The sequence below is a fragment of the Nocardia sp. NPDC002869 genome, from assembly GCF_046764065.1.
Lineage (GTDB): Bacteria > Actinomycetota > Actinomycetes > Mycobacteriales > Mycobacteriaceae > Nocardia > Nocardia rhamnosiphila.
Genome location: NZ_JBKOOL010000023.1, coordinates 1 through 48,700 on the forward strand (window position 1 = coordinate 1; position 48,700 = coordinate 48,700).

Here is a 48,700-nt window from a genome sequence, read left to right on the forward strand (position 1 = left end):
AGCCGTACTACTACGCCTGCCGGTGATCCCGGCGCCGCGCGATCACCACCGGCCGGGCAGGCGCGGCGTACGCCGCCGGCTCCGGGAACGACCGGCGGCGGTCACCCGTTCGGCATCCACCGCACCGGCGAGGTGGGCCGGAATATGATCCGGTATCCGGCGCCGGGAGCCGATCACGAGCTTCTGCCGGACGCTGGCGACCTGCGCGTCCACTGTTCACACCGAACTACCCCGCCGCTAGGCGATGGCACTGTTCGGCCAGCCCGCGGCCGCCAGTACCGCGACCTCACGTTCGGCCGGCGATAAGCTCCCCCAGCGCGAATCGGCCGATCCCCCATGATCGACCGGTGTGTCCACCGCCAACGGACGCACCGGCCAACGGCGACGCAAGTACTCCCGTACCGCGTCGCTACCGGGGCGGAACTGCCCGCCCCGTTGCTCGGCGACGGCGAAATCCGCCGGTCCGATGACCGCCGTGGCGACCTCGGTCGCCCGGTGCACGCCGAGCACCACCATCGGCACCCGCTCGATACAAACCCCCATCGAGCGGTGGCAGGCCCGGAAAACCCCGACCAGCCAGGCCAGTTCGGTGGCACGGATGCGGATGGCCGCCGCGGCACCCAGCGCGGCGGGATCCCCCCGCGACGTCACCCGCACCGAGGGCGGGGCGGCCGGCCGGGCCGCCTCGGCCGGGCCGCGGCGCAATCGGTCGCCGGCGAACAGGCGCACGCTCTCCACCAGATACCACCGCACAGTCGTCTCGGTGCGGAAAGTCGAGACCAGGGAGCGTTCGGCCAGCCGTTCCAGCAGCGGCGCCACCCGCTCGGCGGGCAGTATCCCGTCCGCGCAGACCGCTATGACAGCGGGCAGTTCGACTCCGTTGCGCTGCGGCACGACCCCGTCGGTTTCGTATCCGGCCGCGAAGACCGACAGGCGCCGCAACAGCACCTGCTCCTCGGCAGATCCGGCGCACCAGCGCGAGCTGGGCCGGATCGTCGGGCACGGGGCATCCGGTGAGTTCGGCACGCTGCCGGAACAGCTGCAGCGATTCGAAGGCCGACAGCGGCGGCACGGCGAGGATGTACTCGTCGGCCCAGCCGATGGGCTCGCGGCTGGTGGCCAGCAGGGTGAGACCGGGCGTGGCGGCGAGCAGCTCGATGACCGCGCGCGGCCGCCGCGAGCACGTGTTCACAGTTGTCCAGCACCAGAATCGCGTGCTCGGCGATCACGCCCGCGGGCGGACCCACCGCGACATCCAGGGGCGTCGGGGTCGCTGATATCGGTCCGCACACCGAGCGCAGCACGGTCGCGGCGCATTCGCCGCAGTCACGTTCGAGTTCGGCCAGGCGCGCCCAGTACACCGGCCGGTCCGGTTCGGCGCGGTGAACCCGGCGCATCGCTTCGGCGGCCAGTCCGGTTTTGCCGATACCGCCGGGTCCCACCAGGGTGATCAGTCGTCCCGAGCCGGAACGCAGCAGGTCGTCGAGGCACGCGAGTTCCCGCATCCGACCGAAGAACTCGGTGGCAGGTGCGGCCGGTGCCGCACCGTCCGGGTAGATCACCGACATGGAAACGTAAATTAGTGCACGTCACGTCGGACCGTCGGACGAACCCGTGCATTTCACCCAACACCCGCCCGCGGGACGCTCAGCACATCAGGCAGGCCTGCTGGCGGTAGTGCATCTGGACCACCGCGCTGTCGAAGGTCAGCACATCTACCAGTCGCAGCCCGCTGGTATCCACCGGCGACCGGAACAGGGGAACACCGTCGCCCAGGAGCAGGGGGTGCACGAAGAGCCGGAACTCGTCGATCAGATCGTGCGCCATGAAGGACCGTGCGGTTTCCGCCCCGCCGAAGAGCACCATGCGCTGGCCCGCGGCCCGCCGTTGCCGCACCTCCTCGATCGGATCCGGGCCGGTGACCTGGGTGTTCCACGAGGGGTCGCGCAGGGTGCGGGAGACGACGAGTTTCGGCGCGGCGCGCCAGAATCGCGCGAAGTCGACGTAGAACGGCGAGACCGGCGCCAGATCGGCGGTGGGCCAGAAGGCCGCCAGGATCTCGTAGGTTCTGCGGCCGTAGAGCAGCAGGTCGGCGCTACGGAGTTCATCCAGGTATTCGGTACAGAGTTCCTCGTCCACGACCGGCCAGTGGACCGCCTCGTCGGGTCCCTCCGCGAACCCGTCGAGTGATATCTGCATCCACAGTGTCACGCTTCCCATTCCATGCCTCATCTACCGCGTCAGGTGCCAAGAAGCAGATTCTGCACCCGCCCAGGGCCGCGCGCATCCGTAGAAGAGCGGAAAGTTACCTAAGTAGTCGTTCGCCGGGAAATCGTCCCGGCCGACGGAAGAGCCACCGTTGAATGTACCGTCGTTCAGCGCGATGCTCCCCTACCCCTTTCCCAGTCCGGGGAAGCCGCAGTGCTCGGTTCAGCTCTCCGCGGGAAGATCGGCGAGTTCGCTGTCGCTGTCGATGTAGTGCGCGACGAACTTGTTCACCAGTTCCGCCGCCGCCTTACCGGGCAGGGTGCGGGCGAGCTGCAACTGTCCGGTCAATTCCGCCAGGTCGGCGGCTTCCTGCCCGGAATCCCGATACTTCTGCCAGGTCGTGCGATGGAACAGGTCGACGAATCGGCGGGCCATCCGGTCGCAATCGGCCCGGATTCGTTCGAGCTCGCCGAGGACCTCGGCATCGGGAACACCGGCGGCCGCCAGTTGCTCCGCGATCCGGATGAGCTGCCTATCGGCGGGCCGATAGGTGGCGGCGTCGACCGGCTCGTAGAGCCCGACGGCGACGATCCTGGCCAGCCCGTTCGGCACCGAGCCGTAGCGTTCCTGCAGTTCGGTGGCGGGAATGGCATCGGCGGGAGCGGCCGACTCGTCCGCGGACGGCTCGCCGGACTCCATACCGCCGAGCAGCGGCCCGACGCCCAGGATGTCCCCCAGATCGTCCCCGCGGTCCCATGCCTTGAGCAGTTCCTTGATGCCGTTCAGTTTGATGCCGCGATCGAGCAACCTGCTGATCGTGCGCACCCGATTGAGGTGATCTGGACTATAGTAACCCGTTCGCCCCTTGACCTGCGGTGGAGGCAGAACCCCCCGTTCGTGGTAAACCCGCAGGCTGCGCACGGTCGTGCCGGCAGCCCGCGCCAGTTCATCGATCGTGTACTCCACACCAGCAGCCATATAACAAGGAAACCACAAAGGCGCGATGACAACCTGCGCCGGACACGACCGAAACGTCCGATTCAACCCGGGTTGGGGCGGGTTCGCTAGTTCGTCGAGCTTGAAGTAACGGCCCGTTGGGTATGTGTGCGGCGCTCGTCTTCCGACATACCGCCCCACACTCCGTACGGCTCGCCGACCGCCAGCGCGTAACTGCGGCACCGATCGAGTACCGGACAGCTATCACAGATCTGTTTGGCGCGCTGCACCCGCGCGGCCCGCGCCCGGCCCCGCTCCCCTTCGGGATGGAAGAACACGGTGGATTCCAGGCCGCGGCAGGACCCGTTCAATTGCCAGTCCCATGCCTCGGCCGCCGGGCGCCGAGACTGGATCACGGTGGACATACACAACTCCTCTGCCCGCAATTCTGTGAAGTCAGCGTAATTACTCCCCAGATGTGGGAATCGGCGCCGAGCGACCGCCCACAGCCTTCCCGGCAGTGGCGACCACCGGGTCGAGCCGGACCGTGGAAACCGTCCTATGCTGCGAGTATGAGTGAGCTACCGGGCGCGCGCATCACCGTCGAGCAACGCGATCGCGCGCTGCGGGAGCTCGCCGAGCACCTCGGTTCGGGCCAGCTCACGCTCACCGAATACGAAGAACGCACCGCCGCCGTGACCGCCGCGCGTACCACCCCGGAACTCGCGGCCCTGTTCACCGACCTCCCCGCGCCGCCGGCGACACCCGGCTCGAACGAGACCGCCGATCCCGCGCTCGGTTTCGCGGTACTGGCCGGTGGCTCGGCCGTCTTCGCGCTTGTTCTCGCGCTGGTGTACGGAGGCTGGCTGTGGCTGCTGCTGCTGGTGATCGTCCTGGTCTCGGCGCCGCTACTGCCGGCAGTGATCCGGCGGGGCCGAATCGCCGGGCAGTCCTGAACCCTCACCAGCGGGTATGCGGTCGCACGCTGTTGGCCAGATCGACGAGCCGGTACCGGTGCAGGCGGCCGGGGGCGGTCCGGGCCAGGGCGCGCAGCCGTGACTCCAACCCGCCGCGAAGCCCCGCGACAGTGAGCGGATAGCCGAGCAGCCTGGTGTCGGCGGATGCGGGCCGCATCCGGGATTTCAACCACTCCAGTGCCGCACCGACCACGACGACCTGCATCTGCAATGCCCGCGGCTCATCGACGAGTTCCAGCCGCGATGCCGCTTCACGCAGATCGATCTCGGTGATCTCCCGATGCGGTCGCGATACCAGCAGCAGGCTGCCCGTCATCCGGGCGGTGCCGTAATGACGAGAGGTCACGGGTACCTCGTCGAGGACCTGCACGGCCTGCAACAGCTCACCGTCGGCGGCCAAGCGGCGAGCCAAACCGAACGCGGCGCTGACCACCGCGTGATTGGTCTGCCAGACCAGCCGGTAGAACTCCGACGCCGCGTCATGCCACCGGTCGGACTCACCGGGATCGCTCAGCGTCTGCAGGGCGAGTTCGGCCGTGGCGGCCAGGGCAAGCGGCGGCGCCAGCTCACCGGGCAGCATGGTGTGCACCTGGTCGAAATGCAGGTAGGCGAGTTCGTACTGCCCGTCCAGCAGATCGATGACACCGCTGAACCATTCGACCCGCCAGTCGGTCATCGCGCGGGGCCGCAACTCCTCGAGCAGTGCGAGCGCCGGAGCCATCTCACCGAGGTCGAGATGGGCGCGGACGGCGGCGAATGCCCCCTCGACCTCGAAGGTCTCCGGCGCGTCGATGGTACCGGCCGCGATACGTTCGGAGGTCTGGCGCAAGGAGTCCAGGGTCTGGCGGGCGTCACTGTGCAACAGCGGGCTCAGCAGCTGGACACTGGGGTCGTCGGCGTCGATCAGCGGGATGGGCAGGGTGGCCACCACCGCCGCGGCGTCGAGACCGAGGCTGCGGTGTCCACCGTCGACCATCCCGTCGGTCTGGCCGATCAAGGTGTCGATACCGAAATCCCCGCGCAGCGAGCCGAACTCCACCGATGCCTGCGGGTGTTCACGCCCGGAATCGGCGGCCAGCACCATCCGCAACACCCCGGCCAGCTGGCAGTACATGGCATAGGTGGAGGGGAAGCGCCGGCTCGGATCCATATGCGTCGCGCGCACCAGCAGCCGATACAGGCACGGATAACGCCGCAGCAGCGGGTACTCCTCCGGTGTCGGCATCTCGGTGCGGTAGTTGCCGTGGGAATCCTTGCGCAGGTCCAGGATCAGTGCGGCCAGGGTGCGGCCGGCCGCGTACACATCGGTGGCCACCGTGGGACCGGTTTCGATGATCTCCGGCGCCTGATAGCCGGGGGTGCCGTAGATACTGCCGTAGGACTCCATGGCCGCCACGGCGCCGAGATCGATGAGTTTGACCTCGTCGTCGGTGACCATGATGTTGTCCGGTTTGAGGTCGTTGTAGGCCAGCCCGAACGAGTGCAGATAGTCGAGAGCCGGCAGGACCTCCATCATGTACGCGATGGTCTCGGCCACCGGCAGACGTTCCGGCCCCGCCATATCCAGCATCTTCTTCAATGAGCGCCCGCCGACGTACTCCATCACGATGTAGCCGTCGGCCACCTCACGCTGCGAGCGGTGCTTGACGAAGTTGTAGATCTTGACCACGCCGGGATGCGTTATCTCGGAGAGGAACTGGCGTTCGGCCAGCGCCACCACGTGCGCCTCGAAGTCCTGGGGGTTCTGCAACCCTTTCAGGACCACCCACCGGTCACTGACGTTGGTATCGACGGCCAGATAGATCCAGCCCAGACCGCCGTGCGCCAGACAGCCTTTGACCAGGTACTGTTCCGCCACGACCTCGCCGGCGGAGAGGGCGGGCAGGAAGTTGTAGGCCGACCCGCACCGTGCGCACTCCCCGGCCACCGCGCCGGGCCCGTCCGGGCCGGACCGCCCGTTGGGCGCCTGGCATTTCCAGCAGAACCGCTTGTGCTCGGGCACCACCGGATCCGCGAGCACCGCGGTGGCGGGATCGACCGGATCCACCCGTGGCAGCGCCACGAGTCCGGCGCCGAGACGGCGGACGCTCGGGCGGGAACGGGCATTTCGCCCGGAGGGCATTTCGTCCTCGAAGCCGGCGAACGGGTCGGGATCATCGGAATCGTCGTCGTCGGCGAGCAGCAACTCATCGAGATCGTCGTCGTCCGGACCGGCGAGGCTGTTGAGCCGGGCGATATCGTCGCCGGTCAACGCGGCGATGGCCCGGTCGAAGTCCGACAGCGCCGGCGTCTCGGGCGGACTGTCCGAGCCCACGGGCGCGGCGACGACCGGGGGTACCGAACCCACTGTCACCGGCACGAAGACACCGGAACCGCTGGGGACCGAGGCGGCGTCGGTGGCACTGCGCGGCTCGGCACTGCCGGATTCGGCGAGTAGTTCCTCGGCGGCTCGCGTCAGGTCGGACTCGGCGGCCCGCTGGACACTTTCGCTGCTGTTGGTGCGCAGCGTCGACCAGGTGTGCGCGCCACGACGGGGCATTTCCACACCACGGATCCGCCGTTTGGACCAGGGCGGCGGGAGCGGACGCTCGGAGCTGGGCTGCGACGAGCTGGGCTGCTCTGGCATGCACGACCTCTCAAACCCGCGGAAGAACAGAGAGAGTCTATTGTTATCCCGGCCCGCGGGGGCGACAGGTCGATCGTTCCCTTTCCTGGGAATGCGGAATACCCCGGACCTGCTATCCGGGGTATTCCACGCAGTTCGGCCTTACCGCTGATCCTCGGGTTCGTCGAGGATCCGGACGGCGCTACCCGGTTCTTCGGCCGGCGCCGGGGCGGAGGGCACCACGGCACGTGCGGCGGTGAGCTCGCCCACCCGCTTCCGCGCCAGGAACCAGCCGCCGACCAGGGCCGGAACCCCGATCACCAGCATGGCGATCACCGCGGCCCGCTGTTCGATCTCGTCGCTGAACAGCATCAGCAGCACCACACCGGCCAGGAACAGCAGGGTGGCGTAGCTGGTGTACGGAGTGCCGGGCAGACGGAATTTCGGCCGGGTCACCTTGCCGTCGCGAGCCCACTTCCACAGCTGGAGCTGGCACAGCACGATCGCGGTCCACGAGAAGATGGTGCCCAGCGCCGAGACGTTCAGCACGATCTCGAAGGCCTGATCGGGGACCAAGGCATTCAGTCCGACGCCCGCCAGCGCGATCACACCGGTGGCGAGGATGCCCACGTACGGGACGCCGTTCCTGGACATGCGGCTCGCGACGGTCGGGGCGCTACCGTTCATCGACATCGAGCGCAGGATGCGGCCGGTCGAGTACAGGCCGGCGTTCAGGCTTGAGAACGCCGCAGTCAGTACCACCAGGTTCATGACCGAACCGGCACCGTCGATACCGATCTTGGAGAAGAAGGTGACGAACGGGCTCTCACCGGACTTGAAGACGGTGTAGGGCAGCAGCAGGCCGAGCAGCACCAGCGAACCGACGTAGAACAGCGCGATCCGGGCGATCACCGAGTTGATGGCGCGCGGCATGATCTTCTCGGGATTCTCCGCCTCACCGGCGGCGGTACCGATGAGTTCCACCGCGGCGTAGGCGAAGACGACACCGGTGGTGACGACGATCAGCGGCAGGAAACCGCTCGGGAACAGGCCGCCGTTGTCGGAGAGGACGCTGAGACCTGTCGGCTGGCCGTCGATATCGAAGCGACCGGCCAGGAAGATGGTGCCGATGATCAGGAAGGCCACGAGCGCGACGACCTTGATCAGCGCGGCCCAGAACTCCAGCTCACCGAACCACTTCACCGAGATCAGATTGATCGCGACCACGATGGCCAGGGCGATCAGCGCGATGGTCCACTGCGGTATCACCTCGAACGCGCCCCAGAAGTGGACGTAGGTGGCGATCGCGGTGATATCCACGATGCCGGTCATGCACCAGTGGAAGAAGTACATCCAGCCGACCGCGAAGGCCAGCTTCTCACCGTAGAACTCACGGGCGTAGGAGACGAACGACCCGGAGGACGGGCGGTGCAGGACCAGCTCGCCCAGGGCTCGCAGAATGAAGAATACGAAGATGCCGCAGACGGCGTATACCAGGAACAGGCCGGGTCCGGCCTCGTGCAGCCGGCTGCCGGCGCCGAGGAACAGGCCCGTTCCGATGGCGCCACCGATGGCGATCATCTGGAGCTGCCGGGGCCGCAGCGACTTGTGATAGCCCGCATCTTCGGCATGCAGACCGTCCGCCGGCGCCGCCTGACCCGGAGGCTCTTGAACTGTTGTCATCATGTTGCCTTTCGAGTGGCGCAGATCATGTCTGCGAGCAATGTACCGCTAGTTAGCGGCACGATCAATAGGGGGCCGTCAGGTGTAACTCAGTGGAAACCAGGCACTTTGGTGAAAACCCGAGGTCGGCCGCCGTGTAAGAGCCATTGATCGAGCCGCTGAACGTCGATACGCTGGATACGTCAATTGCGTAGGGAGCACCCAGATGGCCTGGTTCGAACGCGAGTTCATCGCCGTCCCCGAGACCGGCAAGAAACAACTCGTCTACAAGTGGCCGGATGTGAACATCCGGCGATACTCCCGCGCCATCGTCAATGCCGACCAGACCGCGCTGTTCGTGAAGTCCGGTCAGGTCCTGGGCACGCTGGGACCGGGCCGGCACCGGATCGACGCGGACGAACTCCCGGTTCTCGGCGCACTGGTGGATACACTGACCGGCGGCAACCTCTACCGCGCCGAGCTCTACTTCGTCTCCACCCGGGAGTTCGCCGGTATCAAATTCGGCGGCCGTCTCGCCGATATCGCCGACCCGATCAGCGAGCAGATCGTCACCCTGCGGGTTTTCGGCGAGTTCGCGCTGTCCGTCCGAGACGCCCGGCAGCTGATCACTTCACTGGCCGGTAGCACCGATCTGCACGATCCGGCCGGGATCGAATCCTGGAGCGCCGACCTGCTGCTGAAGGCGATGAAGGTCGCGGTGACACAGGGTGTTTCCCAGGGGGAGTGGCCGGTCCTCGGCCTGTCCGGACTCCTGCCCGTGATCGAGCAGGCGGTCGTCCAGCAGACCAATGCCGCGCTGTACGAGTACGGGCTACGAATACCGCGGCTCGGCAATTTCGACATCACCCTGGCCCCCGAAGACGCCGACCGGCTCAAACGGCTCGCCAAGGATGTCACCTACATCCGGCTCGCCGGGGATTTCCGGCAGTACGCCGCCGGGGAGATGGCGCTGGGCGCGGGCCAGGGGCTGGCCTCCGGGCACGGCCACGACGGCGGGTTCATCGGCGCCGCGCTGGGTATCAACGCCCTGCAGCAGCAGCCGGGACCCACGGTGGCCGGAAATTTCCCGCCGCCGCCGAGTTCGCCCTGGCAACAGCATCAGCCGCGCCGGGATGAGCCGAGCGCGACGGCGCTGCCGCCCACCGCGAAACCCGCCGAACTCGGTCCCGCGGCGGCGGACCCGATCTGCACCGCCTGCGCCACGGTCAACCCGCCGGGCGCCAAGTTCTGTGTCGAATGCGGGAATCGCTTCGCCCCGGCCGAACCGGCCCGATGCGTCGAATGCGACACCGAGATGCTGCCCACGGCCAGGTTCTGCGCCTCCTGTGGAACCCGCCGCCCGGACTGAATCCGGTACCCGGCCCGCCGCCGGGCGCGGCACGGCCGGTCGCCGGGCGCCGAACCCGAGTCGGCGGGCGGGTCCGGCGCCGGCAACGTAGAGCGCGAGCAGGGGCGCTGACAGGACGACGAGCCTTCGGCCGATCGGGTTCCGGCGGCACAGCGGCAACGGCGGGACCGGCACCGTCGAAAGCAGCTGGGATCTACCCCGGCTGGTGATCCGGGCGCACAGCGGCCGCGCGGTCTTCTGTTCCCGGGCGACCCGGAGACGCAGACGATCCGCAGCCGCGGCAACGGCACACCCGATCCGGTGCGACACGGTGTGGTCCGGTAAACCGCCCGGCCACCGATTCCGCCCCTAGGCTGGTGCGGTGAGGACCCGGTGAGTATCCAGGACCCCGACCAGCGGTTCCGCGCGGAGATCGCGGCGCTGCGCGCCCCTGTGCCGACGCCCTCCGATCAGGCCCTGCCCCCGGGGTTCACCGGACCGGACTTCGTGGAGTTGTTCCAGGCCCAGGTGCTGAGCCGGCAGGCCGATCTCGCCGCACGGCGGCTGGGTGCGAGCGGGCGCGGCTTCTACAGCATCGGTTCGTCCGGACACGAGGGCAATGTCGCGCTGTCGGCGGCGAGCCGTATCACCGATCCGGTCCTGCCGCACTACCGTTCGGGCGCCTTCTTCGTCCATCGCGCCCGCCGAGCCGGCGTGACGGACCCGGTGCGCGATATCCTGCTGGGCGTGGTGGCCGCCGCGACGGACCCCATTTCCGGGGGCCGGCACAAGGTGTTCGGCAGCGCGGCGGCCAATATCGTCCCGCAGACCTCCACCATCGCCTCGCAGCTGCCGCGCGCGGTCGGGCTCGCGTTCGCCCTCGAGCGCGCCGACCGGCTCGGGGTGGTCTGTCCGTGGCCGTCGGACGCGGTGGTGCTCTGCGGTTTCGGGGATGCCTCGGCCAATCATTCGACCGCGGCGGGCGCAATCAACGCCGCCGTCCACACCGCACATCTCGGCGTTCCCGTCCCGGTGCTGTTCGTCTGCGAGGACAACGGAATCGGGATCAGTGTGCCCACCCCGCCCGATTGGATCGAGCACGCCTACGGGCGCCGGCCGGGCCTGCGCTGGTTCGCGGCCGACGGCTGCGATCTCCGCGACGCGGTGGCCGGCGCTCTGGCGGCGGTGGATTGGGTACGCGCCCACCGCCGTCCGGCGTTTCTGCATCTGCGCACGGTGCGACTGTTCGGGCACGCCGGATCCGATGTGGAGAGCGCCTACCGCGACACCGCCGCGATCGAGGCCGGCCTGGCGCGCGATCCGGTCACCGCTACCGCGCGGCTCCTGATCACGGCCGGTATCCGTACCCCACGCGAACTGCTCGACCACTACGACCGCCTCGCCGAGCAGGTGGCCGTGACCGCGGACGAAGTATGTGGCGAACCGAAACTCGCCACCGCGGATGAGGTACTCGCACCGCTGGCCCCGGACCCTCCGAGCGACGAGGCACCGCGCCGGAGCCTCCGCGCGCCGGTGACCGCCGGGCTCTCCCCCGCGCCCCACCCGGCAGCGGGCGAGCCCCGCGTCACATCGGAGGTCGAAGACACAGCGGGGAGCGCGCCGGACACGCCCCCGCGGACCCTGGCGCAGGCGATCAACCACACCCTCGCCGAATTGCTCGCCCGCGACCCCGATGTCCTGGTCTTCGGCGAGGATATCGCCCGCAAGGGCGGCGTCTACGGCGTGACCAGAGGGCTGCGCAAACGGTTCGGTCCCCGGCGGGTGTTCGATACCCTCCTCGACGAGCAGAGCATCCTCGGCACGGCCCTGGGCGCCGGACTCGCGGGGTTCGTACCTATCCCGGAAATCCAGTACCTGGCCTACGTGCACAACGCGCTGGACCAGTTGCGCGGCGAGGCGGCGACCCTGTCCTTCTTCTCGGCCGGCCGCTACCGCAACCCGATGGTGGTGCGTATCGCCGGCTACGCCTACCAGCGCGGATTCGGCGGACACTTCCACAACGACAATTCCGTTGCCGCGCTGCGCGATATACCCGGCGTAATCGTGGCGTCGCCGGCCCGGCCGGATGATGCCGCGGCCGCGCTGCGCACCTGCGTCGCCGCCGCCCGCGCGGACGGCCGCGTCTGCGTTTTTCTGGAGCCCATCGCCCTCTACCACACTCGCGACCTGTACGAACCCGATGACGGGCAGTGGGCGGCGGCCGGTGCGGAAACCGTCTCCGCGCCGATCGGCCGGGCCCGCGTCTACGGCGAGGGAACGGATCTGACGATCGTCGCCTTCGCCAATACGGTGCCGATGAGCCTGCGTGTGGCCCGCCGCCTCGCGCAGCGCGGTATCGGTGCGCGCGTCCTCGATCTGCGCTGGCTCGCCCCGCTCCCGTACGCCGATCTGATCCAGCACGCCGCGGCCACGGGGCGGGTCCTGGTCGCCGACGAGACCCGGCGTAGCGGCGGCGTCTCCGAATCCGTGTGCGCGGCACTGGTGGACGCCGGTTTCACCGGCACACTGGCCCGGGTCACCAGCGCGGACAGTTTCATACCGCTGGGGCCCGCCGCCGCGACCGTCCTGCTGAGCGAGGCCGATATCGAGGCCGCCGCCGACCATTCGCTCTTCCCGGGCCGGGCGTGATCCACCGCCGCGCCCCAGCCCACCGGCCGATACCGCGAATCTTTTGTGCGCCCCCGGGTTCACACCCGGCGGGCCACGCGAAGGCGGGCCGGCCGCGGTCAGTCGATCGCCGTGAGGTCGTACACCGTGGCCCCGTCGACCTCGGTGGCGGTGTAGTTGTCCTGCACCCACCGGCCGATCTTCGAGGCCTCCGATTGCGACGCCGACCCCGGTCCGCCGCCGCGGCCACCCGCGATGAAGTAGTGGATCGCGCCGTCGGCCACGTACTGCTGGAACTGTTCGAGCGTGGGAGACGGATCGCCGCCGCCGAAACCGCCGATCGACATCACCGGCACGTCTCCGGCCAGGTGATAGCCCGCGTTCTGGGCGGATTCCGCTGTGCCCGAACGCTTTTTCGGGCACCATCTGATCGTGTGATGATCAGACGAGTTCATGGAGCTGCCCTGCTGGCCCTGGCCGCCGCGACGTTCGCACCCCTCACCACCGCACCCGCGGTCGCGGACGCACCATTCACCGCACCCCAGGTCACCTTCGCGAGTACCGCACCGGGAACGGTGACCGCGACCCTGCACAACCCGAACGACCGGGGTCAGTGCTGGGCGGAGGCGGGAGTCGGTCCGGAGAACAATCACGTCTTCTTCGGGGAGGCGAAACCGGAATCGCTGGCCGGACCGGGCCGGACCGTCGAGACCTCGCTGACGGGTCTCGAATCGGGGACCACGATCAACGCCCGCGGCGGCTGCGCCGATACCGGTCCCGCCGGCGGGTACGAGCTGGGCGAATTCGTCACGGTCACCATCCCCTAGCCGGATACGGCCCGCGAGCATCGAGATATCCATCCTGTTGCGCAGAGCGGTAGCGCGCTGTGCTTTCAGGGTCGGCCCGCCCCCGGCGCGGGCGCGGGGAACGCCACCACCCGGCCGCTGGGTCCGGGTGTCTCCGCGCCGTACTCCTGACCGACCACGAACAGCCGGGGGCGGTCGGGGTCACGGTCGAGCACGCAGGCGAAAGCACCGCGGTCGAATTCCACGGTGTCCAGGACCGCGCCGCCTTCGGCGACCCGGACGCAGTGCCGGTTACCCACATCCGCGTACCAGGCCGCGCCTTCGGTATCGAGGCAGATACCGTCGGGATGGTCGCCGGGGGTGGGTGCCCAGACCCGGCGGCCGGCGAGATCGCCCGAAGGCGTGATGTCGTAGGCGGTGAGTCGCTCGGCATAGGATTCGGCGACGATCAGGGTGGCGCCGTCCGCGGTGATCGCCATACCGTTCGGGAACGCGAGATCGTCGGCGACCCGGCGCACCGTACCGGCCGGAGTCACCAGCACGACGAACCCCGGCGCGAACTCCCCGCCGGGGAAATCGAATCCGATGCTGTTGACGTAGGCGTTGCCCCGGGCGTCGACGACGATATCGTTCCACGGTGTATCCGTTTCACCGGCGAGATCGGCGTGCGTCACCAGGCTGCCGCCGGGCTCGCGGCGCAGCAGGCGCCGCCGGCCCGAATCGACGATGAGCAGCCGCCCGTCGGGCAGGAAGTCGATACACATGGGGAACGAGGGCACAGCGGCGATCACCTCACCATGTCCCGGGCCGTTTACCGCGATCACCTGATTCGCGCCCCAGTCGGAGAACCACAGCCGGCCCTCGTGCCAGCGCGGCGATTCACCGAACACGATTCCCTCGAGCACTACCTCTGGTGTCTCCATGTGAGATTCCCTTCGTTCGCAGGTGGTGATACAGACCTGGCGACTGTCCGGAATTCATCGCTCGGGCGCGGCAGCGGTGTGCGGCGGGGGCTTGCGATCAGCCGATGCCGTACGCGGCGAGGGCGTCGAGCAGGGCGCGCGGCCGTTGATCGGCCGGTCGCGGATCGACGAGTTCGACCGGGCAGCCGATCTCGGCGGCGGCGCCGTCGGCCTCGGCGCTGTCCCCGATCATCAAGGTCTCGCCCGGCGGTACACCGATGCGTTCGCAGGCCAGCGCGAAGAGCCGCGGATCGGGTTTTACGGCGCCTTCGCGATACGAGAGCACGAATTCGCGTACGTAGTCGGCCGTGCCGGCGTGTTCGAATGCCGACCGGATATCCCAGGCGATATTGCTGAGGACCGCGACCGGCAACTCGAGACCCGCCACCACCTTCAATGCGGCCGCCGCATCCGGGTACGGGGCCCACGCGCCGGCCGATATCAGCTGGTCGTAGAGGTAGCCCGGGTTACCGACCCCGGACCCCTCCAGCACGGCCGTATACAGTTCGCGGTGCAACGGCGGGTCGAGATCCCGGCGGTGCCAGTCGTCACGCAGATGGTCGGGCAGCCCCTCGGGTCGCCCGGTCGGAGCGGTCATCCGGCGCATGATCTCGGCCTGGCGTGCACCGGCGAGCGGCGCCCCGCGACGATCGATCAATCCGTCGAGTATCGGTTCGAACCGGAAAAGTGTGCCGGAGAAATCGAAGAGGACGCCGCGGATGGTCATGCGAGTCAGGTTACGGATGACCGCGGCCGCCCGGGCCGCAGCCGCGACAGGGTTCCCGGGGTCAGCCGCTGCGCGAGTGTCTCCAAAGCGGCGACCACCTGGGCGACCTCCTCGGGATCGCCGGTACCGAGCGCCGCCGCGAGCGCGGTATCGATCGTGGTCGCTCGGACCGTATCGACCCGATCGGAGGCATCGGGCGCTTGACGGATCAGGACGCGACGCCGGTCGGCCGGATCGGGTTCGCTCACGATCGCGCCCGCCTCCCGTAGGCGCGCGACGCATCCGGAGACCTGGCTCTGCGGCAGACCCGTACGCGCGGCGATCTCCCCCACCGCGCTGCCGGGGTGCTCGACGATATCGCTGGCCACGATCAGCACCGACCGGACACTCGTCGGGTACCGCGGCAGCCCCTCGGTCGGCATCGCCTCCTCGCCGATCTTCATCAGCGTGCGCCCGAGCAGGAAGAGTTCGACTCCGTTCACCAAGGGCACGTTACCCGAAACGCATCATTCCAAATACATCTTTCTTGATGTATCTAAAATGATGAATTACGGTGCTCGGTATGACCCACTTCAGAACCGGCCGCCTCCCCGTCTCCGGTGCGACCCTGTACTACGAGATCCGCGGCAGCGGTCCGCTGCTCCTGCTACTACAGGGCGGCGACGGCAACACCGCCCGCGGCGCCGACCTGGCCGGACGACTCGCCACCGACTACACCGTGGTCGTCCCCGACCGCCGCGGCCTGTCCGGCAGCGTGCTCGACGACCCGGACCCGCCCGTGACGATGGCCACCCACGCCGAGGACACCCACCGCCTCCTGGCAGCCCTCACCGACGAACCGGCCCGGATATTCGGTTCCAGCTACGGCGCGCTCATCGCGCTCACCCTGGCCGCCGACCATCCGGAACAGGTCCGCACCCTCATCGCCCACGACCCCGCCACGATCGGCCTGCTGCCGACCGCGGCCCGCGACCGTGCCGAACACGACCTCGCTGCCCTCGACGAGGCCTACCGTCGCGACGGCGCACTACCCGCGCTCCGGAAACTCGCCGAACTGGTCCACGCCGATTTCTCCGATCGGGAACCCGGCGTCGCGCCACCGGCACCGCGTGGCCCCGGAGACCTGGACTTCTTCCTGTCCCGGGACCTGCCGGAGATCCGCTCGTCGACGCTGGACGCCGCACATATCGCCGCACTCGCCAGGACCCCGGTCCACATCGTGCCCGCCGCCGGTCACGGCTCCCGGGGGATCTGGAACTACGACTGCGCCCGAGCCCTGGCCGCCCTACTGGACAGCACGGTCACCGATTTCCCGGGCGGCCACAGCCTTTCCACCCATCCGGTCGCCTTCGCCGCGCGGCTGCGCGAGGTGCTGGGCAGCCGGCGGCACCCAACCACTACCTCCGCCTCGGCCTCGGACCACGACTGAAGGGCCGACCGCCCGTCGAGGTCGCGGGATCAGTCGGCGATCGGACGCCCGGCCGCGCGCTCCGCCCCTCTCTCGATCACGGCTTGCGCGAAGTCCGCGACCGGGACGACAGTACTGCCGTCGTCGGTCAAATCCATGCGTTTCAGTCCATCCCGGAAGTCCTGGTCCCAGAACGGGTAGACGCTCAGCTCGACTTGCTCGTCGCCAGAGCGCAGCTGCACAAAGGAGGGCTCGAGGTCGGTCGAGCCTGCGTGCAGTCGCGCGTGGTTGATCCGCGCCGCATGCCGTAGACCGGCGTCCATATTGTCCTTGGCCACATCGAGCGGAGAACCATGAGGGGACAGCGGCCCCAGCGCATCTTCCAACCTCGGCAAGAATTTGGAACGTACCGCGATGGCGAGGTCGTCGCCCACGTTCAATCTCACGTGGCGCGCCGATTGCAATGCCTCACCGAGCCACCCCGGGAGCGGAGGCGTCTCACGGACTGCGAACGAAATCTCCCTGGTCCACCCGTCCGGGTCGTCCACCAGCAACCGGTGGTCGAGTCGGCCGAATACCGAATCATCGAGCACCTCGGCAGGCGGGGCGCTGTCTCCCCGGTCGAGAATCCGGACCCGCAACGTCCGATCGGGACGTTCGCCCGCGGTTTCCAACACGACGTGCGGGTCCGCACCGGTGGAGCGAGCCGAATAAGCAGTCGTATCACTCAGGGTCAACCCGATATCGTCTCGCCGGCCGGCGGGCCAATCCGGTAGCTGCCGATCGAGCCAATCCCACGCCCGGGCAGTTGTTTGCGCATCGGCGCGCGAGAGGGTCACTTCGGGAGCACCGTCCGAGAGGCCGCGAGTCGCAGCAGCAACGAGTTGCTGCCCTTGCTCACCGGCGTGTTCGCCGGCCGATGCGCCCACACCGGCATGCTCGGCGTGCCGGTGGGTCCAATCGGACTGCCCGCTCGAGCGCCGGCTCAGCAGCTCCGCCAAGTCGTCCCGGAGCCGCCGGAACACCTCGTCTCCTGCCCACCTCACCGGTTCACACCCGAGGCCGGCGCCGCGGCACCCGGCCCACGACGGAAACGGAGACGAAAGCCCGCGAGCGGGGGAGAGAAACCGCACCGAGGCGCCGTCGCGCGGGAGCCGACCGACCTACAGCCCTTGCAAAATCCCACAATTTCACAATAAGGCCCGCTGGACAGCGCCTGCCACAACCCGGTTCTGTGAGTTGTTACGGATCCAACCGGCCGCTTCCTCTAGGACGCAGAGATGTCCACCGCCCGGCCTGACACACGCGAGGACCGACCTACCGAGGCGAGCACGCCCGGCGCCGCCGTCAGCGGATCGGGTGGACGCTCCGACGGTCACTTTCCGGTGAGCTCCCCGAGCGCGCCCAGCAGGAATCCGTTCACAGCGCCCGTCGCCTCCAATTGCACCAGATGACCGGCGCTCGGCACCGATTGCACGGCACGCAGATCCGGAAGCAGCGCGCGCATCGTGGCCAGGGGGTCGCGGCCGCTGAACCCTTCCATATCGGGGTCGTTCTCCCCGTAGACGAAGTACACCGGGACCGTGGGGACCGCCTCCGCATATTCGGCCGTCAGTTCCCAGTTGCGATCGATGGCCCGGTACCAGTTCAGGCCACCGGTGAACCCGGTGCGCTCGAAATCTTCGGCCAGGATGTCGAATTCGTCCGCCGAAAGCCACGACCAGGGCAGTTCCGGCGCCGCGGGCAGCGCATCGATATAGCGGGTTCCCGGCGGGTTCTTCCACACGTCGAGATAGTGGAAATCTCCGCTCAGCGCGAAGTAGACCCGGGAAAGGAATTCGCGTGGCCGTTCGGCCAGATGCCCGTCGGCTACGCCGGGTTCCTGAAAGTACTGCAGGTGCAGGAAATGCCGCTCGGCCATCTTCCCCCAGTAGTACCCGGGCGGTTTCGGGGCGCGCGGGGCGAAGGGGTTGTTCAGGATCACCAGTCCGCGCACCCGCTCCGGCGCGCGCAGCGCGAGCTCCCACAGCAGGGCCGCGCCGAAATCGACGCCCACGAAAATCGCCTGGTGGGCGTCGATATCGTCGAGCAACGCGAGTAGGTCACCGACCACGGCCTCGTTGGTGTAATCGTCGATCGACTCGGGCGCGCCGGTCCGGCCCGCGCCGCGCAGATCGGGGGCCAGGGCCCGATATCCGGCGGCGGCGGCCGCCGCGAGCTGGCGATGCCAGACGTACCAGGTGTGCGGGAATCCGTGGCAGAAGATCACCGGGTGGCCCCGGCCCTGTTCGGCGACATGCATCCGCACGCCGCCGGTGTCGACGAACCGGTGTGTCGGCTCCACCGAACCTCCCGAATACTAGAACGCGTTACAGTTTCACGGTAACGTCCCGGGACTGTGAGCGGAACACCACACCCCCTGCAGAATCGGATCGCGGTGGTCACCGGCGCCAGCCGTGGGATCGGCAAAGGTATCGCCCTCGAACTGGGCGCCGCCGGCGCGACCGTCTACGTGACCGGACGATCGGACCGGCCGGGCAGACTCCCGGGCACCGTGGGCGAAACGGCCGCGCGGATCGACGAACTCGGCGGCACCGGCGTGCCGGTGGTCTGCGATCACCGCGACGACGAGGCGACCGCCGCGCTCTTCGAGCGGATCGGCAACGAGCACGACCGGCTCGACATCCTGGTGAACAACGTCTACAACTCCCCCGCCGCCGCCCGCTGGCTCGGCCGCAAATTCTGGGAGGTGCCACCCGCGGCGTGGGACGAAACCTTCGAGGTGGGCGTTCGATCGCATTACGCGGCGGCCGTCTACGCCGCGCCGCTGCTGCTGAAGGGCGCCGGCTTGATCGTCAATGTCTCCTCACCGGGCTCGCGGCGGTATATGCACAACGCGGTGTACGGAGTCGCCAAGACCGCACTCGACCGGATGACCGCCGATTTCGCACGCGATCTCGCCGGTACCGAGGTGACCGCGGTCTCGATCTGGCCGGGCATCGTCGACACCGAACTACTGCAGATGGTGCCCGCCGACGCGGACGGCAACCGGGTGGTGACACTTCCCGGAGAGGGCAGTTTCGACCTGAATCAGGCGGAGACCCCGCGGTTCGCGGGCCGCGCGGTGGTGGCCCTCGCCACCGACCCCGACCGCGGGAAACGATCCGGGCAGGCCTGGAAGGTCGCCGATCTGGCCGGCGACTACGGGTTCACCGATGTGGACGGGAGAGTTCCCCGCCACGACTGACCGGCAGGTCAGGCGAATTTGATCTCCAGCCCGATCCCCAGGATCGCGATGAACCAGACCATGCCGGTGAAGATGGTGATGCGGTTGAGGTTCTTCTCGGCGACGGTCGACCCGGACAGGCTCGACTGCATCCCACCACCGAACAGGCTGGACAGACCTCCGCCCTTGGCCCGGTGCAGCAGCACGAGCAGCACCAGCAGCAGGCTGGTGATGATCAGGAGGATATCCAGGAACATCCGCATGCCGGACAGTCTAGAGGGTGCGACGGAGCGAATCCCATTCGCCGCCCGACCACGGCCGCAGCACGGCAGGGCACGCGAAGCACCCGACCGACGCTCACGCAGAGGTACGCAGGACGCGCACGGCGAGCCGAGGCACGCAGGACGCGCACGGCCGGAGCGAATGCGCAGGTACGCAGGACGCGCACGGCCGGAGCGAATGCGCAGGTACGCCTATGGCCGCGGTTCCACCGATACCAGGTGGGTGAGCGTCTCATCGTGCGCGAACTCCGATACCGCCCGCTCGCGCAGCAGGTCCTGGGCCGTCAGCCGCACCTTGTGCTGCTGCATGTGTTCGGACCAGGACCGCACCACGAACGCCTCCACATAGCGATCCGTACTGCCCACATCGCGGTATACCCGCCATTCCATCGCGCCGGTACGCTGCCGCGAGCGCCCCACGAAGCTCATGGCCGCCAGGAACTCCGGCACCTTGTCCGCCGGGACGTCGTAGTCCTTGAGAATCAGTACCGGGCCGTCGTCGGGGTCCGGTTCCACCACCAGTTGCGGTTCCGGCCAGTACGCGTGCGGCGTGAGATCGAAACCGGGCGCGAACTGCCGCAGCGGCAGCCAGATCGTGCTGACCGCGCACACGCCGAGCAGCACCCCCGCCGCCAGCAGCGCGGTGACCGGGCCGTAGGCCCCGGCGGCCAGGCCCCACACCACCGAGCCGATCGCCTGTCCGGCCATGAACACCAGCAGATACACCGACAGTCCCCGGGCCCGGACCCAGCCGGGCAGCAGCAACTGCATGGTCGCGTTCATGGTGGCCAGGGTCAGCAGCCAGGACGCGCCCGCGAAGACGAGCAGGAGCAGCACCAGCGCCTCCACGCGCAGCAGCGCGGTACCGCAGCAGGCGATCCCGAACACCACCGCGGCGACCGCGACCTGCTGGGTGGGGGACAGCAGGGCCCGCACCCGGGCCAGGCCCAGCGCGCCGAGCACCGCGCCCACGCCGAGCGCGCCCAGCATGAGTCCGTAGCCGGAGGAACCGAGACCGAGCTGGTTACGCGCGATTACCGGTAGCAGCGCCCACAGCGCGCTGGCGGGCGCGACGAACAGGGCGGTGCGCAGCAGAACGCGCCGGATCGCGGGTGCGGATTTGATGAAGCGGGTCCCCGCCTGCAAAGCCGCCAGCGGCCGTTCGCTGGGCAGGTCCTTGGCCACGCGCGGCCGTCGCCAGAACAGCAGCGCCGCGACGATCGCGGCGAACGATACGGCGTTGAGCGCGAAGACCAGTGCGGGACCCGATACGGCGACCAGTACACCGGCGATGGCCGGCCCCACCGCCCGGCCGATATTCATGTTCATACTGCCGAGCGCGGCGGCCGAGGGAATCTGATCCCGGGGCACCAGCTCGGGCTGGATCGCCTGCCAGGCGGGCCCCACCACCGCCTGGCCGCAGCCGAGCAGGAACAACAGCGTGAGCAGTACCGAAGGAGTGGTGTGCCCGGCGGCGGTGGACACCGCCAGCGTGATCGCCAGTACCGCCATGGTGGTTTGCGCGCCGAGCAGCAGGCGGCGGCGGTCCAGCAGGTCGGCCAGTACCCCGGACGGGATGGCCAGGATCATCACCGGCAGCGTCGTCGCGGTCTGCACGAAGGAGACCAGCGCGGCGGCATTGGGTTCGTCGACCAGCACCCACTGCGCCCCGACCATCTGCATCCAGGTGCCCAGATTGGATACCAGCTGCGCGATCCACAGCGCCCGATAGACCCGCGACCGCAATGGCGCCCAAGTGGAAACTGGTTTCGCTGCGGCTGTAGTCACTCGGGACAGCATAGCGTCGCGCTCTGACCGGCCCACCGGGCGAAGGGACCCCCGGCCGGCTCCCGGCGGGGCCCGGCTCCGGCCGGCATCGACCCGGTGCCCGAGCCCGCGGACCCGGGAACCGGCTCCGCGGGCGCCCGTGATCCGGCGCGGCGCGGGCTCACGCGGTGAGCCGGTCGTCCTCGCTGATGAACCAGGTCGCGATCACGCCCACCACCGCGGTCGCCACCAGATAACCGCAGGCGAGCCATGGTGTCGAACCGCCCACCGCGATCAGCGCCGTGACGATCATCGGGGTCAGGCCCGATGCGTAGATCCCGGAGAACTGGTATACGAATGACAGGCCGGTGTACCGCACCTCGGCCGGGTACAGTCCCGCGTACAAGGTGCCCTGCGCTCCGTAGAACACTGCGTGCGCCACGCCGAACACCGCGATGATCGCGACGGTGAAGACGACGATGTTCCCGGTCTCGAAGAGCGCGAACACCGGGTACACCAGCACGCCGTAGGCCGCGATGCCCGCAATGTAGACCCGCCGCGGCCCGAAGCGGTCGGCGAGCAAACCGGACACCGGGATGAGCGCCGCCATCACCACCGCGGCGACGGTGACCGCCACCAGCACCGGCACCTGCTCGAAACCGAGATGCCCGGTCGCGAACGTGATCGCGAAGACACCCCAGGTGTTGAACGCCGCGCCCTCACCCCAGCGCGACAGCAATCCGAGCACGGTGTTGCGCCGGGAGCGGGCATTGCGGAACAGTTCGACCACGGGCACTTTCGAGATCCGGTTGAGCCGGTCGGCCTCCCGGAAGGCGGGTGTCTCGTCGATCTTCAGACGGACCACCAGGCCGATCAGCACCAACGCCAGGCTCGCGCCGAACGCGATCCGCCAGCCGTAGTCGAGGAACGCCGTTTCGCTCAGCGTCGTCCGCAGCACCGCGAACACACCCGTCCCCAGGGCGAGCCCAAGTGCCAGTCCGACCTGCGGATAGCTGCCGAACAGGCCGACCTTGCGGCGCGGGCTGTGCTCGACGGCGAGCAGCACCGCGCCGGCCCACTCACCGCCCAGCGCGAAACCCTGCAGCATCCGCAGCAGCAGGAGCAGGATCGGGGCCGCGACACCGATCGCGGCGGCGGTGGGCAGTACACCCATCAGTGCGGTGGACCCGCCCATGATCGCCATGGTCAGGGCCAGTGTCTTCTTCCGGCCGATCCGATCGCCGATATGGCCGAAGACGAGTCCGCCGATCGGCCGCATCACGAAGCCGACGGCGAAGGTCGCGAACGACAACATGGTTCCGACGAACGCGCTGTTGTTCGGGAAGAAGAGTTTGTCGAAGACGAGACCCGCCGCGGTGGCGTAGAGGAAGAAGTCGTACCACTCGACGGTGGTGCCGATCAGGCTCGCCACCACAGCTTTCCTGGTGTCGGCGGCCCCGAGCCCGTCGGCGGGCGTCGTGGCGCGATCGTCCGGGTGGGTCGTGGCCGGCCCTGTTTCCAGTAGTGACATCGTGCTTCCCTTCGCTCCCGCGGCGATCGCCGAGCGAGGATATGAGGACAACAGCGCAGGTAGGAAGCGTTGGAATCAGCAAGATTCGAGCAGCGGGCGGGTTTCGGCACACCGGACCCGGCCGCGCGCCGGGTAGCATCGCCGTCATGCCGGGACAAGCGCTCCGAATCGGTGCGGCCGTGTCGCTGCTGCTGCTCGCCGCGACAGCATGCTCGGACAACGAGCCGGCGCCGACCGCACCCGAACCCACTCCCATGGGCCACACCTATATATCCACCGAGGTCACCGGCGCACCCATCCCCGGCGGCGGCCCGCTCACCCTCACCTTCGCCGACGACCGGATCTCGGCGGCGGCCGGATGCAACACCCACAGCGGCGCGGTGGATCTCCGCGACCACGTCCTGCACGTCTCCGAGCTCGCGAGCACGCTGGTCGGCTGTCCGGGCGACCGGGCCGGCTCCGACGCCTGGGTCGACGACCTGCTGCGCGCGGACCCCACCTGGCAGCTCGATCAGGACCGGCTGACCCTGACCGGGAAGGGCACCACCGTCGTCCTCACCGACAAGAAGGTGCTGCAACCGGACCGCCCGATCCACGGCACCGAATGGGTGGTGACCAGCCTGCTCACCCCCGATGCACAGATCAGCTCACAGACCGTCGATCAGATCCGGCCGGTGCTCACCATCGCCGCCGACGATTCGCTCACCGGGTTCGCCGGCTGCAACCGGATGACCGGCCGGGCGGTGGTGACCGGAACACCGGCCGGAGCCGATATAACGTTCACCGCGGCCACCACCCGGATGATGTGCGGTCCGGAGATCATGGAAGTCGAACAGGCAGTGCTGGCCGCGCTGGACGGTACGGCACAGGCCACCGTGGACGCCGATACCCTCACCCTGCGCAACCCCAACGGCCACGGACTGATCCTGCGCGCCGGATAGTTCCACCGGCCGTCTCCCCCCGCCGGGCGACCGTCTCCGCGGCGCCCGCGGTCGCTACCGCGGGGCGCGCACCGCCGGGCCGGGCCGAAAGGGGTTTCCGCGCAACGGCTCCCGCCAACACCGCGACCACCGTGACCGCGCCGGTGCCGGTGTAGAGCAGGCACAGGCCGACCATCACCGCCAGGCGTGCGGCCGTCGCGGGCCACGGGATCGCGGTGGGGAGCAGGCCGCTCAGCGGTGCGCGAACCGATGAGGCCCGCCGGTGGGAACCGGCGGGCCTCATCGGGTTACAGATCGGTCAGGGCAGCGGCCCGCCCGCCGCGATGGCGGACAGGGTGGCGAATTCGTCGCCCTTGAGCGAGGCCCCACCCACCAGGGCCCCGTCGATATCGGTCTGCTTGGTCAGCTCGCCGACATTCTTCGCATTCACCGAACCGCCGTAGAGCACCCGGACGTTCTCGGCGACCTGCGCGCCGGCCAACTGCACCAGTGCGCCGCGGATCGCACCGCAGACCTCCTGCGCGTCGGCGGGGGTCGCGACCTTGCCGGTACCGATCGCCCACACGGGTTCGTAGGCGATCACCACCTTCGCGATCTCTTCGGCCGACAGGCCCTTCAGCGAACCCCGCAACTGTTCGAGGTTGTACTCGACATGGGTGCCCGCATCGCGCACGTTCAGGCCTTCACCGATGCAGACGATCGGCGTGATGCCGTGCTTCAGCGCCTGCTTGGCCTTCGCCAGCACCGTGGCGTCGTCCTCGTTGTGGTACTGGCGGCGCTCGGAATGCCCGACCACCGCGAAGGCGCAACCCAGCTTCGCCAGCATCGCCGCGCTGATCTCGCCGGTGTAGGCGCCCGATTCGTGCACCGACACATCCTGCGCACCGTAGGTGATACGGAGTTTGTCGCCCTCGACCAGCGTCTGCACGCTGCGGAGATCGACGAACGGCGGAATCACCGTGACATCGACCTTGTCGAAGTACTTGTCGGGCAGCGCGAATGCGATCTTCTGCACCAGAGCGATGGCCTCGAGGTGATTGAGGTTCATCTTCCAGTTGCCCGCGATCAGCGGTTTCCGGGCCATCTACGCGCCCTCCGCTTCCTCGAGCACGCTGATACCGGGCAGCGTCTTACCTTCCAGGTACTCCAGCGACGCCCCGCCACCGGTCGAGATATGCGAGAAATCGCCCTCCGGGATCCCCAGCGCCCGCACGGCCGCGGCGGAATCGCCGCCACCGACCACGGTGAACGCGCCCTTACCGGTGGCCGTGGCGATGGCCTCGGCGACCCCGCGGGTTCCGGCCGCGAACTTCTCGAACTCGAACACACCCATCGGGCCGTTCCAGAACACGGTGCGCGCCTCGGTGAGCAGCGCCGCGAAACGCTGCACCGACTCGGGCCCGATGTCCAGGCCGAGCCACCCGTCCGGGATCTCGTGCGCCGGCACGACCTTCGACTCCGCGTCGGCGGAGAAGGAATCGGCGACGACGATATCGCGCGGCAGATGGATGACATCGGCGTAGCGATCCAGCAGACCCTTGCAGGTCTCGATCATCTCCTCCTGCAAGAGCGAGGAACCGACCGAAAGGCCCTGGGCGGCAAGGAAGGTGAAGCACATACCGCCACCGATGACCAGGGTGTCGACCTTGGGGGCCAACGCCTCGATCACCGCGAGCTTGTCCGACACCTTGGATCCGCCGAGCACCACCGCGTACGGGCGATCGGTGGATTCGGTGAGCTTGGCCAGCACCTCGGCCTCCGCCGCGACGAGCGTGCCCGCGTAGTGCGGCAGCAGCTTCGCCACGTCGTACACCGACGCCTGCTTGCGATGCACCACACCGAACCCGTCGGACACGAACGCACCGTCGTCGCCGACCAGCTCCACCAGCTCGGCGGCCAGTTTCGCGCGCTCGGCATCGTCCTTGCTGGTCTCGCGCGGATCGAAGCGAATATTCTCCAGCAGCAGCACATCGCCGTCGGTCAGGCCCTCGGACCGCGCCAGCGCGTCCTGACCCACCACATCGCCGGCGAGCTGCACATTGCGGCCCAGTTCGGCGGCGAGCCGGGTCGCCACCGGAGCCAGCGACAGGGCCGGGTCGGGGGTGCCCTTCGGACGACCGAGGTGCGCGGTGACGACCACTTTCGCACCGGCTTCCACCAGCGCGCGGATGGTCGGCACCGAGGCCACGATGCGGCCCGGATCGGTGATCTGCCCGTTGTCCAGCGGAACATTGAGGTCGGAGCGTACGAGCACCCCGCGCCCCTCGACGCCCTCGGCGAGGAGATCTTCCAGAGTTTTGACAGTCACGCCGTTCCTCAGAGGGACTTGCCGACGAGGCCGATGAGGTCGGCGAGGCGGTTGGAGTAGCCCCACTCGTTGTCGTACCAGGAGTAGACCTTCACCTGGTCGTCGATCACCTTGGTGAGCGGCGCGTCGTAGATCGACGAGTGCGGGTCGGTGACGATATCGCTGGACACGATCGGGTCGACGCTGTACTTCAGGATGCCCTTCAGCGGGCCCTCGGCGGCCGCCTTGAACGCCGCGTTGATCTCGTCGACAGTCGCCTTCTTGGCAAGGTCGGCCGTCAGGTCGGTGATCGAGCCGGTGGGAATCGGCACCCGCAGCGAGTAACCGTCGAGCTTGCCGTTCAGTTCCGGCAGCACCAGGCCGATGGCCTTGGCCGCACCGGTGCTCGTCGGCACGATGTTCACCGCGGCGGCACGGGCCCGACGCAGATCCTTGTGCGGGCCGTCCTGCAGGTTCTGATCCTGGGTGTAGGCGTGGATGGTGGTCATCAGGCCCTTGACGATGCCGAACTCGTCGTTCAGCACCTTGGCCAGCGGGCCCAGGCAGTTGGTGGTGCAGGAGGCGTTGGAGATGATGTTCTGGCTGCCGTCGTATTTGTCGTCGTTGACGCCCATCACGATGGTGATGTCCTCGCCCTTGGCCGGGGCGGAGATGATGACCTTCTTCGCGCCCGCGGCCAGATGCCCCTTGGCCTTGGTGGCGTCGGTGAAGATACCGGTGGACTCGACCACGACGTCCACGCCCAGATCACCCCACGGCAGCGCCGCCGGGCCCTCCTTGATGGCCAGCGCCTTGATGCGCTGATCGCCCACCACGATGGTGTCCTCACCGTCGAGCGACACATCCTCGGGCAGCCGGCCCAGGATGGAGTCGTACTTCAGCAGCGTGGCGAGGGTCGCGTTGTCGGTGAGGTCGTTGACCGCGACGATCTCGATATCGGTGGTGCCGAGCGCCTTCTGCGCCTCCACCGCCCGGAAGAAGTTGCGTCCGATACGACCGAAGCCGTTGATACCTACCCGGACAGTCACGTTATCGCTCCTCAGCTGTCAAGCGGATCGTTCCGATGCCCTGTCAACCCTAATGCCTCGCGGTCACCTCCCCGACAGGCACCTGGTGTTCGTGAGCACCGGGTATCCGGGCACCCGGCCGGAACACTCCGGCCGTCCGGGAGGATGGCGGAGATGCCGAACGAGCCCGCAGGTGGAGATCCCGGACAACGGTCCCCGCACCTGGTGCATGCCGTGCCGAAGGCCCCCGGTTGTGCACGCCGCCGCGCGCCGGCCGGACGGACCGGAGCAGGCCGTCCGGCCGTGGCGGCCGCACGCCTCAGGCGTCGTCGAGAAGCTCCGCTGTCACCGCGGATTCCGTATCCGGCACCCCGAGCTCCTTCGCCCGCCGGTCGGCCATCGACAGCAAGCGTCGAATACGGCCCGCCACCGCGTCCTTGGTCATGGGAGGGTCGGCGAGCTGACCGAGTTCCTCGAGCGAAGCCTGCCGGTGTTCCACCCGCAGCTTCCCCGCCGCGGCCAGATGGTCCGGCACATCCTCGCCGAGCAGTTCCAGGGCACGTTCCACCCGGGCGGCCGCGGCCACCGCGGCGCGGGCGGAACGGCGCAGGTTCGCGTCGTCGAAGTTGGCGAGCCGATTGGCGGTGGCCCGGACCTCGCGCCGCATCCGCCGCTCTTCCCAGGTGAGCCGGGTGTCCTGGGCGCCCATCCGGGTGAGCAGGGCGCCGATGGCCTCACCGTCGCGGACCACGACCCGATCGGTGCCACGCACTTCGCGGGCCTTGGCGGAGATCCCGAGCCGCCGGGCGGCACCGACCAGTGCCAGCGCGGCTTCGGGTCCTGGGCAGCTCACTTCGAGGGCCGAGGAACGGCCGGGCTCGGTGAGCGAGCCGTGCGCCAGGAACGCGCCACGCCACGCGGCTTCCGCGTCCGCGACGCTACCGCCGACGACCTGGGCGGGAAGTCCGCGCACGGGCCGGCCGCGGACATCGAGCAGGCCGGTCTGCCGGGCCAGGGCCTCGCCCTCTTTCGCGACCCGGACCACATAGCGGGAGGATTTGCGCAGGCCGCCGGCGCTGAGCACATGTACATCCGACCCGTATCCGTAGAGTTCGAAGATCTCCCGCCGTAGCCGCCGGGCGATGGAGCCCATATCGACTTCGGCTTCGACTATCACCCGCCCGCCGACGATATGGAGGCCGCCGGCGAAACGCAGCAGGGCGGACAGTTCGGCTTTGCGCGCACTCACCTGTGTTACGGCGAGCCGGCTCAGCTCGTCTTTCACTTCGGCTGTCATCGCCACGAGACGTGCTCCTTTCCACCCAACCCGGACCGCACATCCTGACCCATGTGCCGTCCCTCGACTCGAAGCCCCGGCAACTGCGGCCGAGGCCCGTGGATCAGTTGATCCAGTGCGGCGGCGAGCTTTCCGGGGTCGTGCCGGTCGGTTCCCGCGTCGGCGACATCGGAAAAGATTACTCGCGCCCGTAATTGGCCGGCAGCCCTGGCCACATGCTCACGCTCCCGCCCTTCCGGCACGCACCCGGAATCGACCAGAACCTCGTCGACCGCGAAATCCGGTGCGTGCTGGGACAATACATGGAGATGACGTTCGGCGGAGAACCCCGCGGTCTCACCGGGCTGCGCGGCGAGGTTCAGAATCAGCACTTTACGCGCCCGGGTGTGCACCAGTGCGTCACGGAGCCCGGGTACGAGCAGATGCGGTATGACACTGGTGAACCAGGAGCCCGGCCCCAGGATCACCGCGTCCGCGCGTTCGATGGCGGCGGTGGCCTCCGCGCAGGACGGCGGGTCGGCGGGCAGCAGCCGTACCCGCCGCACCTTGCCCGGCGTCGTGGCGACCGCGACCTGGCCGCGGATGCAGCGGCTCACCCGCGGATCGGCTTCCAGCCCGGAGACATCGGCCTCGATATCCAGCGGGATATTCGACATGGGCAGGACCCGCCCGCTGATCCCGAGCAGCTCACCCACCTGGTCGAGGGCGGCCACCGGATCCCCGAGCACCTCGGTGAGCCCGGCCAGCAGCAGGTTGCCCACCGAATGCCCGGCCAGCGCGCCGGTGCCGCCGAACCGGTGCTGCACGGTCCGGGTGAGTACCCCGTCGGCGTCGGCGGCCAGCGCGGCCAGCGCCATCCGCAGGTCACCGGGCGGTGGCACCCCGAGTTCGGCGCGCAGCCGGCCGGAGGAACCACCGTCGTCGGCGACCGTCACCACCGCACTGATCCGGCGCGTGATACGCCGGATCGCCGTGAGTGTCGCGTACAGCCCGTGGCCACCGCCGAGCGCGGCGACCGCGGGCCCGGACGGGTCGGCGGCTCCGTTGTCCGCGCGACTCATTCGCGCCCCAGATCCCGGTGCAGTACCCGTACCGCGTCCACCGGCCCGTCCGCGCCCGCGTCGATCCGGCTACCGGTGATCTTGCCGAGGGCCTCGGCGATCGCGACGCTGCGATGTCTACCGCCGGTGCAGCCCACTGCGACCGTCATGTAACGCTTCCCCTCTTGGCGATAACCCTGGGTGGTCAGCTCGATCAGGTGATCACAGGTCCGCAGGTAGTCGTCGGCGCCCGGCCGCGACAGCACATAGTCGCTGACCACCGTTTCCTGACCGCTGTGCTGCCGAAGTTCTGGTACCCAGTGCGGGTTGGGCAGGAAACGCACATCCAGCACCATGTCCGCGTCCAGCGGGACACCGTACTTGAATCCGAAGGATTGAACGGTCAACTGCAGCGCAGCGGGCGTGCCGCCGCCGTAGACCTCCTCCAGTTTCCGGTGCAACTGGTGAATCGACAGTTCGGTGGTGTCGATGACCACATCGGCGGCGGCCTTCACTCCCGCGAGCCGGACCCGTTCGGCGGCGATGCCGGCCGACAGGGTCCCCTCGGCGCTGTCGTTCTGCAGCGGATGGCGGCGCCGGGCGAAACCGAACCGGCGGATCAGCACATCGTCGGAGGCCTCCAGGAACAGGATGCGCGTGGGGACGCCGCGGGCGCGCAGTTGTTCGGTGACGGCGGACAGGTCCCCGGTGAAGAACCGGCTGCGTACGTCCATGACGATCGCCAGCCGCAGGATGGGCGGATCGGCCGAGGAACCCAGTTCCACCATGCGGCCGATCAGTTCCGGCGGCAGATTATCGGTGACGTACCAGCCCAGGTCCTCGAGTACCCGCGCGGCCGTGCCCCGCCCCGCACCGGACAGGCCGGTCACCATCACGACTTCGACCGGGGTGCCCGAACCGGAATCGTTACCCGGCACCACTGTCGTACTGTTGTTCGATTCGACGCGAGTCATGTACCACCCGGATCTTGTTCGAGAATTGCGTTTTCGGTCACCCAGCTGTAGGTCGGCGGCCCGGAAAGTGTCGCGGGACGCAGGAACAAACGTACGTGACCGGCGCCGGTCGCCGTGCAGTTGCCGCGGCCGCCGCGCCGGAGGCTATCGCTCGTGCAGGGCCGCCAGTACCGCCTCCGCGGTGGCGCGGCCGATACCCGGTACCTCGATGATCTCCTCGACGGTGGCCTCTTTGAGTCGCGCGACCGAGCCGAAATGGGTCACCAGCGCTGTCCGCCGGGTCTCCCCGAGGCCGCGGACCGCGTCCAGTGCCGACGCCGTCATCCGCCGCGACCGTTTACTGCGATGGAAGGTGATGGCGAAGCGGTGGGCTTCGTCGCGCACCCGCTGCAGCAGGTAGAGGGCCTCGCTGGTCCGCGGCAACACCACCGGGTCGGGTTCGCCCGGAACCCACACCTCTTCCAGCCGTTTGGCCAGGCCCACCACCGCGATATCGGTGATGCCGAACTCCTCGAGCACCTCCGCCGCGGCCGCCACCTGCGGCGCGCCGCCGTCGACGACGTAGAGGTTGGGCGGATAGGCGAACTTGCGCGGCCTTCCGGTTCTCGGGTCGATACCGGGCCGGGTCACGATCTCCGCGTCGGCCTCCGTACCGGCCGGGCCGCCGCCGTCGTCCGCCGGCGGCGTACCGAATCCGGGCACCTGCGCCGACCCCGCCAGGTCGGCCCGCTCGGTGGCATCACGCTCCCGGCGCAGCCGGGCGAACCGGCGCCGGGTCACCTCGGCGATACTGGCCACATCGTCCGAGCGCCCCTCGCCGGCGGCCTCCCGGATCGCGTAGTGGCGATAGTCGGACTTCTTGGGCAGCCCGTCCTCGAAGACCACCAGCGAGGCCACCACATCGGTGCCCTGCACATGGCTGATGTCCACACATTCGATACGCAGCGGCGCGGTATCGAGATCGAGGGCGTCCTGGATGTCCTGTAACGCCACCGAGCGCGAGGTCAGGTCGCCGGCGCGGCGGAGTTTGTGCTGGGCCAGCGCCTCCTTCGCGTTACGCGCCACCGTCTCGGCCAGGGCTTTCTTGTCACCGCGCTGCGGTACCCGCAACCGCACCGATGCGCCGCGCAGGGTCGACAGCCAGCGCTGGATCTCGTCGGCATCGGCCGGGAGTTCGGGGACCAGCACCTCGCGGGGTACCACCGCCGCGGCCTGGTCGCCCGTGGTCTGCTCGGCCACGGCGGTCTGCTCCGCGTAGAACTGGGTGAGGAACTGTTCCACCAGCGCGGCCAGTTCACCGCCCTGCTCCGGGGTATCGGCCGCATCGCCGGATTTGTCGACCACCCAGCCACGCTGCCCGCGCACCCGGCCGTCGCGGACATGGAAGATCTGCACGGCGACCTCCAGGTCGTCCCCGGCGAAGGCGATCACATCGGCGTCGGTGCCGTCGCCCAGCACGACGGCCTGTTTCTCCAGTGCCCGGCGCAGGGCCTGCACATCGTCGCGCAGCCGGGCCGCGTTCTCGAAATCGAGGCTCTCGGCGGCCGCCTGCATCCGGCGTTCCAGGTCCTTGACCATCCGGTCGGTGCGGCCCGCCAGAAAGTCGCAGAAATCGTCGACGATCTGCCGGTGCTCGGCGGCGGAGACGCGGCCCACACACGGGGCCGAGCACTTGTCTATATAGCCGAGCAGACACGGGCGGCCCATCTGGCTGTGCCGTTTGAACACCCCGGCCGAGCAGGTGCGGGCGGGGAAGACGCGCAGCAACAGATCGAGGGTCTCCCGGATCGCCCAGGCATGCGCATAGGGGCCGAAATAGCGCACTCCCTTCTTCCGGGCACCCCGGTAGACGAACAGCCGCGGGTACTCCTCGTTCAGCGTGACCGCCAGGACGGGATAGGATTTGTCGTCGCGATAGCGGACGTTGAACCGCGGATCGAACTCCTTGATCCAGTTGTACTCGAGCTGCAGTGCTTCCACCTCGGTGGAGACCACGGTCCATTCCACGCTCGCGGCGGTGGTGACCATCTGGCGGGTACGCGGATGCAGTGCGGCGATATCGGCGAAGTACGAGTTGAGCCGATTGCGCAGGCTTTTCGCCTTGCCGACATAGATGACCCGGCCATAGGAGTCCCGGAACTTGTAGACACCGGGTTCGAGCGGAATGGAGCCGGGCTGCGGCCGGTACGTCGCGGGATCTGCCACGTATCCAGCGTAGTAGCGGCCTCGGACACATCCGGCCGCCGGTCGGCACGGGCCGCTCACACACCGGCGACCCGGCCCGGCGGCGCTGCCGGGCCTGCGGGGCCCACCCCTTACCTCCGTGCCGCCGGTATCCGCCACCCGGACGGTCCCGGCCCGTTTCCCCCACGCGGGGCGAGTTCGGCCGCCGCTGTCGCCGTGTCCCGCTAGAGTTCGAATATGCGCCCGATACAACGGATTCGGTACGCGCTGACGGTGACGGCGCTGCTCGTGGCAGGCTCGCTCAGCGGATGCTCCGACGATACCGGGGCCGCGAGCCCCTGTACCCCGGCCCCGAACGGCACCCCGGAGACCGCCGCGCCGGCCCCCGGTTCGGCGGCCCCCACCTCACGCGACCTGGCGACCAACCCGGAGATCGCGTCGGGCTACCGCAGCGAGATGACCGCCGTCCGCACCAGCGGCTACGCCGTATCCACCGCGAACTCCCACGCGACGCGCGCGGCCTGCGAGATGCTCCGGGCCGGGGGCACCGCGGCGGACGCGCTGATCACCGCGCAGACCGTGCTGGGGCTCACCGAGCCGCAGGCGTCGGGCCTGGGCGGTGGCGCGTTCCTGCTCTATTACGACGCGGAACACGAGACGCTGGATGCCTACGACGGCCGGGAGACCGCGCCGGCCGAAGCGACCGAGAACTACCTGCGCTGGATCAGCGATACCGACCGCACCGAACCGAAACCGGACACCCGCGCCAGCGGGCGCTCGATCGGGGTGCCGGGGGTGGTCCGGATGCTCGAGCTGGCGCATACCGAGCACGGCCATATTCCGTGGCGGGAACTGTTCGATCCCGCCGTGGCGATGGCGGACCAGGGGTTCGAGATCAGTCCCCGGCTGGCCGGGCAGATCGCGGACTCCGCGGCCGAGCTGGCCCGGGACCCGGCGGCGGCCGAGTACTTCCTGAACCCGGACGGGTCGCCCAAGGCGTCGGGCACGGTCCTCACCAATCCCGCCCTGTCGAAGACCCTCACCACGGTGGCCGCCGAGGGCGCGGAGGGCTTCTACACCGGGCCGATCGCCGAGGACATCGTCGCCGCGGCCGCCTCACGGGCCGGCGGGCGCACCCCGGGTCTGCTGGAGGCCGCGGACCTCGACTCCTACCGCGCGGTGAAACGCACCCCGTTGTGCACCGGCTACCGCGCGCACGAGATCTGCGGGATGCCCGGGCCGTCCTCCGGCGGTATCACGGTGGCGGCCACGCTCGGCATCCTGGCGAACTTCGATCTTCCGGCCATGCCGCCGCAGCATGTCGACCGCAACGGCGGTGTCCCGCAGGCCGAGGCCGTGCACCTCATCGCCGAGGCCGAACGACTCGCCTACGCGGACCGGGACAAATTCGTCGCCGATCCCGATTACGTTCCGCTGCCGGGCAATTCACCGGAGACACTGGTGAACCCGGAGTACCTGGACAAACGCGCCGAACTCATCGACCCACGCCGGAGCATGGGCACCGCGCAGCCCGGTGATTTCGGGGCCGCGCCGGTGGGTATCGGCCCCCAGCAGCCCGAACACGGCACCAGCCATATCTCGGTGGTCGATTCCTACGGCAATGCCGCGGCCATGACCACCACCGTGGAATCGGCCTTCGGTTCCTTCCATATGGTCGACGGATTCCTGCTGAACAACCAGCTCACCGATTTCGCGACCGAGCCGCTGGGCGCCGACGGGAAGCCGGTCGCCAACCGGATCGAGCCGGGAAAGCGGCCGCGCAGCTCCATGAGCCCGACCCTGGTGTTCGAGCAGGGCAACGACTCCGCGCGAGGCGCGCTCACCCATGTGGTCGGCTCTCCGGGCGGCTCGGTCATCATCCAGTTCGTGGTGAAAACCCTTGTCGGCATGCTGGATTGGGGTCTTGACCCGCAGCAGGCGGTCTCCGCGCCGGCCGTCGGCGCCGCGAATACGCCCGTCACGAATGTGGGCGGTGAGCATCCGGCGATCGACGCGGGTGACGACGGCGCCCACGACCCCCTCGTCACCCGGCTGCGCGAACGGGGCCATCAGGTCTCGGTGGCCCCGCAGACCAGCGGGCTCAGTGTGCTCGGCCGCGACGGTGACAACAGCTGGATCGGCGGGGCCGACCCCCGGCGCGAAGGCGAGGTCCTCGGCGATACGCGGTGAACCACGCCGCGCCCTGGCGGCTCACCCGCGCCGGGTGAGCCGCCGAGCGGTCGCCGGTGGTCCCCTGGTGTCATGCCGAGCACCGATACCGCCGGGCTGTCCCGGGCCGAACTCACCACCCTGGCGGCCGACGCGTTCGTCTACGGTTTCCCGCTCGTCTACGACCTCCGGCAGATCGCGCGGTTCACCGGCGAAGGGATAGGTGGCCTGCCGCCGACACCGCTCAACGTCTTCGGCCATGCCACCACGCTGGCCGGGCCGCAGGACACCTTCGTCTCCATCAACAACGACACCGTCTATTCGATCGCGAACGTCTCCACCGCGGCCGGCCCGGTGCGCTTGGACGTACCGGATACGGCGGGCCGCTACTACGTCCTGCAGTTCGTCGACGCCTGGACGAACAACTTCGCCTATATCGGCCATCGCGCCACCGGCACTCTCCCGGGGGCCTACCTGCTGGTCGCGCCCGGCTGGGACGGTATGCCCCCCGAAGGCGTCACCGTTATCGAGTTCCCGACCACGGTCGCCACCATTGTGGGCCGGTGGGCCGTGGACGGGGAGTCGGATCTACCGGCGGTGCGCGCTCTCCAGAACGCCCTGCACCTCACGCCGACCGCCGCCGCGCCGGATCTGCCCGCCCCCGTACCGGGGGTTCCGGAAGATCTGCGCTTCTTCGAAGAGCTCCGCGTCGGTATCCGGGCCTTTCCGCCCGCTGATCGTGACCGCCGCTACCAGCAGCGTTTCGAGATGCTGGGGTTATTGGACACCGATACGCCCTATACCGATCTCGACCCGGAACGGGCGTCGGTACTGCGGGAGGGCCTCGCGGCCGGCAAGGAACGCCTCGAGGCGGCCGCCACCCACAGCAGCGCGCCGCGGCAGAACGGCTGGAATCTGACCTATCACATCTTCGACTACAACCTGGATTTCTTCGGCGTCGGCGCCCTCGACGATCCGCACTGGAAGCTCCCCGACGATCCGGACCGCTATCTGCTGCGCGCGGGCGCGGCCCGCGCCGGGCTCTGGGGCAACCACGGCTACGAGGCCGCCTACGCGATGGCCTTCACCGATGGCGAGGACCGGCCGCTGCACGGCTCCCACCGCTACGAGGTGCGCTTCGCCGAGCCTCCACCCTGCGGGGCGTTCTGGTCGTTGACCATGTACGACACCCCGGATTTCTTCCTGGTCGCGAACCCGATCGAGCGCTATTCGCTGGGTGACCGGACGCCCGGTCTGCGGACGGTGGACGGATCGCTGACGGTGGTGGTGCAGCACGACGAACCCAGCGATCCGCAGCGGCGGGCCAACTGGCTCCCCGCCCCCGCCGGCCAGTTCCGGCCGATGCTGCGCATCTACGAACCACTCGATGCCGTTTTCGACGGCAGCTACCAGCTGCCACCGATCGTCCGAGTGGAGTAGTCGGCCGTCGCGACCCGGCCCATGAGACGGGCACCGGCCGGGACCCGCTCCGACCGGGATCGAGCAGGCGATACGGCACGGCCCCGGAGCCGGGCCGGATCAGTCCGGCGGGGCGTACTTGACACCGAGGTCACGGAGCCGGTCCAGCGCCGCCGCGGCGTGCTCACCGTCGTTGGATCGCACCGCCAGCATCGGGACGTAATCGTCGTTCACCAGTTCGAGCCGAGCCCACGCCTTACGGTCCGGGAACGTCACCCCGCGGATATGCTTCCAATCGAACTCGTTGTCCCCGAGCACGTTCCGGACCACGACCCCGCGCCGACCGGCCCGCACGCGCGGGCGGGTGAGCAGTAGCACGGCCGCCGCGCCGAAGATCCCGATACACGCCATCGCGAACTGATCGACCACCCGGAAGTTGACCCCGGTGTAGTCGGTTCGCAGGAAGATCCCGAACAGCACGAAGGCCACCACCAGGAGCACCGCGACGATCACCGCCGTGCGACGCGACTTCCGCGGGCGTACCTCCAACTCCCATTCGGAAGAGGCCCCCGAGTCACCGCCGGAGGCCTGCCCCCGGCGCCAGATCCGTACGACCGGCACGGCTCAGCCTGCCGCGCGCAGACCGCGGAGGGTGAGGGCGGCATCCAAGGCGGCGGCCGCCGCCTGTTCGCCCTTGTTCTCCGCCGAATCCGGCAGTCCGGCCCGGTCGAGGGCTTGCGCTTCGTTGTCGGTGGTGAGCACGCCGTTGGCGACCGGGGTGCTCTCGTCGAGCGAGACCCGGGTCAGGCCGGCGGTCACCGAATCGCAGACATAGTCGAAATGCGGGGTGCCGCCCCGGATCACCACGCCGAGCGCGACCACGGCGTCATGGGTGCGGGCCAGTTCCTGGGCCAGCACCGGCAGCTCCATCGCCCCGGCGCACCGCGCGACGGTGGTGTGGCGCACCCCGGCCTCGGCGGCGACGCGTTCGGCGTTGGCGACCAGGGTGTCGCAGATCTCGGTATGCCAGCGCGAGGCCACGATCGCCAGCCGCAGGTCCTTGGCGTCGGCGAGCGCGAAGCTCGGTACTCCGGTGCCGCTCATCGGTTTCCGCCTTTCGATCGGGAGGAGGTCACTGCGCTGTCTCCCCCAGATCCAGATCGTCGAGACCCACCAGATCGTGGCCCATCCGGTCGCGTTTGGTGCGCAGGTAGCGCAGGTTCTCGGCATTGGCCCGGACCGGCATGGGCACCCGTTCGGTGATCCGTAGTCCGTAGCCGTCGAGCCCGACCCGTTTGGCCGGGTTGTTGGTGAGCAGCCGCATGGACCGCAGACCCAGATCGACCAGGATCTGCGCGCCGGTCCCGTAGTCGCGGGCATCGGCGGGCAGGCCGAGCTCGATATTGGCGTCGACCGTATCGTGGCCCGAATCCTGCAGCTGATAGGCCTGCAGCTTGTGCATGAGCCCGATACCGCGGCCTTCGTGCCCGCGCATGTAGAGCACCACGCCGCGGCCCTCGGCGGCCACCATCTCCAGGGCCGCGTCCAGCTGCGGCCCGCAGTCGCAGCGCAGCGAACCGAACACGTCACCGGTCAGGCACTCCGAATGCACCCGGACCAGCACGTCCTCGCCGTCACCGACATCCCCGCGGACCAGCGCGACATGTTCGACATCGTCGTAGATGCTCTGGTATCCGACGGCGGTGAACTCGCCGTGCACGGTCGGGATACGCGCCTGGGCCACCCGCACGACATGCTTCTCGTGCTTACGCCGCCAGGCGATCATCTCGGCGATCGAGATCAGCGCCAGTTCATGCTCGTCGGCGAAAACCCGCAGCTCGTCGGTGCGGGCCATATGCCCGTCTTCCTTCTGGCTGACGATCTCGCAGATCACCCCGGCCGGCCGCAGGCCGGCCATCCGTGCCAGATCCACGGCGGCCTCGGTATGACCGGGCCGGCGGAGCACGCCCCCGTCCTTGGCCCGCAGCGGCACCACATGACCGGGACGGGTGAAATCGTTCGGTTTGGCATCGCCGTCGGCCAGCAGCCGGAGGGTGGTGGCCCGGTCGGCACCGGAGATGCCGGTGGTCACGCCCTCTCGGGCATCCACCGACACGGTGTACGCGGTGCCGTGCTTGTCCTGGTTCACCGCGTACATCGGCGGCAGTCCCAGCCGATCGCAATCGTCACCGGTGAGCGGTGCACAGATGTAACCCGAGGTGTAGCGGATCATGAACGCCACGAGCTCCGGGGTGGCCTTCTCCGCGGCGAAGATGAGGTCGCCCTCGTTCTCCCGGTCCTCGTCGTCGACCACGACGACCGGTTTACCGGCCGCGATATCGGCGACCGCGCGCTCGATGCTGTCGAACCTGGTCACGTCTGTAATGCTCCATCTCGATAGGTCCCGATCACACTACTGGGTCTGTTCGGCCGGTTCGGGCGCGGCCGCAGTCATCAACCGCGCTGCTGAAGGCGCTCGACGTACTTGGCGATCACGTCGACCTCGAGATTCACGACGGTCCCGGGGGTGGATGCGCCCAGATCGGTGAGACTCAGTGTGGTCGGGATGAGCGAGACCTCGAACCAGTCCCGGTTGCCGTCGGCGGCCGGTGTATCGGCCCGGCCCAGCCCGGAGACGGTGAGCGAAATGCCGTTCACGGTGATGGAGCCCTTCTCCACCACGTACCTGGCGATCGCGTCGGGCAGCGAGATCCGGACCACTTCCCAGTTGTCCTCCGGGGTCCGAGCCAGGATGGTGCCGGTGCCGTCCACGTGCCCTTGGACGATATGGCCCCCGAGCCGGCTGTTCACCGCGGCCGCGCGCTCCAGATTGACCCGCGAACCCGGTTCCAGACCGCCGATACTCGACCGGCGCAGCGTTTCGCCCATGACATCGACGGTGAACGCGTCGTCGATGACGTCGACGACGGTCAGACAGACACCGTTGACCGCGATCGAATCTCCGTGTCCGGCATCGGAGGTGACCACTTTCCCGCGGATCGTCAGCCGCGCCGCGTCGGCGGATTGTTCGCGGGCGACGATTTCGCCCAGTTCCTCGACGATGCCCGTGAACATGTCTTCTCCCGTTCGCGTCGGTGTTCCGCATACGGAACGGCGGGAGTGGTACCGAGTATTCCCAGTTCGCCGTCCACGACCAGACTAGTTCCCACCCTCCGGCCCGGCCATGACGCGGACCACCCTGCGGGAGCCTCTGGTCGCGCGGCCGCGGCGCCACGGAAGGCGATCCGGAAATTTTCCGATCGAGAGATGGCCGTCACTTTCGGACCGCAGTCGGCCATACCGCTTCCGACGGGCTGCGATCCGGTCCGGACCGGACTCACCCGACGCCTCTTTGCCCCACCGATACCGCATCGAAACCCGAAATGTTCCTCGATTTGCACGCTCACAGCAGCTGACGCAATATTGTGAGGTGACCGGCTCACCCACCTCGACCACCCCACGGTGCGGCCCGGCGCAGTACTCGTACGAGGACGGCCACCGCCGCGGAACACCGTGCGCCACAAGCCATCACGACAACTGGATCCGCCCACGACAGCCCGGGCCGGGGAGACCCCGCACCGCCGCGGTGATCCAGCGTCTCTCGGCCCGGCGACGGTGCTGTCCGGGCACCGGATCCCCGCGGTGACCACACCCGTCGGATCCGTGCGACATCCGCCCCGGTGGATGCCCGCGCCCCGGCCGGGCACGCCACCACTCGAGGAAGCCGAACCGCTATGACCACTTTCACCGAGTCCGCCCTGGATCGACACTGCCGGCGGTACCGGGAGAAGGATCTGCTGCCCGCGGTGGTCGATGCCGCGTCCCGACGGATCCTGTTGCACGTGGGCGCCACCTACGGCGCCGTCACCATGCCGACCGAACTCGGTGAACAGGTGTTGTCACGACTACGGGCGGCGGGGATCGCCGGACCCGTCTTCGCCCATCCCCGGGCCCGGCGCTGGACCTTCCTCACCGGTCCCACCCGGCACGAGGAATTCACCGCTACCGCCGCCGCCGAACTCTTCCGGCTCTACACCACCGTCGCCGGTACCGGCAGCCAGATCGTGCTGCCCTCACCCGAGGACGAGGCCAGCGGCTACCGACTGTGGGTCGCGGAGCCCGAGGTACTGGGGACCCGGCCGCCCCAGCACACGGTGGTCGACGCCGCCCGCGAGTGCTCTGCCGGTACCCGCTGAGCCCGGGCCGATCGTAGCCGCGGGGACCGCGACGAGGCCCCCGCTCTCCCGCTTCTCGCGCCTTCCGGCGGCGGAACCGCCTCGGCGCACCCGATCATGCCGGAGGTGGCCCGGTCTCTCGTCGATTCGGACCGGGCAACACTGCCCGGGCCGCCTCCTGCCGGTACCGCGCTTCGATCGGATCGCCGCGCTGTTCGAGAAGCATTCCCAACACGCTCATACCCTCCGCTCGGCCGGCTTCGGCGGAGGCGCGGCAGACCCGCTCGGCTTCGTCCCACCGGTCTCGCAGGATGAGCAGCTTCACCAAGGCGATCACGCCGATATGGGCACCGGCCCTGATTCCTCTCCGATACCAATGCTCGGCTTCCGCGAGGTCACCGGCTCTCTCCCGGCACCGGCCGTGCGCCAGGACGCGTTGCGCACCAAGGGCAGCCGGCCGATGGTATCGCTGCCGCTCATCCTAGGTTCCGGGAGACCGGCACTGCGCAACCGGTACAGCAGTTGCTCGTCGAGCGTGGTGATATCTGGTCGGGCGGAAGATGCCGTGCGCACGTACCGACGCCGCGGCGAACCGGTGCCCCGGCGCCGCCCACGGACTTCAGTGGGTGAGGTGATGCGCCGACCGGCTCGATTCCGCCTGCCGGCGCAGTTTCTCCACGGTGGCGCCGGGATCCTCGGTGTTGTACACCGCCGAACCCGCCACGAAGCAGTCGATACCGGCCGCCGCGGCCTGTTCGATGGTGTCGGCGTTGATCCCACCGTCGATCTCCACCACCAGGCGCAGCTCCCCCGCATCGACCAGACGCCGCACGATCCGGGCCTTCTCCAGCACCTCCGGAATGAACGACTGCCCGCCGAACCCGGGCTCGACACTCATCACCAGCAGCGTGTCGAAATCGCGCAGGATCTCCAGGTACGGCTCGATGGGGGTGTTCGGCTTCACCGACAGCCCCGCTTTGGCGCCGGCGGCCCGGATATCACGGGCCACGGCCACCGGATCCTCGGTCGCCTCCGCATGGAAGGTCACGTTGTAGGCACCCGCCTCCGCGTACGGCGGCGCCCACCGGGCCGGATCCTCGATCATCAGATGGCAGTCCAGCGGAATTTCGGTGGCCTTCAGCAGGCTCCGCACCACCGGCAACCCCAGGGTCAGATTCGGGACGAAATGCGCGTCCATCACATCGACGTGCAACCAGTCGGCGGTCGATACCGCGTCGGCCTCGTCGGCCAGCCGGGCGAAATCGGCGGACAGAATCGACGGGGCGATCATCGGGACCGTAGGACGGGTGAACGTGGGCTCGGACGCAGTCACAGCGGGAGTGTATGGCGGCGCCCGTGGCGGCGCGGCCCCGGGGGCGGTGTTCGCCGGTGCCGCCTCCGGCCGGGCGTGGCCGCCGGCCATCGGGACAGACGTGCGGCACCGCGGACCCGGTTTCTCGGCCGGATTCCGCCTGCGGGCGTGCCCCGCCCCCCTCTTTGTGACGATGCGCCCATACACTCGGCTGCGTGATCAATACTTCGGCGGAACAAGGGCTCCACGGTGCCCCGGTGGAGATTCGGGTGGCGGCATCGGTGACACAGTTGCCGATCGTGCGCGGTCTCGCCGAGACTCTGGTCCTGCTCAGTGATTTCACGCTGGACGAGGTCGCCGATATCCGGCTGGCGGTGGACGAGGCATGTTCCACACTGATCGGCCTGGCGGCGCCCGAAACGAGCCTGCAGTGTGTGTTCAGCATCGGCGATACCGAATTACGGGTGCAGGTCGCCGGGGTCGCGGCGCAGGAAGGACTGCCCGACGCGCGCAGTTTCGGCTGGCATGTCCTGCGTACCCTGACCGATTCGGTGGACGCCCGGCAGGACCCCTTCGATCAGCAGGTTTCCGGATACCCGACAGCGGTCGAGTTCCGTCGGGTCCGGGGGAAAGCGTAGTGAGCGAGCAGGACAAGCCGCTCGAATCTCCCGAGGACCAGCATGATCGGGAATCGGCGAGCGAGGCCGACACCGCTGAAGCCGACGCCGAGGCCGATACCGAAACGCGCGAGGAGCTGGAGAAATCGTCCTCGGCGGGCGGATACGATGATGTCGCGGATCTGTTCGTCCGGCTCGCCGATGCCGAACCGGATTCGGCGGAGCAGGCGGCGCTGCGCAACGAGTTGATCGCGCGCTGCATTCCACTGGCCGACCATATCGCCCGGAAGTTCAGTGGCCGCGGCGAGCCGTTCGACGATTTGACCCAGGTGGCCCGGGTGGGCCTGGTGCACGCGGTGGACCGTTTCGATATCTCGCGCGGTTCCAACTTCCTGTCGTTCGCGGTGCCCACGATCATGGGCGAGGTGCGCCGGTATTTCCGGGACAACACCTGGGCGATGCGGGTGCCGCGCCGGGTCAAGGAGACCCATTTGCGGATCGGCGCCGCGGTGGATTCGCTGTCGCAGTCGCTGGGTCGTTCGCCGACGGCCAAGGAGATCGCCGCCGAGCTGGATGTCGATCCGGACGAAGTGACCCAGGCCGTTATCGCCGGTAACGCCTATCAACCGACATCGATCGATGCCGCCTCGGTGGGACGCGATACGGACGCGTCCCTGCTGGACACGCTCGGCGAAGAGGAAGCGCAATTCGACCGGGTCGAGGAATACGTGGCGATCCGGCCGCTGCTGGCCGGGTTGCCCGAGCGGGAGCGGCGGATTCTCACCATGCGATTCTTCGAGTCGATGACCCAGACGCAGATCGCGCAGCAGATGGGTATTTCGCAGATGCACGTGTCGCGCATTCTCGCCAAGACGCTGGCCCGGTTGCGCGAACAGTCGTCCCGGGAGTAATCGCCGCACCTGTTGTGCCCGCTTCGCCATTCGGTCAATCCTCATCCTCAAGAGTATGAGTGGGTATTTATCTCAAACGACCATTCCGAGAGCCCGCTTTTCTCCCCAGCAACCGATCAGCCGGATCAGCCCGTAATCCGGCGCTCCTGCGGGTCGCGCGTCGACGACGACGCGGCGGAAGGTGATGTGAGTGATGACCGCTGAAACCATCGCCCGGCAATGCACCCTGTGCGAAGCGCACTGCGGCAACCACCGAGGTCCTGCCGCTTCCGCTGCGCTCGCTCACCGGCCGCGCCCTCAACGCGGTCTTCGCCCGGTTCAGCCCGCTGCGGGCCGCGGCGCTCGGTATCGCGGTCGGCCCGCACGGCGTACTGCGCCGGGGCCGTAAGGGCGTGACCGTGCAGAAGGTGCGCGAAGCCCGCGGCGGTATCGACCTGGGCCCACTGCAGCCGCGGCGGCATTCGCTCATCGCCACCGCCGACCGCAGAGTTCAGCTGGCGCCGCGGCAGTTCGTCACCGAGGCGCGCCGGCTCCTCGACGAGGCGCGCGCGGGCGGCGCGGACCGTGACCTCGGTTTCGATCTGCGTCTCATCGGCCGGCGCCATCTGCGCAGCAACAATTCCTGGCTGCACAATGTGCCGTCGATGGTGAAGGGCCGCGACCGCTGCACCGCGCTCATGCATCCGCAGGACGCGACCGCACGCGGACTGTCCGACGGCGGCCGGGTCACGGTGAGCTCACCCATCGGCTCCATCGTGGTGCCGGTGGAGATCAGCGACGAGATCCGGCCGGGTACGGTCGCCATCCCGCACGGCTGGGGTCACGGCGAGCCGGGTGTCGGCTGGACCGTCGCGGCCGCGGTACCGGGCGCGAACGTGAACCTGCTGCACGATCCGGATCAGGTGGACCGTATCTCCGGTAATGTCGCGGTCAACAGCACCTGGGTGAAGGTCCACGCCGTATAGGCGGTGCCCGCCGAGGGCCAGGCCGGCTCGCCCCCGCGACCCCGGCCGGAGCGTACGGTCACAGGTCGCGCTCGCGGGCGCGCCGTAGCCGCGCGGGCGCGACCAGCCACCAGGCCGCGTCCAGCAGTTCGCGCAACTGGCCGGGATCGACGCGGTGGAGGTCGATGAGGATGTAGGGATAGCCGTCATAGTGCGGGGTGGTGTAGAAGGCGGGGTCGCCGGAGGCCAGCAGCGCCTCCTTCTCCACCATCTCGCAGCGCAGCGCGAGACCGCCCTCGGCTTCGGTGCGCAACCGCGCGAAACTCTTGCCCGCCGCTTTCAGCGCCGGGGTGCGGTAGGAGGTCGATTCGGCGACCTCCGGCAGCTCGGTGGCCATCCGTACCACGTGCGCCCAGGTGATACCCATAGCGACAGTGTGCCGGGCGCGGACGCGGCAGGTTCGGAAATCCGTGGCCACTCGCGCGCCCGGCGGCTAAGCCGGTTTGCGCAGCGCGGCCACGAACATGGCGTCGGTCCCGTGCCGATGCGGCCACAGCTGGACGGCCGGGCCCGCGCCGAGCCCGGTGACGCCGGGTAGCAGCGGGCGGGCGTCGAGCTGTTCGGCGCCGGTGCGGCGAACCGTATCCGCCACTACGGCAACGGTTTCCGGCAGATGAGGCGAGCAGGTGGAATACACCACCACACCACCGGGGCGCACCAGGTCCCAGGCCGCGGTCAGCAGTTCACGCTGCAGGGCGACCAGATCGGCGATATCGCCGGGGGTCCGCCGCCACCGGGCCTCCGGGCGGCGGCGCAGCGCGCCGAGACCGGTACACGGAGCATCCACCAGGACGCGGTCGTAGCCCGCCGCCAGACCGCTGTCGCGGCCATCGGCGATATGCACCTGCACGGGCAGCCCGCGCGTCGCGGTGCGGACCAGTTCGGCCCGATGCCGGGCCGGCTCGACCGCGTCGACCCGGAAACCGTCGATATCGGCCAGTGCCCCGAGCAGCGCCGTCTTCCCGCCCGGACCGGCACACAGGTCCAGCCAGCGGCCGCCGTCGGCGCCGTGCAGCGGGGCGCGGGTGAGCGCCAGGGCCACCAGCTGACTGCCCTCGTCCTGGACCGCGGCCATGCCCTCCCGCACGGGTTCCAGCGCGCCCGGGTCACCGCCCTCCAGATACACCGCGTACGGCGACCACCGGCCCTCCTCGCCACCGGTGACCAGCGCGAGTTCCTCGGCGGTGATATCGCCGGGACGCGCCACCAGGTGCACCAGCGGCCGGGCGTCGTCCGCGGCGAGCAGCTCCGGCAGTTCACCCGCGTCCGCGCCCAGCGCATCGGCGAACGCCTGCGCGATCCACATCGGATGGGCGAATTCGAAGGCCATGCGGCCGATCGGATCGGCGGGGGCGAGCCGCTCGATCCACTCCTGCGGACTCCGCTCGGCGACGCGGCGCAGCACCGCGTTGACGAAACCGGAACGCCCCGTGCCGGATTCGGCACGGGCGAATTCGACCGCGGTGTGCACCGCGGCGTGGGGTTCGACCCGGGTGCGCAGCAACTGGTAGGCGCCGAGGCGCAGGATATCCAGCAGCGAGCCGTCGATCTGGTCGATCTCACGTCCGGCGCAGTCGGCGATCACCGCGTCGAGTACACCCAGGGCCCGGCACGCTCCGTAACCGAGTTCGGTGGCCAGCGCCGCGTCACGTCCCTCCACACGATATTCGCGCAGCAGTCCGGGCAGCACCAGGTTGGCGTAGGCGTCCCGTTCGCGGACGGCGCGCAGGGTCTCCAGCGCCACGGTGCGCGCCGGATCCGCCGGCGTGCGCGCGGCACCATGACCCCGGCCGGGCCGGGCCCGGGCCGGACCGTCGGCCCGTTTCCCGGCGCCGCGACCCTGCGCGGCCGCCGCCGAGCCCCGGCGCCGATCCCCGCGCCGGTCGTCCCGGCTGTCATCCGTTCGTTTCCGGGCGGCATCGGCGCCCCCGGGAGCTTCACTCCGGCCGGCACGGTCGGACGCTCCGGCCGGACGCCGGCCCCGACTCACACCGTTCTCCCGGTCGGGACGGGGGCCACCGCCCGCACCGCGAGCGGGCTCCGCCCCGCCGTGACGCGGCTGCCCGCGGTCCCCGCCGGACTCGCCGGATCCGGTGGTCTCGGGCCGATCCCGGCGTCGACGTGGACCGGAGATGCCCTCGGGATTGCCCCGGGGTTCCCCGGCCGGACGATCTCGCCGGGATCCGGCCGTACGATCCAGCCGGTCGCCGGCCGGACGCCGGTCGGTGCGGGAACCGCCCTCGCGCCGATCCTGCCGGGGGCCGGCCGGCGGCTCGCCCCCGCGGAAACCTGCCGAACGCTGGTCCTGCCGGGCCCCGCCCGACTGCTCGCCCTGCCGGGCATCACCCGCACGCTCGCCCCGGCGGAAACCGCCCGGATTCCGGTCCTGCCCGGACCCGGGCGCACGCTCGTCCCCGCGAGAACCGCTCGCGCGCTGGTCCTGCCGGGATTCGGCCGGATGCCGGCCCGATCCGGGCCCCGCCGAACGGCCGCCCGGCCCCGGATCACCCCGGCGCTCCGGCGATTCGTTGCGCGGGGCGTCGGATTCGGCCGCGCGGGGGTCGGCATGGCGCCAGAAGCCCCGGGGCCGGTCGCCGCTCGCGCCGGTCATTCGACCACCGCGCCGGACGCCGGACGGGCGCCGCGCGCCCAGTCGAGTGCGGCCATCATCCGTTTGCCCTGCGGCTGCACCTGATCCAGCCGTACCGCGGTGGTGGCGGTACCGACGAGAACACCGGTTTTGCGCACCTCGATCTGCCGCTCGGGCAGCACCTCTTCGACCAGCTCCACCGGACCCAGTTTGAGACGGCTCCCGGCGACCGTGGTCCAGGCGCCGGGGAACGGGGTCACCGCCCGGATGGCGCGGCCGACCGCCAGCGCGGGCTGATCCCAGCGGACCTGTGCCGCCTCGACGGTGATCTTGGGTGCGTAGGAGACCCCCTCCGCCGGTTGCGGAATCGCCTGCAGAGTGCCGTCCTCGACACCGTCGAGGGTCTGCTCCAGCAGCGCCGCGCCGCTGTCGGACAGCCGGCCCAGGAGATCGGCGGCGGTATCGGTGACCGCGATCCGCTCGGTCACCACGCCGTAGACCGGGCCGGTGTCCAGACCGGTCTCGATCCGGAAAGTGGACGCGCCGGTGATCTCGTCACCGGCCGCGATGGCGGCCTGGACCGGTGCCGCGCCACGCCACGCGGGCAGCAGTGAGAAATGCAGATTGATCCAACCGTACTTCGGAATCTCCAGCACCCGCGGCGGTAGCAGCGCGCCGTAGGCGACCACCGGGCAGCAGTCCGGCGCCAACTCCGTGAGCGCCTCGACGAATTCGGGATCGCCGGGCCTACCCGGGGTGAGGACCGGGATACCGTGTTCATCGGCGAGTTGCCCGACCGGTGAGCGTTTCAGCTTCCGGCCACGCCCGGCGACGGCGTCGGGCCGCGTCACCACGGCGACCACCTCGTGCCGGGAATCGAGGAGCCGGCGCAGCGACGGGACGGCCGGGTCGGGAGTACCGGCGAAGACGATCCGCATCAGCGGTCCCGCTCGGCGAGAGCGCGGCTCGGCCGGACGGTCAGCCCGGCGATGAACCAGTCGGATTCACGGATGGTGCGCATGGCCTGCTTCCGGTCGGGCGGATCGAGCCGGTCGATGAACAGAGTGCCGTCCAGATGATCTGTTTCGTGCTGTACACAGCGCGCCAGCAGTCCTTCGGCCTCGAATTCGACCGGGTTGCCGTCCACATCCACGCCGGTCGCCCGCACCCGCATGGCCCGCCTCGTATCGTGATTGACCCCCGGGATCGACAGGCAGCCCTCCGGACCGATCTGTTCCTCCTCGTCCAGCGCGGTCCAGCTCGGGTTGATCAGATGCCCGCGGGCGTCGCGGGTGTCGTAGACGAACACCCGCAGGCCGACACCGATCTGCGGGGCCGCCATCCCCACTCCGCCGTCGTCGTACATGGTGTCGGTCAGATCGGTCACCAGCTGTCGCAGTTCGGGGCCGAACTCGGTGACCTCCGCCGCGCGGGCTCGCAGGATCGGATCGCCGAAGAGGCGGACGGACTGGACGGTCACGGTAGCTCCCGAAGACATGTGGCAGGGCAGGAAGGTTTCATTCTAGGTAGCCCGGTACGACCGTGCTCAGGGCGTCCGCGCTCACCTCCGGTCCGCTCCGGATGGTCGGCCGACGCGGCCGGGTCGCAGGTTCGCGTATACCTCTCCTCTACCCCGGTCGGTCACCATTCGTAGCCGGGGTCACGAAGGCCCCGGCTACG

General features: G+C 69.2%; 45 protein-coding genes. 13 read left to right on the forward strand and 32 right to left on the reverse strand.

The window, feature by feature from the left end:
• Positions 1 to 237: 237 nt before the first annotated feature.
• The 5 genes from ACLML9_RS06825 to ACLML9_RS06845 form a co-directional block, all read right to left on the reverse strand.
• Positions 238 to 948, reverse strand: a complete 711-nt coding sequence (locus ACLML9_RS06825; RefSeq protein WP_411944723.1) for a hypothetical protein — start codon at positions 946 to 948, stop codon at positions 238 to 240.
• On the reverse strand, positions 855 to 1,568 hold the full coding sequence (locus tag ACLML9_RS06830; protein WP_411944686.1) for an AAA family ATPase: 714 nt from the start codon (positions 1,566 to 1,568) through the stop codon (positions 855 to 857). Before ACLML9_RS06830 ends, ACLML9_RS06825 begins: the two co-directional genes overlap by 94 nt.
• A 79-nt stretch (positions 1,569 to 1,647) precedes the next feature.
• Positions 1,648 to 2,220, reverse strand: coding sequence for a dihydrofolate reductase family protein (locus ACLML9_RS06835; protein ID WP_411944687.1), 573 nt, complete (start codon positions 2,218 to 2,220; stop codon positions 1,648 to 1,650).
• 210 nt (positions 2,221 to 2,430) lie between these two features.
• A complete protein-coding gene (locus ACLML9_RS06840) occupies positions 2,431 to 3,186 on the reverse strand; it encodes a MerR family transcriptional regulator (protein ID WP_411944688.1) in 756 nt (251 codons plus the stop codon).
• 86 nt (positions 3,187 to 3,272) lie between these two features.
• Positions 3,273 to 3,569, reverse strand: a complete 297-nt coding sequence (locus tag ACLML9_RS06845; protein WP_411944689.1) for a WhiB family transcriptional regulator — start codon at positions 3,567 to 3,569, stop codon at positions 3,273 to 3,275.
• Between the two features lie 147 nt (positions 3,570 to 3,716).
• Here ACLML9_RS06845 and ACLML9_RS06850 point away from each other — a divergent pair, with 147 nt between their 5' ends.
• Positions 3,717 to 4,100, forward strand: a complete 384-nt coding sequence (locus ACLML9_RS06850; RefSeq protein WP_411944690.1) for a DUF1707 domain-containing protein — start codon at positions 3,717 to 3,719, stop codon at positions 4,098 to 4,100.
• Between the two features lie 4 nt (positions 4,101 to 4,104).
• On the opposite strand, the gene ACLML9_RS06855 is transcribed toward ACLML9_RS06850, so the two are convergent.
• Both ACLML9_RS06855 and ACLML9_RS06860 read right to left on the reverse strand, forming a co-directional pair.
• Positions 4,105 to 6,660 (reverse strand): tetratricopeptide repeat protein, encoded by a 2,556-nt coding sequence (locus ACLML9_RS06855; protein ID WP_411944691.1) that lies wholly within the window; start codon positions 6,658 to 6,660, stop codon positions 4,105 to 4,107.
• A gap of 228 nt (positions 6,661 to 6,888) precedes the next feature.
• Entirely contained in the window at positions 6,889 to 8,409 is a 1,521-nt protein-coding gene (locus ACLML9_RS06860) for an amino acid permease (protein ID WP_411944692.1), read from the reverse strand.
• Between the two features lie 205 nt (positions 8,410 to 8,614).
• On the opposite strand from ACLML9_RS06860, the gene ACLML9_RS06865 reads away from it, so the two are divergent.
• Together ACLML9_RS06865 and ACLML9_RS06870 are read left to right on the forward strand one after the other, a co-directional pair.
• Entirely contained in the window at positions 8,615 to 9,757 is a 1,143-nt protein-coding gene (locus ACLML9_RS06865) for an SPFH domain-containing protein (RefSeq protein ID WP_411944693.1), read from the forward strand.
• Positions 9,758 to 10,129: 372 nt separating this feature from the next.
• Positions 10,130 to 12,385, forward strand: a complete 2,256-nt coding sequence (locus ACLML9_RS06870; protein ID WP_411944694.1) for a thiamine pyrophosphate-dependent enzyme — start codon at positions 10,130 to 10,132, stop codon at positions 12,383 to 12,385.
• Positions 12,386 to 12,483: 98 nt separating this feature from the next.
• Here ACLML9_RS06870 and ACLML9_RS06875 read toward each other — a convergent pair whose 3' ends face one another.
• Positions 12,484 to 12,819, reverse strand: a complete 336-nt coding sequence (locus ACLML9_RS06875) for a hypothetical protein (protein WP_411944695.1) — start codon at positions 12,817 to 12,819, stop codon at positions 12,484 to 12,486.
• Here ACLML9_RS06875 and ACLML9_RS06880 point away from each other — a divergent pair.
• Positions 12,802 to 13,191, forward strand: a complete 390-nt coding sequence (locus tag ACLML9_RS06880; protein WP_411944696.1) for a hypothetical protein — start codon at positions 12,802 to 12,804, stop codon at positions 13,189 to 13,191. The genes ACLML9_RS06875 and ACLML9_RS06880 overlap by 18 nt on opposite strands.
• Positions 13,192 to 13,256: 65 nt before the next feature.
• Here ACLML9_RS06880 and ACLML9_RS06885 read toward each other — a convergent pair whose 3' ends face one another.
• The 3 genes from ACLML9_RS06885 to ACLML9_RS06895 all read right to left on the reverse strand — a co-directional run bounded on the left by ACLML9_RS06885 (position 13,257) and on the right by ACLML9_RS06895 (position 15,341).
• Positions 13,257 to 14,093 (reverse strand): SMP-30/gluconolactonase/LRE family protein, encoded by an 837-nt coding sequence (locus tag ACLML9_RS06885; RefSeq protein ID WP_411944697.1) that lies wholly within the window; start codon positions 14,091 to 14,093, stop codon positions 13,257 to 13,259.
• Positions 14,094 to 14,190: 97 nt separating this feature from the next.
• Entirely contained in the window at positions 14,191 to 14,859 is a 669-nt protein-coding gene (locus ACLML9_RS06890; RefSeq protein WP_411944698.1) for an HAD family hydrolase, read from the reverse strand.
• A gap of 5 nt (positions 14,860 to 14,864) precedes the next feature.
• Positions 14,865 to 15,341: a MarR family winged helix-turn-helix transcriptional regulator gene (locus ACLML9_RS06895; RefSeq protein WP_411944699.1), complete on the reverse strand. Its 477-nt coding sequence runs from the start codon at positions 15,339 to 15,341 to the stop codon at positions 14,865 to 14,867.
• A gap of 80 nt (positions 15,342 to 15,421) precedes the next feature.
• Between ACLML9_RS06895 and ACLML9_RS06900 the strand changes: the two genes are divergently transcribed.
• Positions 15,422 to 16,288 carry an alpha/beta fold hydrolase gene (locus ACLML9_RS06900; RefSeq protein WP_411944700.1) on the forward strand — a complete coding sequence of 289 codons (867 nt, stop codon included), beginning with the start codon at positions 15,422 to 15,424 and terminating at the stop codon, positions 16,286 to 16,288.
• Positions 16,289 to 16,317: 29 nt separating this feature from the next.
• On the opposite strand, the gene ACLML9_RS06905 is transcribed toward ACLML9_RS06900, so the two are convergent.
• Complete coding sequence (locus ACLML9_RS06905) at positions 16,318 to 17,313, reverse strand: hypothetical protein (protein WP_411944701.1); 996 nt, start codon at positions 17,311 to 17,313, stop codon at positions 16,318 to 16,320.
• Positions 17,314 to 17,642: 329 nt separating this feature from the next.
• Positions 17,643 to 18,611 carry an alpha/beta fold hydrolase gene (locus tag ACLML9_RS06910; RefSeq protein WP_411944702.1) on the reverse strand — a complete coding sequence of 323 codons (969 nt, stop codon included), beginning with the start codon at positions 18,609 to 18,611 and terminating at the stop codon, positions 17,643 to 17,645.
• Positions 18,612 to 18,665: 54 nt separating this feature from the next.
• On the opposite strand from ACLML9_RS06910, the gene ACLML9_RS06915 reads away from it, so the two are divergent.
• The gene (locus ACLML9_RS06915) at positions 18,666 to 19,514 is read left to right on the forward strand and encodes an SDR family NAD(P)-dependent oxidoreductase (RefSeq protein WP_411944703.1); all 849 of its coding nucleotides are present in this window, start codon (positions 18,666 to 18,668) and stop codon (positions 19,512 to 19,514) included.
• A gap of 8 nt (positions 19,515 to 19,522) precedes the next feature.
• On the opposite strand, the gene secG is transcribed toward ACLML9_RS06915, so the two are convergent.
• From secG to ACLML9_RS06930, 3 genes are all read right to left on the reverse strand, one after another.
• Positions 19,523 to 19,756: a preprotein translocase subunit SecG gene (gene secG, locus ACLML9_RS06920; protein WP_411944704.1), complete on the reverse strand. Its 234-nt coding sequence runs from the start codon at positions 19,754 to 19,756 to the stop codon at positions 19,523 to 19,525.
• Positions 19,757 to 19,966: 210 nt separating this feature from the next.
• A complete protein-coding gene (locus ACLML9_RS06925; protein ID WP_411944705.1) occupies positions 19,967 to 21,574 on the reverse strand; it encodes an MFS transporter in 1,608 nt (535 codons plus the stop codon).
• Positions 21,575 to 21,722: 148 nt separating this feature from the next.
• Complete coding sequence (locus ACLML9_RS06930) at positions 21,723 to 23,072, reverse strand: MFS transporter (protein ID WP_411944706.1); 1,350 nt, start codon at positions 23,070 to 23,072, stop codon at positions 21,723 to 21,725.
• A gap of 146 nt (positions 23,073 to 23,218) precedes the next feature.
• Between ACLML9_RS06930 and ACLML9_RS06935 the strand changes: the two genes are divergently transcribed.
• Positions 23,219 to 24,013, forward strand: coding sequence for an META domain-containing protein (locus ACLML9_RS06935; protein WP_411944707.1), 795 nt, complete (start codon positions 23,219 to 23,221; stop codon positions 24,011 to 24,013).
• A gap of 298 nt (positions 24,014 to 24,311) precedes the next feature.
• On the opposite strand, the gene tpiA is transcribed toward ACLML9_RS06935, so the two are convergent.
• The 7 genes from tpiA to uvrC form a co-directional block, all read right to left on the reverse strand.
• Complete coding sequence (tpiA, locus tag ACLML9_RS06940; RefSeq protein ID WP_411944708.1) at positions 24,312 to 25,097, reverse strand: triose-phosphate isomerase; 786 nt, start codon at positions 25,095 to 25,097, stop codon at positions 24,312 to 24,314.
• Complete coding sequence (locus tag ACLML9_RS06945) at positions 25,098 to 26,321, reverse strand: phosphoglycerate kinase (RefSeq protein ID WP_411944709.1); 1,224 nt, start codon at positions 26,319 to 26,321, stop codon at positions 25,098 to 25,100.
• Positions 26,322 to 26,329: 8 nt separating this feature from the next.
• Entirely contained in the window at positions 26,330 to 27,349 is a 1,020-nt protein-coding gene (gene gap / locus ACLML9_RS06950; protein ID WP_030521448.1) for a type I glyceraldehyde-3-phosphate dehydrogenase, read from the reverse strand.
• A 298-nt stretch (positions 27,350 to 27,647) separates the two neighbouring features.
• Entirely contained in the window at positions 27,648 to 28,625 is a 978-nt protein-coding gene (gene whiA / locus ACLML9_RS06955) for a DNA-binding protein WhiA (protein ID WP_174372421.1), read from the reverse strand.
• A complete protein-coding gene (locus ACLML9_RS06960) occupies positions 28,622 to 29,686 on the reverse strand; it encodes a gluconeogenesis factor YvcK family protein (protein WP_411944710.1) in 1,065 nt (354 codons plus the stop codon). Before ACLML9_RS06960 ends, whiA begins: the two co-directional genes overlap by 4 nt.
• Positions 29,683 to 30,558 (reverse strand): RNase adapter RapZ, encoded by an 876-nt coding sequence (rapZ, locus tag ACLML9_RS06965; protein ID WP_051714600.1) that lies wholly within the window; start codon positions 30,556 to 30,558, stop codon positions 29,683 to 29,685. Before rapZ ends, ACLML9_RS06960 begins: the two co-directional genes overlap by 4 nt.
• A 225-nt stretch (positions 30,559 to 30,783) precedes the next feature.
• Positions 30,784 to 32,844 carry an excinuclease ABC subunit UvrC gene (gene uvrC, locus ACLML9_RS06970; RefSeq protein WP_411944711.1) on the reverse strand — a complete coding sequence of 687 codons (2,061 nt, stop codon included), beginning with the start codon at positions 32,842 to 32,844 and terminating at the stop codon, positions 30,784 to 30,786.
• 216 nt (positions 32,845 to 33,060) lie between these two features.
• Here uvrC and ACLML9_RS06975 point away from each other — a divergent pair, with 216 nt between their 5' ends.
• Together ACLML9_RS06975 and ACLML9_RS06980 are read left to right on the forward strand one after the other, a co-directional pair.
• Positions 33,061 to 35,013 carry a gamma-glutamyltransferase family protein gene (locus tag ACLML9_RS06975; RefSeq protein ID WP_411944712.1) on the forward strand — a complete coding sequence of 651 codons (1,953 nt, stop codon included), beginning with the start codon at positions 33,061 to 33,063 and terminating at the stop codon, positions 35,011 to 35,013.
• 72 nt (positions 35,014 to 35,085) lie between these two features.
• On the forward strand, positions 35,086 to 36,432 hold the full coding sequence (locus ACLML9_RS06980) for a DUF1254 domain-containing protein (RefSeq protein ID WP_411944713.1): 1,347 nt from the start codon (positions 35,086 to 35,088) through the stop codon (positions 36,430 to 36,432).
• A gap of 99 nt (positions 36,433 to 36,531) precedes the next feature.
• Here the strand turns inward: ACLML9_RS06980 and ACLML9_RS06985 are convergent, their stop codons facing one another.
• From ACLML9_RS06985 to ACLML9_RS07000, 4 genes are all read right to left on the reverse strand, one after another.
• A complete protein-coding gene (locus ACLML9_RS06985; protein WP_411944714.1) occupies positions 36,532 to 37,032 on the reverse strand; it encodes a PH domain-containing protein in 501 nt (166 codons plus the stop codon).
• 3 nt (positions 37,033 to 37,035) lie between these two features.
• Complete coding sequence (ribH, locus tag ACLML9_RS06990; protein WP_411944715.1) at positions 37,036 to 37,515, reverse strand: 6,7-dimethyl-8-ribityllumazine synthase; 480 nt, start codon at positions 37,513 to 37,515, stop codon at positions 37,036 to 37,038.
• A gap of 28 nt (positions 37,516 to 37,543) precedes the next feature.
• Complete coding sequence (locus ACLML9_RS06995; RefSeq protein WP_411944716.1) at positions 37,544 to 38,788, reverse strand: bifunctional 3,4-dihydroxy-2-butanone-4-phosphate synthase/GTP cyclohydrolase II; 1,245 nt, start codon at positions 38,786 to 38,788, stop codon at positions 37,544 to 37,546.
• Between the two features lie 77 nt (positions 38,789 to 38,865).
• Positions 38,866 to 39,486: a riboflavin synthase gene (locus ACLML9_RS07000; RefSeq protein WP_357981952.1), complete on the reverse strand. Its 621-nt coding sequence runs from the start codon at positions 39,484 to 39,486 to the stop codon at positions 38,866 to 38,868.
• A 659-nt stretch (positions 39,487 to 40,145) separates the two neighbouring features.
• Here ACLML9_RS07000 and ACLML9_RS07005 point away from each other — a divergent pair.
• Positions 40,146 to 40,607, forward strand: a complete 462-nt coding sequence (locus ACLML9_RS07005) for a hypothetical protein (RefSeq protein ID WP_411944717.1) — start codon at positions 40,146 to 40,148, stop codon at positions 40,605 to 40,607.
• A 598-nt stretch (positions 40,608 to 41,205) separates the two neighbouring features.
• Here ACLML9_RS07005 and rpe read toward each other — a convergent pair.
• A complete protein-coding gene (rpe, locus tag ACLML9_RS07010) occupies positions 41,206 to 41,877 on the reverse strand; it encodes a ribulose-phosphate 3-epimerase (protein WP_411944721.1) in 672 nt (223 codons plus the stop codon).
• Between the two features lie 236 nt (positions 41,878 to 42,113).
• Here rpe and ACLML9_RS07015 point away from each other — a divergent pair, with 236 nt between their 5' ends.
• The 3 genes from ACLML9_RS07015 (at position 42,114) to ACLML9_RS07025 (ending at position 44,391) form a co-directional block, all read left to right on the forward strand.
• Positions 42,114 to 42,536 (forward strand): ATP-binding protein, encoded by a 423-nt coding sequence (locus ACLML9_RS07015; RefSeq protein WP_030521463.1) that lies wholly within the window; start codon positions 42,114 to 42,116, stop codon positions 42,534 to 42,536.
• Between the two features lie 116 nt (positions 42,537 to 42,652).
• The gene (locus tag ACLML9_RS07020; protein WP_265806299.1) at positions 42,653 to 43,426 is read left to right on the forward strand and encodes a SigB/SigF/SigG family RNA polymerase sigma factor; all 774 of its coding nucleotides are present in this window, start codon (positions 42,653 to 42,655) and stop codon (positions 43,424 to 43,426) included.
• A gap of 392 nt (positions 43,427 to 43,818) precedes the next feature.
• The gene (locus ACLML9_RS07025) at positions 43,819 to 44,391 is read left to right on the forward strand and encodes a molybdopterin dinucleotide binding domain-containing protein (protein WP_411944718.1); all 573 of its coding nucleotides are present in this window, start codon (positions 43,819 to 43,821) and stop codon (positions 44,389 to 44,391) included.
• Between the two features lie 58 nt (positions 44,392 to 44,449).
• Here the strand turns inward: ACLML9_RS07025 and ACLML9_RS07030 are convergent, their stop codons facing one another.
• From ACLML9_RS07030 to def, 4 genes are all read right to left on the reverse strand, one after another.
• Positions 44,450 to 44,797: an MmcQ/YjbR family DNA-binding protein gene (locus ACLML9_RS07030; protein ID WP_411944719.1), complete on the reverse strand. Its 348-nt coding sequence runs from the start codon at positions 44,795 to 44,797 to the stop codon at positions 44,450 to 44,452.
• 66 nt (positions 44,798 to 44,863) lie between these two features.
• The gene (locus ACLML9_RS07035; protein WP_411944722.1) at positions 44,864 to 46,174 is read right to left on the reverse strand and encodes an RsmB/NOP family class I SAM-dependent RNA methyltransferase; all 1,311 of its coding nucleotides are present in this window, start codon (positions 46,172 to 46,174) and stop codon (positions 44,864 to 44,866) included.
• 863 nt (positions 46,175 to 47,037) lie between these two features.
• Complete coding sequence (gene fmt, locus ACLML9_RS07040) at positions 47,038 to 47,958, reverse strand: methionyl-tRNA formyltransferase (RefSeq protein ID WP_411944720.1); 921 nt, start codon at positions 47,956 to 47,958, stop codon at positions 47,038 to 47,040.
• Positions 47,958 to 48,500 (reverse strand): peptide deformylase, encoded by a 543-nt coding sequence (gene def, locus ACLML9_RS07045; RefSeq protein WP_357981967.1) that lies wholly within the window; start codon positions 48,498 to 48,500, stop codon positions 47,958 to 47,960. Before def ends, fmt begins: the two co-directional genes overlap by 1 nt.
• Between the last annotated feature and the right edge of the window lie 200 nt (positions 48,501 to 48,700).

Bases quoted from the DNA above. Each gene is read 5' to 3' on its own strand.
- ACLML9_RS06830 (WP_411944686.1), bottom strand. From the start codon at position 1,568: ATGTCGGTGATCTACCCGGACGGTGCGGCACCGGCCGCACCTGCCACC.
- ACLML9_RS06835 (WP_411944687.1), bottom strand. From the start codon at position 2,220: ATGGGAAGCGTGACACTGTGGATGCAGATATCACTCGACGGGTTCGCG.
- ACLML9_RS06840 (WP_411944688.1), bottom strand. From the start codon at position 3,186: ATGGCTGCTGGTGTGGAGTACACGATCGATGAACTGGCGCGGGCTGCC.
- ACLML9_RS06845 (WP_411944689.1), bottom strand. From the start codon at position 3,569: ATGTCCACCGTGATCCAGTCTCGGCGCCCGGCGGCCGAGGCATGGGAC.
- ACLML9_RS06850 (WP_411944690.1), top strand. From the start codon at position 3,717: ATGAGTGAGCTACCGGGCGCGCGCATCACCGTCGAGCAACGCGATCGC.
- ACLML9_RS06855 (WP_411944691.1), bottom strand. From the start codon at position 6,660: ATGCCCCGTCGTGGCGCGCACACCTGGTCGACGCTGCGCACCAACAGC.
- ACLML9_RS06860 (WP_411944692.1), bottom strand. From the start codon at position 8,409: ATGACAACAGTTCAAGAGCCTCCGGGTCAGGCGGCGCCGGCGGACGGT.
- ACLML9_RS06865 (WP_411944693.1), top strand. From the start codon at position 8,615: ATGGCCTGGTTCGAACGCGAGTTCATCGCCGTCCCCGAGACCGGCAAG.
- ACLML9_RS06880 (WP_411944696.1), top strand. From the start codon at position 12,802: ATGATCAGACGAGTTCATGGAGCTGCCCTGCTGGCCCTGGCCGCCGCG.
- ACLML9_RS06875 (WP_411944695.1), bottom strand. From the start codon at position 12,819: ATGAACTCGTCTGATCATCACACGATCAGATGGTGCCCGAAAAAGCGT.
- ACLML9_RS06885 (WP_411944697.1), bottom strand. From the start codon at position 14,093: ATGGAGACACCAGAGGTAGTGCTCGAGGGAATCGTGTTCGGTGAATCG.
- ACLML9_RS06890 (WP_411944698.1), bottom strand. From the start codon at position 14,859: ATGACCATCCGCGGCGTCCTCTTCGATTTCTCCGGCACACTTTTCCGG.
- ACLML9_RS06900 (WP_411944700.1), top strand. From the start codon at position 15,422: ATGACCCACTTCAGAACCGGCCGCCTCCCCGTCTCCGGTGCGACCCTG.
- secG (WP_411944704.1), bottom strand. From the start codon at position 19,756: ATGCGGATGTTCCTGGATATCCTCCTGATCATCACCAGCCTGCTGCTG.
- ACLML9_RS06925 (WP_411944705.1), bottom strand. From the start codon at position 21,574: ATGCTGTCCCGAGTGACTACAGCCGCAGCGAAACCAGTTTCCACTTGG.
- ACLML9_RS06930 (WP_411944706.1), bottom strand. From the start codon at position 23,072: ATGTCACTACTGGAAACAGGGCCGGCCACGACCCACCCGGACGATCGC.
- ACLML9_RS06935 (WP_411944707.1), top strand. From the start codon at position 23,219: ATGCCGGGACAAGCGCTCCGAATCGGTGCGGCCGTGTCGCTGCTGCTG.
- tpiA (WP_411944708.1), bottom strand. From the start codon at position 25,097: ATGGCCCGGAAACCGCTGATCGCGGGCAACTGGAAGATGAACCTCAAT.
- whiA (WP_174372421.1), bottom strand. From the start codon at position 28,625: ATGACAGCCGAAGTGAAAGACGAGCTGAGCCGGCTCGCCGTAACACAG.
- ACLML9_RS06960 (WP_411944710.1), bottom strand. From the start codon at position 29,686: ATGAGTCGCGCGGACAACGGAGCCGCCGACCCGTCCGGGCCCGCGGTC.
- rapZ (WP_051714600.1), bottom strand. From the start codon at position 30,558: ATGGTGACCGGCCTGTCCGGTGCGGGGCGGGGCACGGCCGCGCGGGTA.
- ACLML9_RS06975 (WP_411944712.1), top strand. From the start codon at position 33,061: ATGCGCCCGATACAACGGATTCGGTACGCGCTGACGGTGACGGCGCTG.
- ACLML9_RS06980 (WP_411944713.1), top strand. From the start codon at position 35,086: ATGCCGAGCACCGATACCGCCGGGCTGTCCCGGGCCGAACTCACCACC.
- ribH (WP_411944715.1), bottom strand. From the start codon at position 37,515: ATGAGCGGCACCGGAGTACCGAGCTTCGCGCTCGCCGACGCCAAGGAC.
- ACLML9_RS07000 (WP_357981952.1), bottom strand. From the start codon at position 39,486: ATGTTCACGGGCATCGTCGAGGAACTGGGCGAAATCGTCGCCCGCGAA.
- ACLML9_RS07005 (WP_411944717.1), top strand. From the start codon at position 40,146: ATGACCACTTTCACCGAGTCCGCCCTGGATCGACACTGCCGGCGGTAC.
- rpe (WP_411944721.1), bottom strand. From the start codon at position 41,877: ATGATCGCCCCGTCGATTCTGTCCGCCGATTTCGCCCGGCTGGCCGAC.
- ACLML9_RS07030 (WP_411944719.1), bottom strand. From the start codon at position 44,797: ATGGGTATCACCTGGGCGCACGTGGTACGGATGGCCACCGAGCTGCCG.
- fmt (WP_411944720.1), bottom strand. From the start codon at position 47,958: ATGCGGATCGTCTTCGCCGGTACTCCCGACCCGGCCGTCCCGTCGCTG.